General features: G+C 60.6%; 59 protein-coding genes (2 of these 59 only partly in view). 21 read left to right on the top strand and 38 right to left on the bottom strand.

The features are described from left to right. Positions 1–826, top strand: partial view of a uracil-xanthine permease family protein gene (locus BM70_RS0112430; protein WP_025856321.1) — the 3' portion only. Its footprint begins 449 nt before the window's first position; the window shows 826 of its 1275 coding nt (coding positions 450–1275); the start codon falls outside the window, past its left edge; its stop codon occupies positions 824–826. A gap of 121 nt (positions 827–947) precedes the next feature. Here the strand turns inward: BM70_RS0112430 and hisC are convergent, their stop codons facing one another. From hisC to BM70_RS0112380, 10 genes are all read right to left on the bottom strand, one after another. Beyond that, positions 948–2000, bottom strand: a complete 1053-nt coding sequence (gene hisC / locus BM70_RS0112425) for a histidinol-phosphate transaminase (protein ID WP_025856320.1) — start codon at positions 1998–2000, stop codon at positions 948–950. A gap of 3 nt (positions 2001–2003) precedes the next feature. After that, positions 2004–3326 carry a histidinol dehydrogenase gene (gene hisD, locus BM70_RS0112420; RefSeq protein ID WP_025856319.1) on the bottom strand — a complete coding sequence of 441 codons (1323 nt, stop codon included), beginning with the start codon at positions 3324–3326 and terminating at the stop codon, positions 2004–2006. 128 nt (positions 3327–3454) lie between these two features. Next, the gene (hisG, locus tag BM70_RS0112415) at positions 3455–4090 is read right to left on the bottom strand and encodes an ATP phosphoribosyltransferase (RefSeq protein ID WP_003188599.1); all 636 of its coding nucleotides are present in this window, start codon (positions 4088–4090) and stop codon (positions 3455–3457) included. 247 nt (positions 4091–4337) lie between these two features. Next, the gene (murA, locus tag BM70_RS0112410; RefSeq protein WP_025856318.1) at positions 4338–5603 is read right to left on the bottom strand and encodes a UDP-N-acetylglucosamine 1-carboxyvinyltransferase; all 1266 of its coding nucleotides are present in this window, start codon (positions 5601–5603) and stop codon (positions 4338–4340) included. A gap of 23 nt (positions 5604–5626) precedes the next feature. Further along, positions 5627–5866: a BolA family protein gene (locus BM70_RS0112405; RefSeq protein ID WP_025856317.1), complete on the bottom strand. Its 240-nt coding sequence runs from the start codon at positions 5864–5866 to the stop codon at positions 5627–5629. Positions 5867–5979: 113 nt separating this feature from the next. Then, positions 5980–6285, bottom strand: coding sequence for a lipid asymmetry maintenance protein MlaB (locus BM70_RS0112400; protein WP_025856316.1), 306 nt, complete (start codon positions 6283–6285; stop codon positions 5980–5982). Next, positions 6282–6929, bottom strand: a complete 648-nt coding sequence (locus BM70_RS0112395) for a phospholipid-binding protein MlaC (RefSeq protein ID WP_025856315.1) — start codon at positions 6927–6929, stop codon at positions 6282–6284. The genes BM70_RS0112400 and BM70_RS0112395 overlap by 4 nt, the downstream gene beginning before the upstream one ends. A gap of 11 nt (positions 6930–6940) precedes the next feature. Next, positions 6941–7408 (bottom strand): outer membrane lipid asymmetry maintenance protein MlaD, encoded by a 468-nt coding sequence (gene mlaD, locus BM70_RS0112390; protein ID WP_003171814.1) that lies wholly within the window; start codon positions 7406–7408, stop codon positions 6941–6943. Continuing rightward, on the bottom strand, positions 7408–8205 hold the full coding sequence (gene mlaE / locus BM70_RS0112385) for a lipid asymmetry maintenance ABC transporter permease subunit MlaE (RefSeq protein WP_003188592.1): 798 nt from the start codon (positions 8203–8205) through the stop codon (positions 7408–7410). Before mlaE ends, mlaD begins: the two co-directional genes overlap by 1 nt. Further along, positions 8205–9014, bottom strand: coding sequence for an ATP-binding cassette domain-containing protein (locus BM70_RS0112380; protein ID WP_003171811.1), 810 nt, complete (start codon positions 9012–9014; stop codon positions 8205–8207). The genes mlaE and BM70_RS0112380 overlap by 1 nt, the downstream gene beginning before the upstream one ends. Before the next feature lie 309 nt (positions 9015–9323). Here BM70_RS0112380 and BM70_RS0112375 point away from each other — a divergent pair, with 309 nt between their 5' ends. The 10 genes from BM70_RS0112375 (at position 9324) to BM70_RS0112330 (ending at position 16332) form a co-directional block, all read left to right on the top strand. Continuing rightward, a complete protein-coding gene (locus tag BM70_RS0112375; RefSeq protein WP_025856314.1) occupies positions 9324–10298 on the top strand; it encodes a KpsF/GutQ family sugar-phosphate isomerase in 975 nt (324 codons plus the stop codon). After that, positions 10299–10823: an HAD family hydrolase gene (locus BM70_RS0112370; protein ID WP_017738753.1), complete on the top strand. Its 525-nt coding sequence runs from the start codon at positions 10299–10301 to the stop codon at positions 10821–10823. 8 nt (positions 10824–10831) lie between these two features. Further along, the gene (gene lptC / locus BM70_RS0112365) at positions 10832–11404 is read left to right on the top strand and encodes an LPS export ABC transporter periplasmic protein LptC (protein WP_025856313.1); all 573 of its coding nucleotides are present in this window, start codon (positions 10832–10834) and stop codon (positions 11402–11404) included. Beyond that, positions 11391–11924 carry a lipopolysaccharide transport periplasmic protein LptA gene (gene lptA, locus BM70_RS0112360; protein ID WP_025856312.1) on the top strand — a complete coding sequence of 178 codons (534 nt, stop codon included), beginning with the start codon at positions 11391–11393 and terminating at the stop codon, positions 11922–11924. Before lptC ends, lptA begins: the two co-directional genes overlap by 14 nt. After that, positions 11924–12649 (top strand): LPS export ABC transporter ATP-binding protein, encoded by a 726-nt coding sequence (gene lptB, locus BM70_RS0112355; RefSeq protein WP_003171806.1) that lies wholly within the window; start codon positions 11924–11926, stop codon positions 12647–12649. Before lptA ends, lptB begins: the two co-directional genes overlap by 1 nt. A gap of 184 nt (positions 12650–12833) precedes the next feature. Then, entirely contained in the window at positions 12834–14327 is a 1494-nt protein-coding gene (locus BM70_RS0112350) for an RNA polymerase factor sigma-54 (protein ID WP_025856311.1), read from the top strand. 75 nt (positions 14328–14402) lie between these two features. Next, complete coding sequence (gene hpf, locus BM70_RS0112345) at positions 14403–14708, top strand: ribosome hibernation-promoting factor, HPF/YfiA family (RefSeq protein WP_003171804.1); 306 nt, start codon at positions 14403–14405, stop codon at positions 14706–14708. Positions 14709–14718: 10 nt separating this feature from the next. Then, entirely contained in the window at positions 14719–15183 is a 465-nt protein-coding gene (gene ptsN, locus BM70_RS0112340) for a PTS IIA-like nitrogen regulatory protein PtsN (protein ID WP_025856310.1), read from the top strand. A 2-nt stretch (positions 15184–15185) separates the two neighbouring features. Next, positions 15186–16043, top strand: coding sequence for an RNase adapter RapZ (rapZ, locus tag BM70_RS0112335; protein WP_025856309.1), 858 nt, complete (start codon positions 15186–15188; stop codon positions 16041–16043). A gap of 16 nt (positions 16044–16059) precedes the next feature. Beyond that, complete coding sequence (locus tag BM70_RS0112330; protein ID WP_012722237.1) at positions 16060–16332, top strand: HPr family phosphocarrier protein; 273 nt, start codon at positions 16060–16062, stop codon at positions 16330–16332. Positions 16333–16432: 100 nt separating this feature from the next. Here BM70_RS0112330 and BM70_RS0112325 read toward each other — a convergent pair whose 3' ends face one another. From BM70_RS0112325 to pmbA, 6 genes are all read right to left on the bottom strand, one after another. Next, positions 16433–17326: a ZIP family metal transporter gene (locus BM70_RS0112325; RefSeq protein WP_025856308.1), complete on the bottom strand. Its 894-nt coding sequence runs from the start codon at positions 17324–17326 to the stop codon at positions 16433–16435. A 33-nt stretch (positions 17327–17359) separates the two neighbouring features. Beyond that, positions 17360–17971: a superoxide dismutase gene (locus BM70_RS0112320; RefSeq protein ID WP_025856307.1), complete on the bottom strand. Its 612-nt coding sequence runs from the start codon at positions 17969–17971 to the stop codon at positions 17360–17362. 1 nt (position 17972) lies between these two features. After that, the gene (locus BM70_RS0112315; protein WP_025856306.1) at positions 17973–18401 is read right to left on the bottom strand and encodes a hypothetical protein; all 429 of its coding nucleotides are present in this window, start codon (positions 18399–18401) and stop codon (positions 17973–17975) included. Between the two features lie 27 nt (positions 18402–18428). After that, positions 18429–19805, bottom strand: coding sequence for an aspartate ammonia-lyase (locus BM70_RS0112310; RefSeq protein WP_025856305.1), 1377 nt, complete (start codon positions 19803–19805; stop codon positions 18429–18431). Then, positions 19798–20193: a hypothetical protein gene (locus BM70_RS0112305; protein ID WP_025856304.1), complete on the bottom strand. Its 396-nt coding sequence runs from the start codon at positions 20191–20193 to the stop codon at positions 19798–19800. The genes BM70_RS0112310 and BM70_RS0112305 overlap by 8 nt, the downstream gene beginning before the upstream one ends. A 150-nt stretch (positions 20194–20343) precedes the next feature. Continuing rightward, a complete protein-coding gene (gene pmbA, locus BM70_RS0112300) occupies positions 20344–21690 on the bottom strand; it encodes a metalloprotease PmbA (protein WP_025856303.1) in 1347 nt (448 codons plus the stop codon). Positions 21691–21798: 108 nt separating this feature from the next. Here pmbA and yjgA point away from each other — a divergent pair, with 108 nt between their 5' ends. Further along, positions 21799–22320 (top strand): ribosome biogenesis factor YjgA, encoded by a 522-nt coding sequence (gene yjgA, locus BM70_RS0112295; protein ID WP_025856302.1) that lies wholly within the window; start codon positions 21799–21801, stop codon positions 22318–22320. Positions 22321–22365: 45 nt separating this feature from the next. Here the strand turns inward: yjgA and tldD are convergent, their stop codons facing one another. From tldD to mreB, 8 genes are all read right to left on the bottom strand, one after another. Beyond that, positions 22366–23808, bottom strand: a complete 1443-nt coding sequence (tldD, locus tag BM70_RS0112290; RefSeq protein ID WP_012722229.1) for a metalloprotease TldD — start codon at positions 23806–23808, stop codon at positions 22366–22368. A gap of 16 nt (positions 23809–23824) precedes the next feature. Beyond that, on the bottom strand, positions 23825–24673 hold the full coding sequence (locus BM70_RS0112285) for a carbon-nitrogen hydrolase family protein (RefSeq protein ID WP_025856301.1): 849 nt from the start codon (positions 24671–24673) through the stop codon (positions 23825–23827). A 48-nt stretch (positions 24674–24721) separates the two neighbouring features. Continuing rightward, a complete protein-coding gene (locus BM70_RS0112280) occupies positions 24722–28537 on the bottom strand; it encodes a YhdP family protein (RefSeq protein WP_025856300.1) in 3816 nt (1271 codons plus the stop codon). 76 nt (positions 28538–28613) lie between these two features. Further along, positions 28614–30071 carry a ribonuclease G gene (rng, locus tag BM70_RS0112275; protein ID WP_010213134.1) on the bottom strand — a complete coding sequence of 486 codons (1458 nt, stop codon included), beginning with the start codon at positions 30069–30071 and terminating at the stop codon, positions 28614–28616. A gap of 70 nt (positions 30072–30141) precedes the next feature. After that, the gene (locus BM70_RS0112270) at positions 30142–30738 is read right to left on the bottom strand and encodes a nucleoside triphosphate pyrophosphatase (protein WP_025856299.1); all 597 of its coding nucleotides are present in this window, start codon (positions 30736–30738) and stop codon (positions 30142–30144) included. A gap of 51 nt (positions 30739–30789) precedes the next feature. After that, positions 30790–31278, bottom strand: a complete 489-nt coding sequence (mreD, locus tag BM70_RS0112265) for a rod shape-determining protein MreD (protein WP_003171788.1) — start codon at positions 31276–31278, stop codon at positions 30790–30792. Continuing rightward, a complete protein-coding gene (gene mreC, locus BM70_RS0112260; RefSeq protein WP_081782060.1) occupies positions 31278–32417 on the bottom strand; it encodes a rod shape-determining protein MreC in 1140 nt (379 codons plus the stop codon). Before mreC ends, mreD begins: the two co-directional genes overlap by 1 nt. 140 nt (positions 32418–32557) lie before the next feature. Next, a complete protein-coding gene (gene mreB, locus BM70_RS0112255) occupies positions 32558–33595 on the bottom strand; it encodes a rod shape-determining protein MreB (RefSeq protein ID WP_002555108.1) in 1038 nt (345 codons plus the stop codon). 210 nt (positions 33596–33805) lie between these two features. Here mreB and gatC point away from each other — a divergent pair, with 210 nt between their 5' ends. The 6 genes from gatC (at position 33806) to BM70_RS0112225 (ending at position 39012) form a co-directional block, all read left to right on the top strand. After that, the gene (gene gatC, locus BM70_RS0112250; RefSeq protein WP_025856297.1) at positions 33806–34093 is read left to right on the top strand and encodes an Asp-tRNA(Asn)/Glu-tRNA(Gln) amidotransferase subunit GatC; all 288 of its coding nucleotides are present in this window, start codon (positions 33806–33808) and stop codon (positions 34091–34093) included. Between the two features lie 16 nt (positions 34094–34109). Continuing rightward, positions 34110–35561, top strand: a complete 1452-nt coding sequence (gatA, locus tag BM70_RS0112245) for an Asp-tRNA(Asn)/Glu-tRNA(Gln) amidotransferase subunit GatA (protein ID WP_025856296.1) — start codon at positions 34110–34112, stop codon at positions 35559–35561. 10 nt (positions 35562–35571) lie between these two features. Next, the gene (gene gatB, locus BM70_RS0112240) at positions 35572–37017 is read left to right on the top strand and encodes an Asp-tRNA(Asn)/Glu-tRNA(Gln) amidotransferase subunit GatB (protein ID WP_025856295.1); all 1446 of its coding nucleotides are present in this window, start codon (positions 35572–35574) and stop codon (positions 37015–37017) included. Positions 37018–37161: 144 nt separating this feature from the next. Next, entirely contained in the window at positions 37162–37533 is a 372-nt protein-coding gene (locus BM70_RS0112235) for a septal ring lytic transglycosylase RlpA family protein (protein WP_025856294.1), read from the top strand. 58 nt (positions 37534–37591) lie between these two features. After that, positions 37592–38638 (top strand): calcium/sodium antiporter, encoded by a 1047-nt coding sequence (locus tag BM70_RS0112230; RefSeq protein ID WP_025856293.1) that lies wholly within the window; start codon positions 37592–37594, stop codon positions 38636–38638. Then, entirely contained in the window at positions 38635–39012 is a 378-nt protein-coding gene (locus tag BM70_RS0112225) for a carboxymuconolactone decarboxylase family protein (RefSeq protein WP_025856292.1), read from the top strand. The genes BM70_RS0112230 and BM70_RS0112225 overlap by 4 nt, the downstream gene beginning before the upstream one ends. A gap of 43 nt (positions 39013–39055) precedes the next feature. On the opposite strand, the gene BM70_RS0112220 is transcribed toward BM70_RS0112225, so the two are convergent. The 5 genes from BM70_RS0112220 to kdgD form a co-directional block, all read right to left on the bottom strand. Further along, on the bottom strand, positions 39056–39997 hold the full coding sequence (locus tag BM70_RS0112220) for an AEC family transporter (protein ID WP_025856291.1): 942 nt from the start codon (positions 39995–39997) through the stop codon (positions 39056–39058). Between the two features lie 214 nt (positions 39998–40211). Further along, positions 40212–41765, bottom strand: a complete 1554-nt coding sequence (garD, locus tag BM70_RS0112215) for a galactarate dehydratase (RefSeq protein ID WP_025856290.1) — start codon at positions 41763–41765, stop codon at positions 40212–40214. An 11-nt stretch (positions 41766–41776) separates the two neighbouring features. Next, positions 41777–43141, bottom strand: a complete 1365-nt coding sequence (locus tag BM70_RS0112210; protein ID WP_025856289.1) for an MFS transporter — start codon at positions 43139–43141, stop codon at positions 41777–41779. A gap of 183 nt (positions 43142–43324) precedes the next feature. Then, positions 43325–44770 (bottom strand): aldehyde dehydrogenase family protein, encoded by a 1446-nt coding sequence (locus BM70_RS0112205; protein WP_025856288.1) that lies wholly within the window; start codon positions 44768–44770, stop codon positions 43325–43327. A gap of 54 nt (positions 44771–44824) precedes the next feature. Then, positions 44825–45736, bottom strand: a complete 912-nt coding sequence (gene kdgD, locus BM70_RS0112200) for a 5-dehydro-4-deoxyglucarate dehydratase (RefSeq protein ID WP_025856287.1) — start codon at positions 45734–45736, stop codon at positions 44825–44827. Positions 45737–45970: 234 nt separating this feature from the next. Here kdgD and BM70_RS0112195 point away from each other — a divergent pair, with 234 nt between their 5' ends. After that, positions 45971–47131 carry a phosphatidylcholine-hydrolyzing phospholipase gene (locus BM70_RS0112195; RefSeq protein ID WP_025856286.1) on the top strand — a complete coding sequence of 387 codons (1161 nt, stop codon included), beginning with the start codon at positions 45971–45973 and terminating at the stop codon, positions 47129–47131. Between the two features lie 88 nt (positions 47132–47219). On the opposite strand, the gene BM70_RS0112190 is transcribed toward BM70_RS0112195, so the two are convergent. From BM70_RS0112190 to rplM, 8 genes are all read right to left on the bottom strand, one after another. Then, the gene (locus tag BM70_RS0112190) at positions 47220–47969 is read right to left on the bottom strand and encodes a FadR/GntR family transcriptional regulator (RefSeq protein ID WP_025856285.1); all 750 of its coding nucleotides are present in this window, start codon (positions 47967–47969) and stop codon (positions 47220–47222) included. Between the two features lie 158 nt (positions 47970–48127). Then, positions 48128–48547 (bottom strand): ClpXP protease specificity-enhancing factor, encoded by a 420-nt coding sequence (locus tag BM70_RS0112185; protein WP_025856284.1) that lies wholly within the window; start codon positions 48545–48547, stop codon positions 48128–48130. A gap of 17 nt (positions 48548–48564) precedes the next feature. Beyond that, positions 48565–49182 carry a glutathione S-transferase N-terminal domain-containing protein gene (locus tag BM70_RS0112180; RefSeq protein ID WP_024073431.1) on the bottom strand — a complete coding sequence of 206 codons (618 nt, stop codon included), beginning with the start codon at positions 49180–49182 and terminating at the stop codon, positions 48565–48567. Between the two features lie 149 nt (positions 49183–49331). Next, positions 49332–50111 (bottom strand): cytochrome c1, encoded by a 780-nt coding sequence (locus BM70_RS0112175; RefSeq protein WP_025856283.1) that lies wholly within the window; start codon positions 50109–50111, stop codon positions 49332–49334. Further along, positions 50111–51322, bottom strand: a complete 1212-nt coding sequence (locus BM70_RS0112170; protein ID WP_016971568.1) for a cytochrome bc complex cytochrome b subunit — start codon at positions 51320–51322, stop codon at positions 50111–50113. Before BM70_RS0112170 ends, BM70_RS0112175 begins: the two co-directional genes overlap by 1 nt. After that, positions 51322–51918: a ubiquinol-cytochrome c reductase iron-sulfur subunit gene (gene petA / locus BM70_RS0112165; RefSeq protein ID WP_016971569.1), complete on the bottom strand. Its 597-nt coding sequence runs from the start codon at positions 51916–51918 to the stop codon at positions 51322–51324. Before petA ends, BM70_RS0112170 begins: the two co-directional genes overlap by 1 nt. 267 nt (positions 51919–52185) lie before the next feature. Further along, positions 52186–52578: a 30S ribosomal protein S9 gene (gene rpsI, locus BM70_RS0112160; RefSeq protein ID WP_002555064.1), complete on the bottom strand. Its 393-nt coding sequence runs from the start codon at positions 52576–52578 to the stop codon at positions 52186–52188. 14 nt (positions 52579–52592) lie between these two features. Then, positions 52593–53021, bottom strand: coding sequence for a 50S ribosomal protein L13 (gene rplM / locus BM70_RS0112155; RefSeq protein WP_003188508.1), 429 nt, complete (start codon positions 53019–53021; stop codon positions 52593–52595). Between the two features lie 248 nt (positions 53022–53269). On the opposite strand from rplM, the gene BM70_RS0112150 reads away from it, so the two are divergent. Next, on the top strand, positions 53270–54310 hold the full coding sequence (locus BM70_RS0112150; protein WP_025856281.1) for an NADP(H)-dependent aldo-keto reductase: 1041 nt from the start codon (positions 53270–53272) through the stop codon (positions 54308–54310). A gap of 105 nt (positions 54311–54415) precedes the next feature. Here BM70_RS0112150 and BM70_RS0112145 read toward each other — a convergent pair whose 3' ends face one another. Further along, entirely contained in the window at positions 54416–55552 is a 1137-nt protein-coding gene (locus BM70_RS0112145; protein WP_025856280.1) for an acyl-CoA dehydrogenase family protein, read from the bottom strand. A 220-nt stretch (positions 55553–55772) separates the two neighbouring features. Between BM70_RS0112145 and BM70_RS0112140 the strand changes: the two genes are divergently transcribed. After that, a protein-coding gene (locus tag BM70_RS0112140; RefSeq protein WP_177326553.1) for a GlxA family transcriptional regulator crosses the window boundary here: on the top strand, positions 55773–55801 show its 5' portion. It continues 892 nt past the right edge of the window; 29 of the gene's 921 nt are visible here — the first part of the coding sequence; its start codon is at positions 55773–55775; its stop codon lies off the right edge, out of view.

Here is a 55801-nt window from a genome sequence, read left to right as displayed (position 1 = left end):
GATCCATTACCAGACGGCGATGATGATCTCGATGCCGGCATTGCTGACCACCTTGATCGTGGCGGTGTTCGGCAAGGGCATCTTCCGCCTGGTGCCGATCATCTCCGGCGTGTTGGTGGGTTTTGCCATGTCGTTCTACTTTGGCGTGGTCGACACGGCGAAGATCGCCGCTGCCCCGTGGCTCGCCCTGCCCCACTTCACCGCGCCGGAATTCAACTGGCAAGCGATCCTGTTCATCGTCCCGGTGGCCCTGGCCCCGGCGATCGAACACATCGGCGGTGTGATTGCGGTGGGCAGCGTGACCGGTCGCGACTACCTGAAGAAGCCCGGCCTGCACCGCACCTTGCTGGGTGACGGCATTGCCACCACGGCTGCCGGCCTGTTCGGCGGCCCGCCGAACACCACCTACGCCGAAGTGACCGGCGCGGTGATGCTGACCAAGAACTACAACCCGAAAATCATGACCTGGGCGGCAATCTTTGCCATCAGCCTGGCGTTTATCGGTAAGTTCGGCGCCTTGCTGCAGAGCATTCCGGTGCCGGTGATGGGCGGGATCCTGTGCCTGCTGTTCGGCTCGATTGCGGCGGTGGGCATGAACACGCTGATCCGCCACAAGATCGACCTGGGCGAGGCGCGCAACCTGGTGATTGTCTCGGTGACGTTGGTGTTCGGGATTGGCGGTGTGCTGGTGGGTACCGGCACCGGCCCGGATGACTTCGGCCTCAAGGGCATCGCCCTGTGTGCGGTAGTGGCGATTGGTTTGAACCTGCTGCTGCCGGGCAATGATGGCTGGAAGAACAAGAAGCCGGATGAGCCGTTGCTGTAACGATGCGGTGTTGCTGATGGCCTCATCTCGGGCAAGCCCGGCTCCCACAGGGAAATGCATTCCAATGTGGGAGCCGGGCTTGCCCGCGATGAGGCCCGTCAAGCCAATAAAGGTCTAACGCCTAGATCTCACCGAGCCCATCGATCAGCGCCTGGTTCTGCTCCGGCGTACCAATGCTGATCCGCAGGAACTGGGCAATCCGCTCCTGTTTGAAGTGCCGCACAATCACCCCTTGCTCACGCAGCTTGGCCGCCAGGCCCGCCGCGTCATGCCGCGGGTGACGGGCAAAGATGAAGTTGGCGGCCGAGGGCAGCACTTCAAAGCCTTTCTCTTCCAATTGCGCGACCAGCTTGTCGCGACTGTCGATCACCTGCTTGCAGGTCTTCTCGAAATACTCGCGGTCCTCGAACGCCGCCGCCGCGCCGACAATCGCCAGGCGATCCAGCGGATAGGAGTTGAAGCTGTTCTTGACCCGCTCCAGCGCCTCGATCAAGTCGGGGTGACCCACCGCCAGGCCCACGCGCAAACCGGCCAGTGAGCGCGATTTGGAGAGGGTCTGGGTCACCAGCAGGTTCGGGTAACGATCGACCAGACTGATGGCGGTTTCGCCGCCGAAATCGATATAGGCTTCATCGACCACGACTACCGAATCCGGGCTGGCCTTGAGGAGCTGCTCCACAGCGTCCAGCGCCAGCACGCAGCCGGTAGGCGCGTTCGGGTTGGGAAAGATGATCCCGCCGTTGGGCCTGGCGTAGTCCGCCACGCGGATCTGGAACTGTTCGTCCAGCGGCACCGGGTCGGACTTGATGCCATACAGGCCGCAGTAAACCGGGTAGAAGCTGTAGCTGATGTCCGGGAACAACAGTGGCAGATCATGCTGGAACAGGCCGTGGAAGATGTGTGCCAGGACTTCATCGGAACCATTGCCAAGGAACACCTTGCCGGCATCGATCCCGTAATACTTGGCGACCGCCTGCTTGAGCAGGTCGCTGTTGGGGTCCGGGTACAGGCGCAGGTTGTCGTTCAACTCGGCCTGCATCGCGGCCAACGCCTTGGGCGATGGGCCGTAGGGGTTTTCATTGGTGTTGAGCTTGACCAGTTTGGTCAGCTTGGGTTGCTCGCCGGGCACGTAAGGCACCAGGTCCTTGACGAAAGGGCTCCAGAATTTGCTCATGTCTCAGTTCCCCTTCTCTTCAAGGATGCGGTATTCAGCGCTACGGGCGTGAGCGCTCAGGGACTCACCTCGGGCCAGCACCGAGGCGGTCTTGCCCAGTTCGGAGGCACCCTGCGGCGAGCAGAAGATGATCGACGAACGCTTCTGGAAGTCATACACCCCCAGCGGCGACGAGAAGCGCGCCGTGCCGGAGGTCGGCAGTACGTGGTTCGGCCCCGCGCAGTAGTCACCCAGGGCTTCACTGGTGTGGCGGCCCATGAAGATCGCACCGGCGTGGCGAATCGACGGCAGCCAAGCCTGTGGGTCGGCCACGGACAACTCCAAGTGCTCCGGCGCGATACGGTTGGCCACTTCGATGGCCTGCTCCATGTCGCGTACCAGGATCAGCGCCCCACGGCCATTGATCGATTTCTCGATGATCTCGGCGCGCTCCATGGTCGGCAGCAGCTTATTGATGCTGGCCGCGACCTTGTCGAGGAATTCGGCATCCGGGCTGACCAGGATCGCCTGGGCGTCTTCGTCGTGCTCGGCCTGGGAGAAGAGGTCCATGGCGATCCAGTCCGGATCGGTCTGGCCGTCGCACACCACGAGGATTTCCGAAGGGCCGGCGATCATGTCGATACCCACCTGGCCAAACACGTGGCGCTTGGCGGTGGCAACGTAGATGTTGCCAGGGCCGACCACTTTGTCGACCTTCGGCACGCTTTCGGTGCCATAGGCCAGGGCCGCAACGGCTTGGGCGCCACCGATGGTGAACACGCGATCGACACCGGCAATGCAAGCCGCAGCCAGCACCAACTCGTTGATTTCACCGCGCGGGGTCGGCACGACCATGACCACTTCGGTCACGCCCGCCACTTTGGCCGGGATCGCGTTCATCAGTACCGATGACGGGTACGAAGCCTTGCCGCCCGGCACGTACAAACCGGCACGGTCCAGCGGCGTGACCTTCTGGCCCAGCACCGTGCCGTCGGCCTCGGTGTAGCTCCAGGAGTCCTGTTTCTGTTTTTCGTGGTAGCTGCGCACGCGCGCGGCCGCCACTTCCAGGGCTTCGCGCTGCGGCGCAGTGATGCGCGTCAGGGCCAGTTCCAGGCGTTCGCGGGGCAGGATCAGGTCGGCCATGGACTTGACGTCCAGGCCGTCGAACTGACGGGTGAAGTCCACCAGCGCCGCATCACCGCGCTCGCGCACGGCCTTGATGATGTCGAGTACCCGCTGGTTGACCGAGTCGTCGGACACACTTTCCCAGCTCAGCAGATGATCCAGATGATGGGCGAAATCCGGGTCGGCAGCGTTGAGTCGGGCAATTGCAGTGGACGTGGTCATAGCGAGGGCCTCAATAGAATTGGCAAAAACTCAGGCGCCCTAAACTAGCAGTCGTTTCCGCTTGGGCACCTGAGAATTCTGGCTATGAGGCGGATAGACGGGCGCAGCCTTTCAGCTACGCAGGTAAGTCAACCGCGGTGTCGCGACTCCACTGCCTTGCGCAGGGTGTCGATCAACGCCTGGATACGGGCGTGCTGCATCTTCATCGATGCTTTGTTGACGATCAGTCGGGAACTGATGTCGGCAATGAAATCCTGGGGCTCGAGGCCGTTGGCGCGCAGGGTGTTGCCGGTGTCGACCACGTCGATGATCTTGTCGGCGAGGCCGATCAGCGGCGCCAGCTCCATCGAACCGTAGAGCTTGATGATATCGACCTGGCGGCCTTGCTCGGCATAGTAGCGCTTGGCGACGTTGACGAACTTGGTCGCCACGCGCAGGCGGCCTTTGGGCTCGACATCGCCGACACGGCCGGCGGTCATCAGCTTGCACAGGGCGATACGCAGGTCCAACGGCTCGTACAGGCCCTGGCCACCGTATTCCATCAGCACGTCTTTACCGGCGACACCGAGGTCGGCCGCGCCATGTTCAACGTAGGTCGGCACGTCGGTAGCCCGCACGATCAACAGGCGAACGTCGTCCTGGGTCGTGGGGATGATCAGCTTGCGGCTCTTGTCCGGATTCTCGGTCGGCACGATGCCCGCTTCAGCCAGAAGCGGCAAAGTGTCGTCAAGGATGCGGCCCTTGGACAGTGCGATGGTCAACATGGGAAACGTCAGTCCTTCATCAGGCTATTGCTGTCCGGTCACAATCGGCGCCAGACACAGATCGAGGCCATTACAGCCTCGATTTGAAACAAATTCACAGCAAGTCTCTGTAGTGAGCGGGCTTGTCCCGCGCTGGGTTGCGTAGCGGCCCTAAACATCTGGGGAGCGCTGCGCACTCCAACGCGGGGCTAGCCCGCTCACCACAAGAAGCCCGCTCACTACAGTGACAGCGTTTTCAGCGGCGGGACTAGCCCGGTACACGGCGGATTTTCGCGCCGAGCATCTGCAGTTTTTCTTCGATGCACTCGTAACCACGGTCTATGTGGTAGATGCGGTCGATCAGGGTGTCACCTTCAGCGACCAGCGCCGAGATCACCAGGCTGGCCGAGGCCCGCAGGTCGGTGGCCATGACTGGCGCGCCCTTGAGTTTCTCAGTGCCGGTGACGATGGCAGTGTTGCCTTCGACCTGGATCTTCGCGCCCATGCGGTGCAGTTCGTACACGTGCATGAAGCGGTTTTCGAAGATAGTCTCGATCACGGCACCGGTACCTTCGGCAATCGCGTTCAAGGAGATGAACTGCGCTTGCATGTCGGTCGGGAACGCCGGGTACGGCGCGGTACGCACGTTGACGGCCTTTGGACGCTTGCCGTGCATGTTCAGCTCGATCCAGTCTTCGCCGGTGGTGATTTCGGCACCGGCTTCACGCAGTTTTTCCAGGACCGCTTCCAAGATGGTCGGGTCGGTGTCCTTGACCTTGACGCGACCACCGGTGACGGCGGCGGCAACCAGGTAGGTACCGGTCTCGATGCGGTCCGGCATCACTTTGTAGGTGGCCGGGTGCAGGCGTTTCACACCGTCGATGGTGATGGTGTCGGTGCCGGCGCCGGTGATGTTGGCACCCATGGCGATCAGGAAGTTGGCTAGGTCGACCACTTCCGGCTCGCGCGCGGCGTTTTGCAGGACGCTGCGGCCGTTGGCCAGGGCAGCGGCCATCATGATGTTCTCGGTACCGGTCACGCTGACGGTATCAAAGAAGAAGTTGGCGCCACGCAGGCCGCCTTCCGGCGCCTTGGCCTTGATGTAGCCGCCTTCGACGTCGATGGTCGCGCCCATGGCTTCGAGGCCACGGATGTGCAGGTCAACCGGACGCGAGCCGATGGCGCAACCGCCAGGCAGCGCGACTTCGGCTTCGCCAAAACGGGCAACCATCGGGCCCAGCACCAGGATCGACGCACGCATGGTTTTCACCAGCTCGTACGGGGCGATCAGGGTCTTGATGGTGCGCGGGTCGATTTCGACGGCCAGCTTCTCGTCGATCACCGGCTCGATGCCCATGCGACCGAACAGCTCGATCATGGTGGTGATGTCGTGCAGGTGCGGCAGGTTGGCCACGGTAACCGGGCCATCGCACAGCAGGGTCGCTGCCAGGATCGGCAAGGCGGAGTTTTTTGCACCGGAGATGCGAATCTCGCCATCAAGGCGGGCACCGCCGGTAATAATCAATTTATCCATAAGAATCTCGACGCCTTGGGGGCTCAGGTGCGCTCGGCCCAGGCCGCGCGGCTGAAAAATTTCATAGTGACCGCATGGATGCTGCCATCGGTGATCCACGGGTTCAAATGGGCATAGATGTGCTGCTGACGCTTGACCGGGCTGAGTGCCGCCAGTTCATCGCTAATCACGTTCAGCTGGAAGTTGCAGCCTTCGCCTTCAACTTCTACGGTCGTTTCCGGCAGCTTTCCTTCAAGAAAGCTCTTAACTTCTAGGGCCTGCATGCTCAACCTCTATCGGCGCCCAGTGCGCGCGGGTCGCACATCATACAAAAAAGCCCCGCGCCTGCGAACCCCGCATAGCAGGACTCTGACGGGGGGCTTCTCAATAATGTGTATTAAGGATGCGCCAGCAGCTCGGTCAGACCGGAAACTTCGGCAATTTCGCGCATGTCTTCGGGCAATGCCCGGATGCTGACCGGCTTTTTCGCCGCTTCGGCATCACGCATGAAGCACAGCAGCAGCGATAAACCGACGCTGCTGGACTTGGTCACAGCCGAGCAATCCAGCACCAACGCAGGCGCAGTGCTGGTCTTGATCAGCGCCTGGCCCTGCTTGCGCAGGTCAGGCCCGGTACGGTAATCCAGCACGCCGCTGAGGAACAGCTCGCCGGCATCGCCGAGACGAACAGCCGACTCGGTCATTGCGCAGGCTTCCCGGCAGCTTTATCGGTTTCTTCCTTGGCCTTGGCGACTTCACCGGCCCAACCATTGATGGTTTTGTCCAGGTCGTTGCCATTGCGCTGCATGGCATCGGCGAACTGGTCACGGAACAGCTTGCCAATGTTGATGCCGTTGATGATCACGTTACGCAGTTTCCACTCGCCGTTGACCTTCTCCAGCGTGTATTGCACAGGATAGACGGCGCCGTTGTTGCCCTTGACGCTCATGTTCACGCTGGTGCGATCACCCGACTCATCGCCGGCTGGAGCAACGGTAATGCCCTGGTTGTTGTACTCCAGCAGCGCATTGCCATAGAACTGGAACAGGCCTTTCTTGAAGTTTTCCTGGAAGGTCTGCATCTGCGCCGGAGTCGCCTTGCGCGAATACTTGACCGTCATGATGCTGCGGGAAATGCCTTCGGCATCGACCACCGGGCCGACAATGCTATTGAGCGCGTCGTAGAACTGACTTGGGTCTTGCTTGTACTTTTCCTTGTTGGCCGACAGGTCGGCCAACATCTTGTTAGTCGTGTCCTGCACCAGTTCGTGGGCAGAACCTGCTGCGTTGGCCATCAACGGCAGCGCTGCAAGCAGTACCAGGAGGCCACGTCGCAAGGTAGAGATCATGTACAGATTCCTCATTTGGCGTCTTTATTGACCGTATTGAGCAGGAATTTACCGATCAGGTCTTCAAGTACCAACGACGACTGTGTGTCGTGGATTGTCGAGCCATCCTTGAGCAGGGCTGTTTCCCCGCCCACGCTGACACCGATGTATTTCTCGCCCAGCAGCCCTGCGGTGAGGATAGATGCAGTGGAGTCGGTCGGCAGATTATCTACCTTCTTGTCCAGTTGCATTGTCACTCGACCGGTGAAGCTGTCGCGGTCCAGATCGATTGCCGTGACCTTGCCGATGGTTACACCGGCCATGGTCACTTTAGCTCTGACAGTCAAACCGGCGATATTGTCGAAGTACGCGTAAAGTTTATAAGTATCGGCGGTGGGGCTGGCCGACAAGCCGCTGACTCGCAGGGCCAACAACAGTAAAGCCAGGATGCCAGCCAGCAAGAAAAGGCCGACACCGATTTCCACAGTGCGGTTTTGCATCAGAAATCTCCAAACATCAAGGCGGTCAAAATGAAGTCAAGGCCCAGTACCGCCAGCGAGGCGTACACAACGGTCTTGGTGGTGGCGCGACTGATCCCTTCTGAGGTGGGCTCACAGTCGTAGCCTTGGAATACGGCGATCCAGGTCACTACAAAGGCGAAGACGATGCTTTTTATGATGCCGTTGAGCACGTCGCCAGTGAACGTCACACTGTTTTGCATGTTGGCCCAGTAGGAGCCGTCGTAGACGCCCAGCCAGTCCACCGCCACCCATGAACCGCCCCAGATACCGACCACGCTGAAGATCATCGCCAGCAGTGGCAGGGAAATGAAACCGGCCCACAGGCGCGGGGCAACAATGTATTTGAGCGGGTCCACGCCGATCATTTCCAGGCTGGACAGCTGTTCAGTGGACTTCATGTTGCCGATTTCGGCGGTCAGTGCAGACCCCGCACGCCCGGCGAACAGCAAGGCGGTGACCACCGGCCCCAGTTCACGCAACAGCGTCAGGGCGACCATCTGCCCCACTGCCTGCTCCGAACCGTAGCTGGAAAGAATGTTGAAGCCCTGCAGCGCCAGCACCATGCCAATGAACACCCCGGAGACCACGATGATCACCAGGGACATCACGCCAACCGAATGCAGCTGCTTGACCAGCAGGCCAAAGCCGCCGCCAATGCCGCCACGGCCGAGCAGGGCGTGGAACAGGAAAATCGTCGAGCGGCCCAGCACTTCGACAATGTCGATGCCCGAGCGACCGAAAAGGCGAACCTTCTCGATGAGAGATGTCTTGCGCATCAGCGCTTCCCCAGAAGATCTGAGCGGTAATCCGCTGCCGGAAAGTGAAAAGGCACCGGACCATCAGGATCGCCGGTCATGAATTGGCGAATGCGCGGGTTATCGGCGTTCATCAGTTCTTCGGGCGTGCCCTGCCCCAGTACTTGGCCATCGCCTACTACATAGAGGTAATCGGCAATGCTCGCGGTTTCTGCAAGGTCATGGGAGACCACGATACTGGTGATGCCCAGCGCATCATTGAGCAAGCGGATAAGGCGCACCAGCACGCCCATGGCGATCGGGTCCTGGCCGACGAAGGGCTCGTCATACATGAGGATCTGCGGGTCGAGGGCAATGGCGCGCGCCAGGGCCACACGACGCTTCATGCCGCCGGACAGTTCGTCGGGCATGAGGTCGATGGCGCCGCGAAGGCCTACGGCCTGCAGTTTCAGCAACACAATGTCACGAATCATTTCGTCGGACAGCTGGGTATGCACCCGCAGCGGAAAGGCCACGTTCTCGAAAACATCGAGGTCGGTGAACAGCGCACCGCTCTGGAACAGCACACCCATGTGCTTGCGTGCATCGAACAGATCGCTGCGCGACAGCGTCGGCAGGTTCTGGCCGTTGACCCACACTTCGCCGGCGCTGGGGCGCAATTGCATGCCCATCAGGCGCAACAGGGTGGTCTTGCCGCAACCGGAAGGCCCCATGATGCCCGTGACCTTGCCGCGCGGAATGCGGATATCGACATTATTGAAGATGCTGCGCGTCCCGCGCTTGAAGGTCAGTCCCTTCAGCTCGACCGCGTAGGCGTTATCGGCACTCATCTAAACTCCTTGGGATGCAGCCTCTCACTCGGACACCACGCTTGCGACAAACGTTTGCATCAGTCGCACAATAGCCGCGCAATAGTTGGCCACATGGGCAGAGCGGACCGAACTGGCGGCGAACTATATCACTGCTGGTACAAGGCGCCCAAGGCCGGAACGGTGCTTGTTCAGATTGGTGACAGCGAAAAAACGTTGCTTGAGATGTATCTCAAGCGCATCGCGAACAAACCCTGACGAACTTGCGTGAGGGAATTGATCATTACCGTTATAATCGCCGACTTTTCGTCAGGCTATACGATTTCAGACATGAGCCAATCCAGCGACCTTATTCAATCAGCGCAACGCACCATTCGCCTCGAGCTTGAGGCCGTAGAAGGCTTGCTGGCGCATATCGACGCAGATTTCGTACGCGCCTGCGAGATGATTCTGGCCAGCAAGGGCCGCGTTGTCGTGGTCGGCATGGGCAAGTCGGGCCACGTTGGCAACAAGATCGCCGCCACCCTGGCCAGCACCGGAACCACCGCGTTTTTCGTGCACCCCGCCGAAGCCAGCCACGGCGACATGGGCATGATCACCAAGGATGACGTCATCCTGGCACTGTCCAACTCCGGCACCACCAACGAAATCGTGACCCTGTTGCCGCTGATCAAGCGCTTGGGCATCCAGATGATCAGCATCACCGGCAACCCGGAGTCGACACTGGCCAAGGCCGCCGAAGTGAACCTGAATGTCCATGTGGCCCACGAGGCCTGCCCGCTGAACCTGGCACCGACCTCCTCCACTACCGCTGCGCTGGTCATGGGCGATGCCCTGGCCGTGGCGCTGCTGGAAGCCCGAGGGTTTACCGCCGAGGACTTCGCGTTTTCCCACCCGGGTGGCGCCCTGGGCCGCCGCCTGCTGCTGAAAGTGGAAAACGTCATGCACTCGGGCGATGAATTGCCCCACGTCCAGCGCGGCACGTTACTGAAGGACGCGCTGATGGAGATGACTCGCAAAGGCCTGGGCATGACCGTGATCCTGGAAGCCGACGGCCGCCTGGCCGGGGTCTTCACCGACGGCGACCTGCGCCGCACCCTGGACCGCACCATCGACATCCACACCGCCACCATTGATGCGGTGATGACACCTCACGGCAAGACCGCGCGCCCTGAAATGCTGGCAGCCGAAGCCTTGAAGATCATGGAAGACCACAAGATCGGCGCACTGGTAGTGGTCGATGGCGACGACCGTCCGATTGGCGCCCTGAACATGCACGACTTGCTGCGTGCGGGAGTGATGTAAATGACCAGCGACCTGTTGCAACGCGGCAAGCACATAAAACTGGCGATTTTCGACGTTGACGGCGTGCTGACCGATGGCCGCCTGTACTTTCTCGAGGACGGCAGCGAATTCAAGACGTTCAACACCCTGGACGGCCAGGGCATCAAGATGCTGATGGCGGCGGGCGTGCAAACGGCGATTATCAGCGGCAGAAAGACGCCGGTAGTGGAACGTCGCGCACAAAACCTGGGGATTCCTCACCTGTATCAGGGCCGCGAGGATAAACTGGTGGTTCTGGACGAGCTTCTTGGCCAACTCAACCTAAGCTATGAACAGGTCGCCTACCTGGGCGATGACCTGCCAGACCTGCCGGTGATTCGCCGAGTGGGCCTGGGCATGGCCGTCGCCAACGCGGCCGCCTTTGTTCGCGAGCACGCCCATGGCATCACCACTGCCCGCGGCGGTGAAGGTGCCGCCCGCGAATTCTGCGAGCTGATCCTGCGTGCCCAAGGCAGCCTTGAAGCGGCACACGCCGCCTACTTATAGAGCGTTTTATGCTGAGTAAAAAGATTCGCAACTTCCTGCTATTCGGGGTCATCGCCGCGCTGTTCCTCGCGGTGGGCTACTGGAATATCAGCCCGGAGCGCTTTCTCGACCAGCCTGTTACGCAGGTTGACGAGGGGCTTATCGATAATTTTGCCACCAATGCCTACACCATCCAGTTCATGCCCGATGGCAAGGTCCAGTATGAGTTGACGGCCGATAAAGTGGACCACCTCAAGACATCCGGTGTCAGCCTACTGACAAACCCGGACCTGAACCTGTACCGAGGTACCGACTTTCCGTGGCATGTCACCAGCAAGCGCGGCGAGGTGAACTCGGACGGCACACAGGTGGAACTGATCGATTCGGTGCGCGTCGCACGTACGGATGCACAGAAGCGCGACACCGTCATCACCAGCAGTCGCATGACCGTATTCCCACAACAGCAATATGCGCAGACCGATCAAGACGTTAGAATCGACGGCGCTGGCGGTGTATCGACTGGCAAAGGAATGAAAGCGTATTTGAAAGAAAGCAGGATACACCTGCTATCGAACGTAAGAGGACAGTATGAGGCTCGTTAAAACTCTCCCTATTTTGCTCGGTCTGGGCGCAGCACTGGGAAGCGTGAGCGCCTGGGCTCTGCCGAACGATAGCCAGCAACCGATCCACATCTCGGCTGACGATGCGCAGCTCGATGACAAGCAAGGCGTCGCCACCTATACCGGCGGCGTGATCATCACCCAGGGCTCGATGAAGATCACCGGCAACACGGTGACACTGACGCGTACCCAGGCGGGCGATATTGACGTGGTGACATCGGTGGGCAACCTGGCTTACTTCGAACAGAAGCAGTCCGCTACCGATACCGGCCCGATGAAGGGCTACGGCAAGACCATCCAGTATCATGCCCAGCAGAACCGCATCGTACTGATCGACCAGGCGAAGGTGCTCAGCCCCGACGGCAACTCCACGGAAGGTGAAAAAATCACCTATGACACCGTGAAACAGATCGCTAATGCCGGTCGTGCCAATGGCAACAAGGTCACCGCACCTCGCCCACGCATCGATATGGTTATCCAGCCGAAGAAGAAGGCCGAGTAATGGCAACCCTGAAAGCCCAGCATCTGGCCAAGGCCTATAAAAGCCGTCAGGTCGTGCGCGACGTCAGCCTGTCGATCGACAGCGGCCAGATCGTCGGCTTGCTCGGCCCCAACGGCGCCGGCAAGACCACCTGCTTCTACATGATCGTCGGCCTGGTCCAGGCGGATCAGGGCCGCGTGCTAATCGATGACCTGGACGTGAGCCATCAGCCGATGCACGGTCGCGCACGCGCCGGTATCGGCTATCTCCCACAGGAAGCATCGATCTTCCGCAAACTGTCGGTCGCCGATAACATCATGGCCATCCTCGAAACCCGCAAGGAACTCGACCGTGACGGCCGTCGCAAGGAACTGGAAAGCCTGCTGCAGGAGTTCCACATCAACCATATCCGCGACAACCTCGGCATGAGCCTGTCCGGTGGTGAGCGTCGCCGTGTGGAAATCGCCCGCGCCCTGGCCACCGCGCCCAAGTTCATCCTGCTGGACGAACCGTTTGCCGGCGTCGACCCGATCTCGGTGGGTGACATCAAGCAGATCATCCATCACCTCAAGGCCAAGGGCATTGGCGTGCTGATCACTGACCACAACGTCCGTGAGACGCTCGATATCTGCGAAACCGCTTACATCGTCAACGATGGACAACTGATTGCCGAAGGTGACTCTGCCACTATCCTGGCCAACGAATTGGTCAAGGAAGTGTATCTGGGTCACGAGTTCCGCCTGTAAACACGGTGGTATCAGGCCATTCGCCATGGAGCGCGGTAGTCAATAAAAACCTCAGTATTTTTATTGTTACCGCGCTCTAGGCAAAGCCCCTGATATCAGGCATATAATTTGCTTATGTTTGGCGCTCACGCGCCCTGTCGTGGATGGCGCATTGCGCCGGCGAATAAGGTGTTAAGCCCCTGCCATGAAACCATCGCTAGTCCTGAGAATGGGCCAGCAGCTGACGATGACACCGCAGCTGCAACAGGCCATCCGCCTGCTCCAATTGTCGACCCTGGACCTGCAACAGGAAATCCAGGAGGCCCTGGAGTCCAACCCGATGCTCGAGCGCCAGGAAGAAGGCGACGACTTCGATAATGCAGACCCGCTGGCCGATAACATCGAGCAAAAACCCAATTCCGACGTGCAGGAACCCTCCTACCAGGAATCCGCCCCTACGGTGGGCAACCTGGAGGAAGGCGAGTGGAACGAACGCATTCCCAACGAGCTTCCGGTCGACACCGCCTGGGAAGACGTCTACCAGACCAGCGCCAGCAGCCTGCCCAGCAGTGACGATGACGAGTGGGACTTCACCACCCGTACGTCCGCCGGCGAGAGCCTGCAGAGCCATCTGCTCTGGCAACTGAACCTTGCGCCGATGTCGGACACCGATCGCCTGATCGCCGTGACCCTGATCGACTGCATCAACAACCAGGGTTATCTAGACGAGACGCTTGAAGAGATTCTTGAAGCCTTCGACCCTGAACTGGATATCGAGCTGGACGAGATCGAAGCCGTCCTGCATCGCATCCAGCAGTTCGAGCCTGCCGGTATCGGCGCGCGCACGCTCAGCGAATGCCTGTTGCTGCAATTGCGCCAACTACCGGCCAAGACTCCCTGGCTCGCCGAAGCCCAGCGCCTGGTCACCGACTACATAGGCCTGCTGGGCAGCCGCGACTACAGCCAGTTGATGCGCCGCATGAAGCTCAAGGAAGACGACCTGCGCCAGGTCATCGAGCTGGTACAGAGCCTCAACCCGCGCCCTGGCTCGCAGATCGAGTCCAGCGAAGCCGAATACGTCGTCCCCGACGTCATTGTGCGCAAGGACAACGAGCGCTGGCTGGTGGAGCTGAACCAGGAGTCGGTGCCGCGCCTGCGCGTCAACCCGCAATACGCCGGTTTCGTGCGTCGCGCCGATACCAGCGCCGACAACACCTTCATGCGCAACCAGTTGCAGGAAGCCCGCTGGTTCATCAAAAGCCTGCAAAGCCGCAACGAAACCCTGATGAAAGTGGCCACCCAGATCGTCGAGCACCAGCGCGGCTTCCTGGAATACGGCGACGAGGCGATGAAACCGCTGGTACTGCATGACATCGCCGAAGCGGTCGGCATGCATGAATCGACGATTTCCCGGGTGACCACCCAGAAATTCATGCATACCCCGCGGGGTATTTATGAACTGAAATACTTTTTCTCCAGCCATGTCAGCACCTCCGAAGGCGGTGAATGCTCGTCCACGGCGATCCGCGCGATCATCAAAAAACTGGTTGCCGCGGAAAATCAGAAAAAGCCATTGAGTGACAGTAAGATCGCTGGTTTACTGGAGGCACAAGGCATTCAGGTCGCCCGTCGAACCGTCGCCAAGTACCGCGAGTCCCTCGGGATCGCGCCTTCCAGCGAGCGCAAGCGTTTGATGTGACGGGCGAGCCACAGCGTTCCAGTGGCGGGTATTCCTACCCGCCGCTTTATGCACTGGCAACGAAGGAGAAGCTGTATGCAAGTCAACATCAGTGGACACCAGCTGGAAGTCACCAAGCCCCTGCGTGAGTACACCGAGAGTAAGCTGAACAAGCTTGCGGGGCATTTTGACAAGATCACCAACGTGCAGGTCATCATGGAGGTCGATAAGCTCAAGCAGAAAATCGAGGCCACCCTGCACGTACCGAATGCCAAGCTCGTCGCCAATGCGGAACATGAGGACATGTACGCGGCGATCGACTCGCTCTACGACAAGCTGGACCGCCAACTCATAAAGCATAAGGAAAAGAATCTGCACCTGATGCAAGGTACAGGTCGTTAACTCTCCCCCCATGATCCGACTTGAAACCATCCTGACCCCCGGCCGTTCCCTTGTGAACGTGCCGGGCGGCAGTAAAAAGCGCGCCCTCGAACAAATTGCCAACCTGATCGGCCGTGAAGTGCCTGAACTGGATACGCAAGCCGTGTACGAGGCGCTGATCGCCCGTGAAAAACTTGGCTCGACCGGTTTTGGTAACGGCATCGCTATTCCTCACTGCCGCCTCAGAGGCTGCGATACACCTGTGAGCGCCCTGCTGCACCTGGACGCTCCCATCGATTTCGACGCCATCGACGGCGCCCCGGTCGACCTGCTGTTCGTCCTGCTGGTCCCGGAAGCGGCTACCGATGCGCACCTGGAACTGCTCCGGCAGATCGCCAGCATGCTTGACCGCAAGGACGTACGCGACAAACTGCGCAGCGCCAGCAGCAACGAGGCGCTGTACCAGGTTGTCCTGGATGAACAGAACGGGCAGTAATCATGCGTTTGATCATCGTCAGCGGCCGCTCCGGCTCGGGTAAAAGCACCGCCCTCAATGTTCTTGAGGACAACGGTTTCTATTGCATCGACAACCTGCCCGCCGGCCTGCTGCCGGAATTGGCGGAACGCGCGTTGATCCACACTGAACTGGCACAACCCCTCGTCGCCGTTTCGATTGATGCCCGCAACCTGCCCAGCCACCTTGAGCGATTCCCGCAATTGCTCGAGGAAGTCCGGGCCAAGCACATCCATTGCGATGTGCTTTACCTGGATGCCGACGAAGAGACACTGCTCAAGCGTTTCTCCGAGACCCGTCGACGCCACCCCCTCAGCAGCCCTCACCGCTCCCTGGCCGAAGCCATCGAAGACGAGACCACGCTGCTGGGGCCGATCATTGACCTCGCCGACCTCAAGATCAACACCACCAGTCTCAACCTGTATCAGTTGCGCGATGCCATCAAGCTGCGCCTGTTGAACCAGCCGGAACCGGGCACGGCGTTTCTCGTCGAATCATTTGGTTTCAAGCGGGGCATGCCGGTAGATGCCGACCTCGTGTTCGACGTGCGCTGCCTGCCCAACCCTTACTGGAAGCCGGAACTGCGTGATCAATCCGGGCTGGATCAGCCGGTGGCCGATTACCTGGCTGCGCAGCCGGACGTGGAGGAGATGTTCCAGGACATTTCCAGTTACTTGCTCAAATGGTTGCCGCGCTTCGCTGCAAGCAACCGAGCCTATGTCACCATTGCCATCGGCTGCACCGGCGGCCACCACCGCTCCGTCTACCTGACCGAGCGCCTGGGCCAGGTGCTGCAACAAACCCTCAAGAACGTCCAGGTCCGCCACCGCGACCTTAGCTGAAAGGAACACCCCCGCGATGCCCGCTCTGGAAATTGAAATCATCAACAAGCTGGGCTTGCACGCCCGGGCGTCTGCCAAGTTCGTCGGTGTTGCCGGGCAGTTTCCCTGCCAGATTCGCGCCGGACGCACACCGGAATCGATGGTTGACGGCAAAAGCATCATGGCGATGATGATGCTGGCCGCCGGCAAGGGCACCAAGATTCACTTGAAAACAGAAGGTGAACAAGAACAGGAAGCGATGGACGCACTGGTCGCGCTGATCAATAACTACTTCGACGAAGGCGAATAACCCTCTGTAGGAGCCCGGCTTGCCGGCGATGGCGTCGCCAAGCGCACCGCACGTCTCAGGATTGATCGCCGGCAAGCCGGCTCCTACAAGGGAGCGGGCGTTATCCCAAAGCGGTGTCCATCACCATCATCAAGCAAAATCCGATGCACAGCCCCAGGCTGGCAAGCTTTTCGTGGCCATTGCGTCGCGACTCGGGAATGACCTCGTGAGTCACCACCAGCAGCATGGCGCCAGCAGCCAGGGCCAGCCCCAAAGGCAACAAGATTTCGGCAAGGCTCACCAACCAGGCACAGAGCACCGCAAACACCGGCTCAACCAGGCCTGACGCCGCACCGATCAGGAACGCCTTGACCCGCGACATCCCTGCCCCGGCCAACACCAACGCAATCACCAGGCCTTCGGGCACGTCCTGCAAGGCAATGCCCATGGCCAGGCTGTCGGCATCCGGCATACCGCCGCCGGCGGAGACACCCACGGCCATGCCTTCGGGGATGTTGTGGGCGATGATGGCAAATACAAACAGCCAGATGCGTGGCGGGATCACCGGTTTTTCCGGCGTGCCCACCAGCATTTCCGGGCTCGCGCCGGAGACCTTGCGGTCAACCAGATAAAGCCCGAATGCCCCCAGCATGATGCCAAAGCTGATCAGGCCACTGGCGGCCCAGGGCGATAGTCCCAGGCCTTCGGCTGCGGCAATGCCCGGCACGATCAGCGAAAACGCCGTCGCCGCCAACATCACACCGGCACCAAAACCCAGCAGGGTATCGCTCAATGCCACCGGCATGCGGCGAATGACCAACACCGGGACGGCGCCGAGCGCCGTGCCAAGCGCGCAGATGGAGCCACCCTGCAATGCACGCAGAATGCGCGGCTCCAGGTCCAGCCAGGCGAGCCCGTGGGCCACCAGCAATGCAGTACCTGCCAATAACAGCAACGAGCCAAACGCATAACGAAACATTCGCCCGCTGCTGATCGCCAGTGTTTCAGTGCCCATAGTCGGCCTTAGATCTTGTTATGAAGGTAAATGTCAGGCCACAGCGGCCTGATAGCGAGCGGTGACTTCTGGCCAGTTAATGACACTGTAGAAGGCATTGATGTATTCCGGGCGGCGGTTCTGGTAAAGCAGGTAGTAGGCATGCTCCCAGACGTCCAGGCCGAGGATCGGCGTATTGCCGTTCATCAGTGGGCTGTCCTGGTTACCGCTGCTCTCCACCACCAGAGTCTTCTGCGGCGTAACACTCAACCAGGCCCAACCGCTGCCGAAACGCGTCAACGCGGCCTTGGTGAAGGCTTCCTTGAAACTATCAAAACCGCCAAGCTGTTCATCGATAGCCTTGCCCAGTGCGCCTTCGGGTTTCCCACCACCTTTTGGCGACATCACCGCCCAGAACAACGAGTGGTTGGCATGGCCGCCGCCCTGGTTAATCACCGCTGCACGCAGTTTTTCCGGCAGTTGCTGCACGCTGGACACCAGTTTCTCCACCGGCCAGCCCGCAAACTCGGTGCCTTCGACTGCCGCGTTGAGGTTGTTGATGTAAGTCTGGTGGTGCTTGGTGTAGTGGATCTCCATGGTTTGCGCATCGATATGCGGTTCCAGGGCGTCGTACGCGTAAGGCAAGGCAGGCAAGGTATAAGTCATATCAATGTGCTCCGTATTGAGGAGTGGTCGGCTGCGCCGCAGTACCGCCCAGCAAGCGATGAGTGCGAGGGTACTCGCCGTGATCGCTGATGAAATTCAACAGTTCGACGTAGGTTTTGCTGCTCTGGCGCAGGGCGGCTTCCCGCAATTGCGAGCTGAGGCGCGGGTCCTGCATGGTCTGCAGCAGGCGCTGGTGAATAGCGCAGAGGTACTCCGCGCTTTCTTCCGGCTGGTTCAGGCGCAGGTGCAGGTCCGCCAGGTTGTGATGGGAAATGACGCAAGCCGCCACTGCTTCGTCGGCATCCGCCCAGCGTTCGAACAACACTTGAGCCAGGGCCAGGGCTTGCAAATAGGCCTCGCGAGCGTCGACCAGTTCGCCTGCCATAAAGCAGCGATTGGCCCGTTCGATCGTGCGTTTCCAGTGCTCCATGGTGAGCCTCCAAAGCAGGGTCGGTGATTACACGCCGCCGGCCGTGAGCTTTTCCGGATCCAGCAGGACCTCCAGTTGGCTACGTGGCAAGTCGGTGTGCTCGAGGGCGACATCAATCACCGGACGGCCCTGCTGATAGGCCTTCTTGGCGATTTCAGCGGCCTTTTGGTACCCGATGATCGGGTTGAGTGCGGTCACCAGGATCGGGTTGCGCGACAGCGCTTCCTTGAGCTTGGCTTCATTGACCTTGAAACTGGCGATGGCCTTGTCTGCCAGCAAACGACTGGAATTGGCCAGCAATTCGAGGCTGTTGAGCAGGTTCTGCGCAATGATCGGCAGCATCACGTTCAGCTCGAAGTTGCCCGACTGACCAGCGACAGTGATCACCGTGTCATTGCCGATGACCTGCGCAGCCACCATCGCAGTCGCTTCCGGGATCACCGGATTGACCTTGCCCGGCATGATCGACGAGCCAGGCTGCAGGCCTTCCAGTTCGATTTCACCCAGGCCGGCGAGCGGACCGGAGTTCATCCAGCGCAGGTCGTTGGCGATTTTCATCAGCGACACGGCGGTGGCTTTCAACTGACCTGACACGGCCACGGCGGTGTCCTGGGAGCCAATCAAAGCGAACAGGTTCTTGCCTGGCGTGAATTTCACGCCCGTCAGGCTGCTCAGTTGCTGGCTGAAACGCGCAGCGAATTCTGGGTGTGCGTTGATCCCGGTGCCTACCGCAGTACCGCCCTGGGCCAACGACTGCAAGCTCGGCAGAAGGTCCTGCAAATGCCCGATATTGGCCTTGAGCTGCTGCGCCCAGCCATTGAGCACCTGGCTCATACGCACCGGCATGGCGTCCATCAGGTGCGTGCGACCGGTCTTGATGAACGGATGGACCTCTTCGGCCTTCTGCTCGATCACCTGCACCAGGTGCAGCAAGGCCGGCAGCGTTTGCTCGTGCAGGACCAGCGCGGCGCTGACGTGGATCGTGGTCGGAATGATGTCGTTGCTGCTTTGGCCGCAATTGACGTGGTCGTTGGGGTTGACCGACTCACCCAGCAAACGGCTGGCCAGTGTGGCAATCACTTCGTTGGCGTTCATGTTGGAGCTGGTGCCGGAACCGGTCTGGAAGATATCCACCGGGAAGTGCGGCATGAAATCGCCTTCCAGCAAGCCTTGGGCGGCGTCGACGATGGCCTTGCCCTGCCCTTCGCTGATTTGCTTGAGATCGACGTTGACCTTGGCGGCAGCAGCCTTGGCCAAAATCAAGGCGCGGATGAATTGCGCCGGCATGCGTTGGTGGCTGATCGGAAAGTTGTTCACCGCGCGCTGGGTCTGGGCGCCATACAGGGCCTCGGCAGGCACTTGCAGCTCGCCCATGCTGTCGCGTTCGATACGGGTGTTACTCATCGTTAGATCCTTGCACCAAGTCGGAGTGAGAAATAGACGGCAGCAATTCGCAGGTCGCCAATCGCCAGGCAAAGGTCTGCCAGCGCTTGAGGCGGCAGGCACAGTGAGAGAGTTTTTCCAGGTCGCGCAGCGGGCGCCAGGCCTGGTCCAGGCACAGGGAGCGCCAGTGCCAGGGCAGCGCGATATCGCTGGCGGTGTCGAGCAACAGGCGGAATGAGGTTTCAGCGATCGTCCACGGATGGGTCGCAGTGCAGCACGCCAGGTATCGACCTTCATTGAGGTAGTGTTCGATCAGGCGCGGCTCGTTGGGGTTGAGGCCGCAGCGAATCTGGCGACTCATCCAGCGCCAGCTCTCAAGGTAAGGATCCTCATGCAGGACAGAACTCATGATCCACACTCATTCGGTAATGATATTTATTATTAAATGATATTGAGAATCAAAACAAGAGTGGCACATTAATCCCGCTGACACGCGGGCACAAAAAAAGCGCGCCATCTTCATGATGGCGCGCCTTTTTGTTGAAGTGTGTCGGAGGGATCAGCTACCGGCGACGGTCATCCGCTCGATCAACACCGAACCCGTGCGGATATTGCTGCGCAGTTCCAGGTCGTTTCCGACCGCAACGATCTGCTTGAACATATCGCGCAGGTTGCCGGCGATCGTCACTTCCTGGACGGCAAACTGAATCTCGCCGTTTTCCACCCAGAAGCCCGCCGCGCCACGGGAATAATCACCCGTGACCATGTTCAGGCCATGGCCCATCAACTCAGTCACCAGCAGGCCGCGACCCATCTTCCGTAGCAGCGCGGCCTGGTCTTCGTCGCCGTGGGTGACGAACAGGTTGTGCACGCCGCCGGAGTTGGCGGTGCTCGGTAGGCCAAGCTTGCGACCGGCGTAGGTACCCAGCACGTAGGACACCAACTCACCGCTCTCGACAAACGGCTTGGCGTACGTTGCCAGGCCATCACCGTCAAACGCCGAACTGCCCATGGCACGCATCAGGTGTGGACGCTCATCGATGGTCAGCCATTCAGGAAACAGCTTCTGGCCGATCGCGCCCTCCAGGAACGAAGACTTGCGGTACAGGTTGCCCCCGGAAATCGCTCCCAGGAAACTGCCGAACAACCCACCGGCCAATTCCGCCGAAAACAGCACCGGCACTTCACAGGTCGGCACAGGACGCGCGCCCAGGCGGCTCGCGGCACGCTGTGCAGCACGCTGGCCGATGCTGACCGGATCGGCCAGCAAATCGCCCTGGCGGTTCACGTCATACCAGTAATCGCGCTGCATCTGGCCGTTGGCTTCAGCGATCATCACGCAGCTCAAGCTATGACGCGTGGACGCGTAACCACCGATGAAACCATGGCTGTTGCCATACACGCGGCAGCCCTGATGGGTGCTCAACGTGGTGCCATCAGCGTTCTTGATGCGGGCATCGGCGTCGAACGCGGCAGCTTCACAGGTCAGCGCCTGTTCAATGGCCTGCTCGGGCGTGATGTCCCAGGCGTGGAACAGATCAAAGTCCTTCAAGTCCTTGGCCATCAACGCTTTGTCGGCCAGGCCCGAGCTTTCATCTTCGGACGTGTGCCTGGCAATCGCCAACGCCGCCGCCACGGTCTCGCGAATGGCTTCCGGACCACTGGCCGAAGTACTCGCCGAGCCTTTGCGCTGCCCTAAATACAGGGTGATGCCAAAGCCTTGGTCGCGGTTGAACTCGACGGTCTCCACTTCCCGCTGGCGCACCGATGTCGACAGCCCCTGCTCCAGCGACACCGCCACTTCACAGGCACTGGCCCCCTGGCGCCTGGCCTCGGCAAGGATCTGCTCGACTTGTTCCTGCAGTGCCGGTAACGCTTGCGGACCGACGCTTTGGGCTGCACTCATGGTTTTCTCCACTCAAATTCTGCTTTCGGTTAAGGCCATCGAGCGACCGGGCCGGACAAGCGGCCCCCGACTGGTTATCATGGCGGCGTTTCTTTGCGGACTGCCACCATGGTTGATTCTTACGACGACTCCCTCGATGGGGAGAAAAGCAAAACCCAGGTCAAACGTGAGCTGCATGCTCTGGTTGACCTCGGCGAGCGCCTTACAACGCTCAAGAAGGATTTGATTGCAAAACTGCCATTGACCGACGAAATGCGCCGGGCCTTGGCGGATGCGCCCAAGCACACCGCGAATATCGCGCGTAAACGGCACATCATGTTCATCGGCAAACTCATGCGCGATCAGGACACTGACGCCATTCTGGCCTTGCTCGATCAAACCGATGCCTCCACTCGCCAGTACAACGAACGCTTCCATAACCTGGAACGTTGGCGTGACCGCCTGATCTCGGGCGATGACGCCGTGCTGGAAAAATTCGTACTGGACTACCCGGACGCGGACCGCCAGCAACTGCGCTCCCTGATCCGTCAAGCCCAGCACGAGCTGGCGCATAACAAGGCGCCCGCCACCAGCCGTAAAATCTTCAAGTACATCCGTGAGCTGGACGAGACTCAACGCGGCCTGCGCTGATCCTCTTCCCCGGGTGGCGATCTTCGCCACCCGAAGCTCCAGCGTTTACGACCCCGTGCCACCCACGGTGATCGCATCAATCTTCAGCGTTGGCTGGCCGACACCCACCGGCACCGACTGCCCATCTTTCCCGCACGTGCCCACGCCGCTGTCCAGCGACAGGTCGTTACCGACCATCGACACCTTGCTCATGGCTTCCGGACCGTTACCGATCAACGTTGCACCCTTGACCGGCGCGGTAATCTTGCCGTCTTCGATCAGGTATGCCTCGCTGGTGGAGAACACGAACTTGCCGCTGGTGATATCCACCTGGCCGCCACCAAGGTTGGCGCAGTAGATGCCGCGCTTCACCGACGCAATGATTTCGGCCGGGTCGCTTTCGCCACCGAGCATGTAGGTATTGGTCATGCGTGGCATCGGCAAATGCGCGTAGGACTCACGACGGCCGTTACCGGTGCGCGCCACGCCCATCAGGCGAGCGTTGAGCTTGTCTTGCATATAACCCTTGAGCACGCCGTTTTCGATCAGGGTGGTGCACTCGGTCGGCGTGCCTTCGTCATCGACGCTCAGCGAACCACGGCGCCCGGCCAGGGTGCCGTCATCGACGATGGTGCAGAGCTTGGACGCAACCATCTCGCCCATGCGCCCGCTGTAGGCCGAACTGCCCTTGCGGTTGAAGTCCCCTTCCAGGCCATGGCCGACCGCTTCGTGCAACAGCACGCCGGACCAACCCGAGCCCAACACCACCGGCAAGGTACCCGCTGGTGCAGGGATGGCTTCGAGGTTGACCAGCGCCTGGCGCAGCGCCTCACGGGCATAACCCATGGCACGGTCATCAGTGAGGAAATAACGGTAGTCGGTACGCCCGCCACCGCCGTGGCCACCGCGTTCGCGACGACCGTTCTGCTCCACGATCACACTCACGTTGAAACGCACCAACGGCCGCACATCCGCTGCCAGGCCGCCATCGGTGGACGCCACGAGGATGCGCTCCCACACGCCTGCCATGCTGACGGTAACCTGTTGGATACGCGGGTCCAGGGCACGGGTAGCGGCATCAATACGCTTGAGCAGCTCGACTTTTTCCGCACGGCTGATCACTTCAAGTGGGTTATCCGGCGCATACAACTGCGCCACGTCCTGGGTGCTGAACGCCTGCACCGTGCCATTTTGCCCGGCGCGGGAGATCGAGCGCGCAGCACGTGCTGCCAGGCCCAGCGCCTCCAGGGTGATCGCATTGCTGTAGGCAAAACCGGTTTTTTCACCAGACTGGGCGCGCACGCCCACACCCTGGTCGAGGTTGAAACTGCCTTCCTTGACGATGCCGTCTTCCAGGGCCCAGGACTCGGAAATCTGCCCTTGGAAATACAGGTCAGCCGCGTCAATGCCTGGCCCGGCGAGATCGCCCAGCACGGTTTGCAAGCTTTCGATGGTCACGCCACCGGGTGCCAGGAGGTGTTCACTGACTGAGGACAACAACTCGCTCATAGGTATGGCCTTAAATTCATCGTTCCGAAGCAGGTCGCTGTGCGCCCTGCGAGAAAAAGCGCCGATGGGCGACCACCGGCATGCGCGCCCTTATCGACGCTTGTTCAGTGCTATCGCGTTCGGCCAGCAACACCGCCTCGCCTTGATCCTGTTGTGCCAGCACACGCCCCCAGGGGTCGACAATCGCGGCATGACCATGGGTTTCTCGCGGCCCCGGGTGCACGCCACCCTGGGCGGCCGCCAGCAGGTAGCACTGCGTCTCGATGGCCCGTGCGCGGATCAGCACGTCCCAGTGCGCAGCACCGGTCACCGCCGTAAACGCTGAAGGCGCGGTTATCAATTCAGCCCCCGCTGCGCGCAACTCGCTGTACAGCTCAGGGAAACGCAGGTCGTAACACACCGTCAGGCCCAATCGACCGACGGGCGTGTCCGCCACCACCACATTGCCCCCGAAAGCATAGTCGTCGGACTCACGATAACGACCGCGCGCATCGGCGACATCCACATCGAACAGGTGCAGCTTGTCATATCGAGCGACGATTTCACCCTGATCATCGATCAGCAGCGAACAGGCGTTGGACTTGGCGTGCGGCTGGTCCTTGGGCGGCAATGGCAAAGTACCAGCCACTATCCATAAGGTGAGGTCTCGAGCGGTCTGTTTCAACCATGGCAGGATCGGGCCTTCGCCCAGCGCCTCGGCACGGCCGATATCGGCCACGTCACGGCGCCCCATGGCGGCGAAGTTTTCCGGCAGCACCGCAAGCTTGGCCCCGCCTGCCGCTGCGTCTTCCAGCAGGCGCCGGGCCTGGGCCAGGTTGGCCAGCACATCGCTCTGGCTGACCATTTGAATTACCGCAAAGGACATGGGCCGACACTCCGTAATGGGCATGCGGCCATGCTACTCCACAGGCTCTCAGTTTGGCTTTTCAAATGGCTTGTCGAAGGTGATTTTCGGGTCTTTCCACGGCCCTTCCACTTTGTATTGAACGCTGGCAAAGCGCGCAACACGGTCACCGATCAGTTTGTCGATCAGGAACAATGCACCACCAATGGCCGGCGCACCCACGATCAGCGCGGCGATCGGCAGGTTATTGGTGACCGGCAGGGTCACCAGCAACTTGGCGTCGACACGGTCGGCCACCAAGTCCAGGGTGCCATTAAGCTCCAGATTGGTGGAGGGCCCGGTCATGGTGATCGGCTCACGGGTCACGAACACGCCATTGCTGGCCGCCAGCAAGCCTTTCACCCGGTCATAACTCAGGCCCTTGCCCAGCAAGTCCGAGAAGTCCAGGCGCAACCGGCGCCCGATGGAGTTGAAGTTCAACAGGCCGAACACACGCAGGGCCTGGGCGCCGCCTTCCACTTCCACGAACTGGCCGTTGCGGAACGCCGCATCCAGGCTGCCGGAGAAGCGCTTGGGCCCGACATAGGCAGGCGAACCCGGCCAGCGTCCGTCCACATCCAGGTGGAAGTCCTGGCTGGTGACGGTCGGGGCATAACCCCAGCCCTTGAGTACATCGCCGATATTCTTGCCGTCCAGGCGGCCCTTGTACCAACTGCTGCTGTCACCCGCCGCACCTTCCCAGCCACCGGCACCCTTGAGTTGCATGCCCTTGAGGCCGAGGTCCAGATTGTTGAAGGCCAGGCCCTTGGCCGTCGGGCGGATTTTCAGCGACCAGGCACCGACCAGGTCCGGGCCCTGGAATAGCTGGTCAATGGCAATATCCAGCGCCGGAATATCCTTGGGGTCGATGCTCGCCAACGGGTCCGGTGCGTTTTCGTCAGCCTGCACCGTCGGGTCCACTGCCGGCAGTTTCACGTATTGCAGGTTGATCGCAATCGGCGCGCCCTTGGCGTCCGGCAGGTTGACCGTGCCCTTGGCCTGCTGACTGTCGAGTTGCAAGCCCCACGCCGCAGGCTTGCGGTCCAGTTGCAAACTGACCTGATCGAACTGAGTGCCAAGCCCCGTCAGCTTGCCCACCTTGAAGTCAGCGCCGCTGAGCAATTGCTTGGCGCTGCCGCCCGGATCGTTGCCCGCATAGCGGTCCACCAGTTTCTTCCAGGGATCGATATCGAGTTCCGACAGCACCCCACGAATGCGCAACCCCTTGGCGCCCGGCAGCACGGCATCGCCGTCTCCCAGGAACAACTCACCGCGTCCGTCATTGAACTTGTCCGGCGGCGCAGCAAAGGTGAAGTTCGCCAGCTCGCCATAATCGAACCAATAACGGCGCTCGGCGCCCTGCAAGGTCATGCGGAAGACGCTGTCACGACCCTGGCTGGCCGGCATGCCGAATGGTGCCGGCAAGTCCACTGCCACGCCCTTGAGGTTGGAGCTGACCATCAATTGGCTGTCGGCGCCGTCCAGGGTCAGCTGCAGTTGGTACGGAATATCGCCAGACACCGGCAGCGGCTGGGTGATTTTCAGCCAGTCCGTCAGCCGCTTGACCGTGACCTGCCCCTTGGCAGCCACGCGAGTGCTGAGATTACCCGGCTTGCCATCGGCAAAGATCTGCGCAGTGATCGGCCGGTCAAACGCCTGGGCCGTGATGTTCTGGCCACTGAGGCCCTTGGCGCTGTCGAAACGAAAATCGCCCTTGAGCTGGGTCAGGTCCAGGGTGGGCTCAGCCAATTGCAGGCGCGCCTTGTCAGTCTTGAAGTCCACCACGATTTTCGGCTCGGCGCCCTTGGCCAGCGGAATATCCAGGTCAAGGCTGCCTTGCAGGTCGCCCTCGCCCTTCCAGCCGGCAAACGTCGATGCGGTGCCGATCGGTGCTTCCTGGAGGATTTTCAGACCATCGCCCAAGCCACCGGCAAAGCCGCCCGTAAGCAGCAGATGGCTGTCCTTGCCTTCAGGCGCGTGGGGAATATTGACGTAGACATCCTTGACCTTGGTATCGAGCAACTGGCCCTTGCTGGCGAGGATGCGTACGCCGCTTTCCTCGACAAACACTTCGCCATTGACCTTGCTCACATGAGGCCAACCCGGCTGGAACGCCAGTTCGGCATCATGCACCTTGAAGAACAGGCTGATATTGCGCGAGGCCGGCAGTGCGTCGTGGTTGAGCGAACCCTGATACTGGAAGAAGCCCTGGTCGACCGCGCCCTTGAGAATCGCGGTGCGCAGCCATTCATCCAGCGCCGGGCTCAACACCGCCGGCAGGTATTTGGGTGTGAAGCGCCCATCACCATCGACCATGCCGACCCGCAGGTCCATATAGTCTTCCTGGTTGTGGTCGAAATGCAGGCGAATCAGGAAGTCAGCAGCCACCTTGCCTTCTTCGCCCAGCACCTTGATATACGGCGCGATCAGGGTGAAGCCTTCCTTGTCCAGCTTCCACGTCAGACGTGCGTTGGCCTGGATGTACTGCCAGGGCTTGGCAAAGATCGGGTCGAGATGCAGGGAAAAGTCCTTGCTGTCCATGCGCAACTCGCCATGACCCAGGTCGCCGCTGATGCTGCCGGACACATTGCGCGCGGCCGGCGCACCAAAGTAGGCATCGAAACCAATGCGCTCAAGGTTGGCGGCGAAGCTGACTTTTTGATCGGTCGTGTCCTGAGGGCGGAAGTCCACCAGTACATTGCGTAGCAGGCCAGTGGCCTTGAGATGCTGAATGGTCTTGGCAAAGCCTTCCGGCAGCGGTGCCAGGGCGTTGAGCAGGGGCGTGATCGGGGTCAGGTCCAGGCGATCGGCCTGGAGCTTCCAGACTTCCTGGCTCGTGTCGGTCGCCAGGGTCTGCTGCAACTGCAGGCGGGATTCCCAGCGGGTGTCACCCAGGTTCATCGCCAGCGAGTCGAACAGCACCTTGAGGCCGGTGTCACTGCGTTGCAGGTAGGCGGTGAGGGCGACATTCTCAATATGCACCGGCTTGCGATCGGCGTAGCTGCCCTTCACCAGCGGCGAATTGAGGCGCGCCACCGCGCTTTGCACGGTGCCCTTGGCCCAGGTCAGCCAGAACTCGCCGCCGGCCTTGAACTGGGCGAGCCTCCATTGCTGGGTCAGCTTGGCCGGGATCCACTTGGCCCAATCGCTTTGCGGCAGGCTCAGGTAGGCCTGGATTTCAGCGTCCTTCCACTGGCTGGCGCGAATACGGGTGCTCAGGTTGACGGCAAGAGGCTGGCCGTCGGGCAGGGTCAGGCGTGCGTCGAGGCGCTGGCGGACGGTGCCGGTATGCAGGCTCAGGCCGACATACGTCAGGGTCACCGGCGCCTGGTCGAACGGTTGCAACGTCACCTGGCTGTCGAGCAGCGACACACGCTTGACCCTCTGCATGCGCTTCAACAACTGCTCGGGGTCCAGCGGCTGGTCGTCCTGTACCGGCAGGCCTTGCAAGGCCCACTTGCCGTCCTTGTCCTCCTTGACGCTGAGTTGCAGGCCACTGACTTGCAGGTGCGCAATGCGTACCTCGCGAGCCATCAGGCTGGCCCACATATCCGGCACCACTTCGACCTGGTCAAGGCGCAGGGCACTGCTGCCCTCGCCCACCATCACATCATGGGCCAGCAATACCGGGGCGAAGCCGCTCCAGCGACCTTCGAGGCTGCCGATGCGCAAAGGCATGTCCACCGCGGCCTGGGCCTTGGCTTCGACGTCTGCACGGTACTCGGCCACCAACGGCGTCAATTCACGGCCGAGGCTCACGTACACCGCCGCCAATACCAGCAGCAGGGCACAGAGGCCCAGGCCCCAGCGGGTCAAAGCGGCAAAAAAGCGTATCAGACGCTCCATGTCAGGCGACCCTCAAGGCGGCAATCGGACGGCAGATCAAGGCCTGCCCGTCTCATAAAAGAAAAACGATTGGGGATCAGAGCAGCACCACGTCGTATTGTTCCTGGGAATACATGGTTTCAACCTGGAAGCGTATCGTGCGCCCGATAAACCCCTCCAGCTCGGCAACGTTACCGGATTCTTCATCCAGCAGCCGGTCGACCACCTTCTGGTTGGCGAGCACTCGGTAACCTTCGGCCTGGTAGGCACGTGCCTCGCGCAGGATTTCGCGGAAAATCTCGTAGCAAACCGTTTCAGGGGTCTTCAATTTACCGCGGCCCTGGCAACTGCTGCACGGCTCGCACAGCACCTGTTCGAGGCTTTCGCGGGTGCGCTTGCGGGTCATCTGCACCAGGCCCAGTTCGGTGATGCCGATGATGTTGGTCTTGGCGTGATCGCGCTCCAACTGCTTCTCGAGGGTACGCAGCACCTGGCGCTGGTGCTCTTCATCTTCCATGTCGATGAAGTCGATGATGATGATGCCGCCCAGGTTGCGCAGGCGCAGTTGGCGGGCAATCGCGGTGGCCGCCTCGAGGTTGGTCTTGAAGATGGTCTCTTCAAGGTTGCGATGGCCCACGAACGCGCCGGTGTTGACGTCGATAGTGGTCATGGCTTCCGCCGGGTCCACCACCAGGTAGCCGCCGGACTTGAGCGGCACCTTGCGCTCCAGGGCCTTCTGGATCTCGTCTTCGACGCCATACAGGTCGAAGATCGGCCGTTCGCCGGGGTAGTGTTCCAGGCGGTCGGCAATTTCCGGCATCAGCTCGGCAACGAATTGCGTGGTGCGCTGGAAGGTTTCCCGCGAGTCGATGCGAATTTTCTCGATCTTCGGGCTGACCAGGTCGCGCAGCGTGCGCAAGGCCAGGCCCAGGTCTTCATAGATCACACTCGGCGCGCCGATAGTCTTGATCTGTGCGCCGATCTGGTCCCACAGGCGCCGCAGGTAGCGGATGTCCATGAGGATCTCATCGGCGCCGGCGCCTTCAGCGGCGGTGCGCAGGATAAAACCGCCAGCTTCCTTGATGCCCTCGGCGGCCACGCAGTCGCTGACCACCTTTTTCAGGCGCTCGCGTTCGGCTTCGTCTTCGATCTTCAAGGAAATGCCGACATGCGCGGTACGTGGCATATACACCAGGTAACGCGACGGAATCGACAGCTGCGTGGTCAGGCGTGCGCCCTTGGAACCGATGGGGTCCTTGGTGACTTGCACCACCAGGCTCTGCCCTTCATGCACCAGGGCGCTGATGCTTTCCACTGCCGGGCCTTCGCGCAGGGAGATTTCCGAAGCATGGATAAACGCAGCACGGTCCAGGCCGATATCCACGAAAGCGGCCTGCATCCCCGGCAATACACGCACGACCTTGCCTTTATAGATATTGCCGACGATCCCGCGCTTCTGGGTGCGCTCAACGTGCACTTCTTGCAGAACACCGTTCTCTACCACCGCCACGCGCGATTCCATCGGCGTGATATTGATCAGAATCTCTTCACTCATGGCTGGGTCTCGTTCAGGCGTTTTCACAATAGTGACCGGTCGCTTAAGGCTGGGCGCTGGAATACGACGCTCAGCGCACGGTAAGGTTTTGCCAACAGGGTATGCCGAATTGGTCGAGCAGTTGCGCGGTTTCGCACACCGGCAGGCCTACCACAGCGGAATAACTGCCATTGAGCCCGGCGACAAATACCGAGCCCAGCCCTTGGATAGCATAGCCGCCCGCCTTGTCCCGGGGTTCGCCACTGTGCCAGTAGGTTGTCGCTTCCTCGACAGAAATACTGCGAAAACGTACACGACTGCTTACACATCGGGTTTCGCAGCGCCGGCCATCAGTGACGGCAACGGCGGTGAGCACTTCGTGTTCACGCCCCGCCAAGGCCATCAACATCGCCAATGCATCGGCCTGGTCCACGGGCTTGCCGAGGATTTGTCCATCGACGATCACGGCCGTATCAGCCCCCAGCACACAGGCGCCCGAGGATTGTCCAAGCGCAGCAAAACCCGCCGCAGCCTTGCCGCGCGCAAGACGCTCGACGTAAGCAACGGCGGATTCGTTTGTAAGAGGTGTTTCATCAATGGCGGCACTGACCACGGTGAAGGGCACACCGATCTGGGCCAGCAGTTCACGCCGCCTCGGAGAGCCCGAGGCCAGGTAAAGCGAATTCATTGCAGACTCTCCCTGTAGGGTTCGATAACCAGGCAGAGCCTCGCAATCCATTCAATTGATTTTATAGCGACGACGCAACCCACGCAGACCGAAGCTGATCCATGGCCACAGCAATGCGCTGACCAGGGCTGGAAGCACCAGCGCCAGGGTCGGCTGGCGGTTGCCGGTCAAGGCGCTGAGCCACAGCTGCACAAGCTGCGCCAGGCCGAAGATCACCAGGATCACCAGGCACTGCTGCCACATCGGGAACATGCGCAAGCGCTGCTGCAACGACAGCACCAGGAAGGTGATCAAGGTCAGGATCAACGCGTTCTGACCCAGCAAGGTGCCATAGAGCACATCTTCCGCCAAGCCCAGGAACATCGCCGTGACCATGCCGACTTTGTGCGGCAGGTTCAGCGACCAGAAGGCCAGCAGCAGCGCCAGCCACAGCGGACGCAGGATTTCCATGAACTGCGGCAATGGCGAAACGCTGAGCAGCAAGCCGATGGCGAAGGTCAGCCAGACGATCCAGCCGTTGCGCGAATGAGTACCGGCCATTATTCCTCCCTCTGCCGCGTGGTTGCCGGGGCGGTAGCCGCTGGGCGCGCAGCCGGGGTCGCAACGGGCGGTTTTACCGCCGGTGCCGTGGTGGCTGGCGTGGACGCGGGTGGTTTAGTGGCAGCCGGCTTCACCGGCTGCGTGCCGTGCGCCGCCGGCTTGACCGGCGTGGCAACAGGCGCTGCGGAGGCAGGCGTAGCCGCCGGAGCAACTGGAGCAGGCTTGGGCACAGTGGCAGGAACGATCGGCGCGGTGCCGTTCTTCTTGTCTTCCGCTTCCTGGGCCTGGGCAGCTTCGTTGGCGCGCTCTTCGGGGGTGCGGTTGTCGCTGAACACCAACAACAGGTAGCGACTGCGGTTCAAGGCGGCGGTGGGCACGGCGCGCACAATGGCGAATGGCTGACCGGAATCGTGGATGACTTCCTTGACCGTCGCCACTGGGTAACCGGCCGGAAAACGCTGGCCCAGGCCGGAGCTGACCAGCAGGTCGCCCTCCTTGATGTCGGCGGTATCGGCCACGTGGCGCAATTCCAGGCGCTCGGGGTTACCGGTACCGCTGGCAATCGCGCGCAGGCCGTTGCGGTTCACCTGCACCGGAATGCTGTGGGTGGTGTCCGTCAGCAGCAACACCCGCGAGGTGTAGGGCATCAGCTCGACCACCTGGCCCATCAGGCCACGGGCATCAAGCACCGGCTGGCCGAGGACCACACCGTCGCGCTCACCCTTGTTGATGATGATGCGGTGGGTAAAGGGGTTGGGGTCCATGCCGATCAACTCGGCCACTTCGACCTTTTCGTTGACCAGTGCGGAAGAATTGAGCAACTCGCGCAGCCGAACGTTCTGCTCGGTAAGGGCTGCAAGCTTCTGCATGCGCCCCTGCAACAGCAGGTTTTCGGTCTTGAGTTTTTCGTTCTCGGCGACCAGCTCGGTGCGGCTGCCGAATTGGCTGGCCACGCCCTGGTACAGACGTTGCGGCAGGTCGGTGATCCAGTAGGTCTGCATCAACACCAGCGACATCTGGCTACGCACGGGCTTGAGCAGTGCAAAGCGGGCATCGACCACCATCAGCGCGACCGAAAGCACGACCAGCACCAACAGGCGCACGCCCAATGAGGGGCCTTTGGCGAAAAGCGGTTTAATAAGCCGCTCCTCCCAGGCAAATGTTCTCTTTATTCATACGGCATCTAACCGGCCTGGATGCAGATTGAAGAAGATAAACGCCAACAGGCAGCACTGCAAAGTGCTGCCTGCGGGCGAAACATGGGCTGATCAGCAAATGCTTATTCGCTGGAAAGCAGGTCCATGGTGTGTTTATCCATCATTTCCAGTGCACGGCCACCGCCACGTGCGACGCAGGTCAGCGGGTCTTCGGCAACGATCACCGGCAGACCGGTTTCCTGGGCCAGCAGCTTGTCGAGGTCGCGCAGCAAGGCACCACCACCGGTCAGCACCAGGCCACGCTCGGCGATATCGGAAGCCAGTTCCGGCGGCGATTGCTCCAGGGCGCTCTTCACGGCCTGAACGATGGTGGCAAGGGACTCTTGCAGAGCTTCCAGCACTTCATTGGAGTTCAGGGTGAAGGCACGTGGAACGCCTTCGGCCAGGTTACGACCGCGCACATCGACTTCGCGCACTTCGCCGCCCGGGTAAGCGGTACCGATTTCCTGCTTGATGCGCTCGGCGGTGGATTCGCCGATCAGGCTGCCGTAGTTACGACGCACATAGGTGATGATCGCTTCGTCGAAGCGGTCGCCGCCGACGCGTACGGATTCGGCATACACCACACCGTTCAGGGAAATCAGGGCGATTTCAGTGGTACCACCACCAATATCCACCACCATCGAACCGCGGGCTTCTTCAACCGGCAGGCCGGCACCGATCGCAGCAGCCATTGGCTCTTCGATCAGGAACACTTCGCGGGCACCGGCGCCGAGGGCCGATTCACGGATGGCACGACGCTCAACCTGGGTGGATTTGCATGGAACGCAGATCAGCACACGAGGGCTGGGCTGCAGGAAACTGTTTTCGTGAACCTTGTTGATGAAGTACTGCAGCATCTTCTCGCAGACACTGAAGTCGGCGATCACGCCGTCTTTCATCGGACGAATGGCGGCAATATTGCCTGGTGTACGGCCGAGCATGCGCTTGGCCTCGGTGCCGACGGCAACGACACTTTTCTGATTACCATGGGTCCGAATGGCCACAACCGATGGCTCATTCAGGACGATACCGCGCTCGCGCACGTAAATAAGGGTGTTGGCAGTGCCCAGGTCAATGGAAAGATCGCTGGAAAACATGCCACGCAGTTTCTTGAACATGGGAAAGGGACCCTAGGCAACGCGTGGGTAAAAAAGTGCGGCAAACTCTAACAACGACAGGGATTTTGGGCAAGGCGCCAATGTGCTAAATTGGCCGACTTTCTGTGCACCAACCCCCACAATCGCGGCCGTAAGACCGTAGAAATGCGGTAGTGTTCCGACAATCTAACACACGGACAGCCTCCGTTCTGTTTTCCACTGGAGATTCCCATGACGCTTGAACGCTCCGACGTGGAAAAAATCGCGCATCTGGCCTCGCTTGGCCTGAATGAAGGCGATCTTCCACAGACCACCGCAGCCCTGAACAGCATTCTCGGGCTGGTCGACCAAATGCAGGCCGTGAATACCGACGGCATCGATCCCCTGGCTCACCCGCTGGAAGCCAGCCAGCGCCTGCGCGCAGACGTCGTGACCGAGAGTAATAATCGCGAGGCCTACCAGTCCATCGCGCCAGCGGTCGAAAACGGCCTGTACCTGGTTCCGAAAGTCATCGACTAAAGGGAAAGAGCCTGCAATGCATCACATGACTCTGGCCGAGATCGCCCGCGGTCTCGCCGACAAAAAGTTTTCTTCCGAAGAGCTGACCAAGACCCTGCTGGCGCGTATCGCCGAGCACGATCCAAAGGTCAACAGCTTCATCAGCCTCACCGAAGAGCTGGCCTTGAGCCAGGCCAAGGCCGCCGACGCACGTCGCGCCAACGGTGAAAACGGCGCACTGCTGGGCGCGCCGATCGCCCACAAGGACCTGTTCTGCACCCAGGGCATTCGCACCAGTTGCGGCTCGAAGATGCTCGACAACTTCAAGGCGCCCTACGACGCCACTGTAGTGTCCAAGCTGGCTGCCGCCGGGGCCGTGACCCTGGGCAAGACCAACATGGACGAATTCGCCATGGGTTCGGCCAACGAATCGAGCTACTACGGCGCAGTGAAAAACCCGTGGAACCTGGAGCACGTGCCCGGCGGTTCGTCCGGTGGCTCGGCTGCCGCGGTTGCCGCGCGCTTCCTGCCTGCCGCCACGGCCACCGACACCGGCGGCTCCATCCGCCAGCCAGCAGCCTTCACCAACCTCACCGGCTTGAAACCGACGTACGGTCGCGTTTCCCGCTGGGGCATGATCGCCTACGCCTCCAGTCTCGATCAGGGCGGCCCGCTGGCCCGCACCGCCGAGGACTGCGCGATTTTGTTACAAGGCATGGCTGGCTTCGACAAGCAGGACTCCACCAGCATCGATGAGCCCGTACCGGACTACAGCGCCAGCCTGAACACCTCGATCAAGGGCCTGCGCATCGGCGTGCCGAAGGAATACTTCAGCGCCGGCCTCGACCCACGCATTGCTGAACTGGTGCACAACAGCGTCAAGGCGCTGGAGAAGCTCGGCGCGGTGATCAAGGAAATCAGCCTGCCGAACAACCAGCACGCGATTCCGGCGTACTACGTGATCGCGCCGGCAGAGGCTTCTTCCAACCTGTCGCGTTTCGACGGCGTGCGCTTCGGCTACCGCTGCGAAAACCCGAAAGACCTCACCGACCTGTACAAACGCTCCCGTGGCGAAGGCTTCGGCGCCGAAGTACAACGCCGAATCATGGTCGGTGCCTACGCCCTGTCGGCCGGTTACTACGACGCCTACTACCTCAAGGCGCAGAAAATCCGGCGCCTGGTGAAGAACGACTTCATGGCTGCCTTCGAAGAAGTCGACGTGATCCTCGGCCCAACCACGCCGAACCCGGCCTGGAAGCTCGGCGCCAAGAACGGCGACCCGGTGGCTACGTACCTCGAAGACCTGTACACCATCACCGCCAACCTCGCGGGCCTGCCGGGCTTGTCCATGCCCGCCGGTTTCGTCGATGGCATGCCGGTCGGCGTGCAACTGCTCGCCCCGTATTTCCAGGAAGGCCGCCTGCTCAATGTGGCGCACCAGTACCAGTTGAACACTGACTGGCACACTCGCACCCCTACCGGCTTCTGAGGAGAACACTATGCAATGGGAAGTCGTGATCGGGCTGGAGATTCATACCCAGCTCGCCACCCAATCGAAGATTTTCTCCGGTAGCGCCACCACGTTCGGCTCCGAGCCCAACACCCAGGCCAGCCTGGTAGACCTGGGCATGCCCGGCGTGCTGCCGGTGTTGAACCAGGAAGCGGTGCGCATGGCGGTGATGTTCGGCCTGGCGATTGATGCCGAGATCGGCCAGCACAACGTGTTCGCGCGCAAGAACTACTTCTACCCGGACCTGCCCAAGGGCTACCAGATCAGCCAGATGGAACTGCCGATCGTCGGCAAGGGCCACCTGGACATCCCCCTGGAAGACGGCACCATCAAGCGCGTCGGCGTCACCCGTGCTCACCTGGAAGAAGACGCCGGCAAGAGCCTGCACGAAGAATTCCCGGGCGCGACCGGTATCGACCTGAACCGTGCCGGCACGCCACTGCTGGAGATCGTGTCCGAGCCGGACATGCGCAGCGCCAAGGAAGCCGTGGCCTACGTCAAGACGATCCACGCGCTGGTGCGCTACCTGGGCATCTGCGACGGCAACATGGCCGAAGGCTCGCTGCGCTGCGACTGCAACGTGTCGATCCGTCCAAAGGGCCAGGTCGAGTTCGGCACCCGCTGCGAGATCAAGAACGTCAACTCGTTCCGCTTCATCGAGAAGGCGATCAACAGCGAAGTGCGTCGCCAGATCGAGCTGATCGAAGACGGCGGCAAGGTCATCCAGCAAACCCGCCTGTACGACCCGAACAAAGACGAAACCCGCGCCATGCGCAGCAAAGAGGAAGCCAACGACTACCGTTACTTCCCCGACCCGGACCTGTTGCCGGTGGTGCTTGAGGATTCGTTCCTCAACGACATCCGCGCCACCCTGCCGGAATTGCCGCAGCAGAAACGCGAGCGCTTCCAGGAGCAGTTCGGCCTGTCGGTCTACGATGCCAGCGTCCTGGCCTCCAGCCGCGAGCAAGCCAACTACTTCGAAAAAGTCGTGAGCATTGCCGGCGACGCCAAGCTGGCGGCCAACTGGGTGATGGTCGAGTTGGGCAGCCTGCTGAACAAGCAGGGCCTGGAAATCGACGACGCCCCAGTCACCGCCGAGCAACTGGGCGGCATGCTGCTGCGCATCAAGGACAACACCATCTCCGGCAAAATCGCCAAGACCGTGTTCGAAGCCATGGCCAGCGGTGAAGGCAGCGCCGACGAGATCATCGAGAAACGCGGTCTCAAGCAAGTCACCGACAGCGGCGCGATCTCGGCCGTGCTGGATGAAATGCTCGCGGCCAACGCCGAGCAGGTCGAACAGTACCGTGCGGCAGACGAAGCCAAGCGCGGCAAGATGTTCGGCTTCTTTGTGGGCCAGGCAATGAAAGCCTCCAAAGGCAAGGCCAACCCGCAACAGGTGAACGAACTGCTGAAAAGCAAGCTCGAAGGCTGACACGTGTAGGACCCGGCTTCTGTGGGAGCCGGGCTTGCCCGCGATGCAGGCGCCTCGGTGCACCAGTTACACCGAGGTGAAGCCATCGCAGGCAAGCCAGCTCCCACACGAGCCAACTCCAACATTTGTAATGGGACTCCTTGCATGAAGCGTCTACTCGGCCTGCTGGCCCTGTTCTCCCTGTTGGCCGGTTGCGCCAGCGGCATCATCAACCCCAATGGCTACGACGAAACCGGCACCGCCTCCTATTACGGCGCCAAGCACCATGGCAACAAGACTGCCAGCGGTGAACCTTTCAACCAGAACGCCCTGACCGCCGCCCACCGGCAATTGCCATTCGGCACCCAGGTCAAGGTCACCAATCTCGACAACGACAAATCCGTGGTTGTCCGCATCAATGATCGCGGCCCGCATACCCGAGGGCGCTTGATTGACCTTTCGCGCAAGGCTGCCGAGCAACTGGGTATGATCAGCAGCGGTACCGCACGGGTTCGCGTGCAAGCCTTGAGCAACTGAAGACGGAGCCCTGGCCATTTTCGGATTAACCGCCCTCTCGCCCTGGAGCCTGCTGGAATTGGTCAGCGGCCTGGCGCTGCTGATCATCGGTGCCGAAATCCTGGTACGCGCCGCCGTGCGCCTGGCCGCAAGCCTCAAGGTGCGGCCGCTGATCATCGGCCTGACGATCGTCGCCTTCGGCAGCAGCGCACCGCAGATGACCGTCAGCCTGCAAGCCACCCTGGCCGGCAATACCGATATTGCCGTGGGCAGCGTGATCGGCAGCAGTATCTTCAACATCCTGGTGACCCTGGGCCTGTCGGCGTTGATTATTCCGCTGCGGGTCTCACGCCAACTGGTGCGCCTGGATATTCCGGTGATGATCCTGGCCGGGCTGCTGGTGTTCACCCTCGCCGCCAATGAAGAACTCACGCCGGTTGACGGCCTGCTGTTGCTGGTTGCGCTGGTCGTGTACCTCGGCGTACTGCATTACCAGACGCGCCACTCGCGCCGCCCGCGCACGCTGGACACCGTGGCCCGCGCCCCATGGCTGAGCAGCGTGCTGCTGATGCTCGGTGGGTTGCTGGTGCTGGTGCTGGCCGGGCATTTGCTGCTGGGCGCGGCGGTGGATGTGGCAAGCGACCTGGGCCTGTCGGAACGCGTGATCGGCCTGACCTTGATCGGCGTCGGCACCTCGCTGCCGTGCCTGGCGACGTCGCTGATTGCAGCCCTGCGCGGCGAACGCGAAATTGCGGTGGGCAACGTGATCGGCAGCAACCTGTTCAACCTGCTCGGCGTACTGGGGCTGACTGCCCTGCTCGCCCCGTCACCGTTGTCGGTGTCGCCCAATGCCCTGGATTTCGACCTGCCGGTGATGCTCGGCGTGGTGGTGCTGTGCCTGCCGGTGTTCTATACCGGTTACCGCGTGACCCGCGCCGAAGGCCTGGTGCTGCTGGGCTTGTACCTGGCGTACGGGCTGCATGTGATGGCGTTCACCACCGGCATGCCCCTGGCCAACAAGCTTGAACAACTGATGCTGTATTACGTCCTGCCAGTGCTGGTGGCTTTCCTGTTGTTCAGCACGCTGCGAGCCTGGCGCCGCCAACACAAGAGGGAATCGCAATGACCGATCAGAAAAAGCCCGGGGTTGAAATGCGTCGCCAGGTCATGGGCGATGCGTTCGTCGACCGCGCCCTGGGTAATGCCACCGAGTTCACCCAGCCGCTGCAGGACTTCGTCAACGAACACGCCTGGGGCAGCGTGTGGAACCGTGAAGGCCTGCCGCTTAAAACCCGCAGCCTGATCACCCTCGCCGCCCTCACCGCGCTCAAGTGCCCGCAGGAACTCAAGGGCCACGTGCGGGGCGCACTGAACAATGGCTGTACGGTGGAAGAGATTCGTGAAGCGCTGCTGCATTGCGCGGTGTATGCCGGTGTGCCGGCGGCGATTGATGCGTTTCGGGCGGCGCAGGAAGTGATCGATACCTACGAGGCACCGTAGGAGCCGGCTTGCCGGCGATCGGTCCTCACAGGCACCGCAACCCTCAGATCCAACCTCCCGCCTGCAACACAAAAATCCCGATATTCGTGGTCACCGCCGCCATCAAGGTGGTGATCACGATAATCGCCGCCGCCAGCTCATGATTGCCCTCGGCCGCCCTGGCCATGACAAAACTGGCCGCCGCCGTCGGTGCACCGAAGTACAGGAACAGAATCCCCAACTCCGGCCCCCGGAACCCCAGCAGCCACGCGCCCAGCGTCGCGACCAGCGGCAGGCCGATCATCTTCACCAGGCTGGCGCTCAGGGCCATGCCCCCGCTTTTGCGCAAGGCCGCCAGCGACAACGTGCCACCGATGCAGATCAACGCCAGCGGCAAGGTCATGTCCGCCAGGTACTGGCCCGAAGACTCCAGCCAACCCGGCAAACCAATCTGGAACACCGCGAACGGCGTGGCTGCGATCACACTGATGATCAGCGGGTTGGCCACCACGCTCTTGCAGATGCTCCATGGGTCGGACTTGATCACCGGGCTGTACACCGCCAGCACGATGGTCGACAGGGTGTTGTAGAACAGGATCACCAGCGCCGCGAGGATCGCGCCGAGGGAGATACCGTAGTCGCCGTACATGCTGGCAGCCAGCGCTAGGCCGATCACGCCGTTATTGCCACGGAACGCGCCCTGGGTATAGATGCCCCGGTCTTCACGCGGGCAACGAAAGATCGCCCAGCCCCAGGCCAAGGCGAAGCTCAACAGCGTGGCGACGGCAAAATAGATCAGCAGGCCCGGCTTGAGCGCCGAGTGCAGGTCGGCATGCAGGATGCCAAGGAATAGCAGCGCCGGCATGGTGACGTTGAACACCAGGGACGACGCCGTGTGGATAAAGTTGTCGTTGATCCAGTTGACGCGCTTGAGCAGCACACCGAGAAAGAGCATGGCAAACACCGGCGCGGTGATGGTCAGGGTGGTGAGGAAAATTGCCAGCATGCCGGGGAGAACCTTGGTGAGCGTCGTTAGGTGGCTAATGATAAGCCAGTGCAGGTCGCTTCGTCTGTTCCAGATCCTTGTAGTGAGCGGGCTTGCCCCGCGCTGGGTGGCGAAGCCGCCCCATCTCCGGCACTGAGTTTCTCCAGTTGGAACTCAGTCGCTTGGGTTTGGGGCGGCTTCGCCACCCAGCGCGGGGCAAGCCCGCTCACCACAGTCAGGTGATGGGCGCAGGGTTGAACAAGGTGATGTCGTTGTGCAGTTTGTGATGCTCAGCCCACGTCTGCTTCTTGCCGCTGGCCACATCCAGGTAGAAATGAAACAACTCCCACCCCAGCTCCTCGATGGTCGCGCGCCCGGTAGCAATGCGCCCGGCGTCGATATCGATCAGGTCCGGCCAGCGCTGCGCCAGCTCCGTACGGGTCGACACCTTGACCACCGGCGCCATCGCCAACCCGTAAGGCGTGCCACGCCCGGTGGTGAACACGTGCAGGTTCATCCCTGCCGCCAGTTGCAAGGTGCCGCACACAAAGTCACTGGCCGGCGTTGCGCAAAAGATCAGGCCCTTGCCCTTGAAGCGCTCACCCGGACCCAGCACGCCATTGATCGCGCTGCTGCCGGACTTGACGATGGAGCCCAGGGACTTCTCGACAATGTTCGACAACCCACCCTTCTTGTTGCCTGGCGTGGTGTTGGCACTGCGATCCGCCTCGCCCTTGGCCAGGTAACGGTCGTACCAGTCCATTTCCCGGACCAGCTCCTGGGCGACTTGCTGGTTCTCGGCGCGAGACGTCAGCAGGTAAATGGCATCGCGCACTTCGGTGACTTCGGAAAACATCACCGTCGCCCCGGCCCGCAGCAACAAATCCGAGGCATAGCCCAGCGCCGGGTTGGCGGTGATGCCGGAAAACGCATCACTGCCACCGCACTGCATGCCCAGGATCAACTCGGATGCCGGCACGGTTTCCCGACGGCGCTGGTCGAGCTTCTTCAAGCGCGTCTCGGCCAGTTCCATGATCTGCTCGATCATTTCGGTAAAACCGTGGCTGGAATCCTGCAGCCGATACAGCCACGGCTCGCTCAGGTCGACGGAGCTGTCGTTGTCGTGCATCACCTGCCCGGCCTGCAGTTTCTCGCAGCCCAGGCTGATCACCAGGGCTTCGCCCCCCAGGTTAGGGTTGCGCGCCAGGTTGCGTACGGTGCGGATCGGGATGTAGGCGTCCGTCGCGGTAATCGCCACGCCGCAGCCGTAGCTGTGGGTCAGCGCCACCACGTCATCCACGTGTGGGTACTTGGGCAACAATTCGTCCTTGATGCGCTTGACCGCATGGTCCAGCACACCCGTGACGCACTGCACCGTGGTGGTGATCCCGAGGATGTTGCGCGTGCCCACGGTGCCGTCGGCGTTGCGATAGCCCTCGAAAGTAAAGCCTTCCAGCGGCGCCTGGGTCTCCGGCACCTCGGTGGACAGCGGCAAGCTGTCCAGCGGCGGCGCGGTGGGCATGCGCAGTTGATCTTCCTGCACCCAACTGCCGCGCGGAATCGGCGCCAGGGCGTAACCGATGGTCTGGCCATAGCGAATAATCTGACCGCCCTCGGGGATATCTTCCAGGGTCACCTTATGGCTCTGGGGGATGAAATCCACGGTCACCAGGCCGTCCGGGAACTCGGTCCCGGCCGGTACGCCCTGGTCATTGACCACGATCACCACGTTGTCGCGCTCGTGCAAACGAATCGAGCGCGGCGAGTCGGCATGTTCAATCAACTGCATTGCATCGCCCCTCAGGAATGCGCTTCGGTAAGGTTGGTCAACTCGGGGCCCTCGGTCGGCGGTTCTTTGAGTACCACGCGCTTGATCGGCCCAACGATGACCAGGTAGCTGAACACCGCCAGCAGCGCGTTGGCGCCTACAAACACCAAGGCCCACTTGAACGAACCGGTGGTGCTGATGATGTAGCCGATCACGATCGGCGTGCTGATGGATGCCAGGTTGCCAAACATATTGAACAAGCCGCCACTTAGGCCGGCGATCTGTTTCGGCGACGTGTCGGACACCACCGCCCAACCCAGCGCGCCAACGCCCTTACCGAAGAAAGCCAGGGCCATGAAGCCCACCACCATCCACTCGATATCCACGTAGTTGCACGCCACGATGCTGGATGACACCAACAAGCCACCAATGATCGGCGCCTTGCGGGCGAAGGTCAGGGAGTGGCCCTTGCGCAACAGGTAATCGGAAATCAAACCGCCCAACACGCCGCCGATAAACCCGCAGATCGCCGGCAGCGAAGCAATGAAACCGGCCTTGAGAATGGTCATGCCACGCTCCTGTACCAGGTACACCGGGAACCAGGTCAGGAAGAAATAGGTGATGCCGTTGATGCAGTACTGGCCCAGGTACACGCCGAGCATCATGCGGTTGGTCAGCAGTTGGCGGATGTAATCCCACTTGGGACCGTCGGTTTTCTTACCCTTGACCTTGTCCTGGTCCATATCGACCATCGCGCCATTGGCAGCGATGTGGTTGAACTCCGCTTCGTTGATCATCGGGTGCTGGCGTGGGCTGTGGATGATTTTCAGCCAGATCAGCGAAAACACGATGCCAATACCGCCCATCACGATAAATACGTGCTGCCAGCCAAAGCTGTAGACGATCCACCCCATCAGCGGCGCGAACAACACGGTGGCGAAGTATTGCGCCGAGTTGAAGATCGCCGACGCGGTGCCGCGCTCCGCAGTCGGGAACCAGGCGGCCACGATCCGTGCGTTGCCGGGAAACGACGGTGCTTCAGCCAGGCCTACCAGGAAGCGCAGCATGAACAGCGCAACAATCGCGGTAGAGACACCGAACTCACCCACATAGCCTTGCAGCACGGTGAACAGCGACCAGGTGAAGATGCTCAGGGCATAGACTTTTTTCGAACCGAACCGGTCCAGCAGCCAACCGCCAGGGATTTGCCCGGCCACGTAGGCCCAACCGAATGCAGAGAAGATATAACCGAGGGTGACCGCGTCGATACCGAGGTCTTTTTGCAGGCTGGAGCCCGCGATGGCGATGGTGGCCCGGTCGGCGTAGTTGATCGTGGTCACCAGGAACAGCATGAGCAGGATCAAATAGCGGACGTGCGTCGGCTTGGTCGCTTGCATGTAGAAGTACTCCCACTAATTATTTTTTTTGCGGGTAATGGTCTATTTGTCGGTGGGGACCGCTTTCATGTGGGAGCCGGGCTTGCCCGCGATACAGGCACCTCGGTGTGTCAGGCACACACCGGTGATGCTATCGCAGGCAAGCCAGCTCCCACACAAAGCGGGCGCCACGGGTGTCGCGTATTACGAACCGATGTAGCTGGTCTTCACCACGGTGTAGAACTCTTGCGCATAGCGACCTTGCTCACGCGAACCGTAGGACGAGCCCTTACGACCACCAAACGGAACGTGATAGTCCACGCCGGCAGTCGGCAGGTTGACCATCACCATCCCGGCCTGGGAATGGCGCTTGAAGTGGTTGACGTACTTGAGCGACGTGGTGGCAATGCCCGCCGACAACCCGAACTCGGTGTCATTGGCCATCGCCAGCGCTGCTTCGTAGTCCGCCACGCGCACCACGTTGGCCACTGGGCCGAAGATCTCTTCACGGCTGATACGCATGGCGGCTTCGCTGTCGGCAAACAGCGTCGGTGCCAGGTAATAGCCTTCGGTGTCACAGGTCACCAGGCCGCCACCGCTCACCAGCCGCGCACCTTCGCTCTGGCCGATGTCGATGTACTTGAGGTCCTGGTCCAACTGGGCCTGGGAAACCACCGGGCCGATATCGGTACCGCTCTTGAGGGCGTGGCCGACCTTGATCGACTTCATGCGCTCGGCCATGGCCGCGACGAACTGGTCATGGATACCGGCGGTCACGATCAGGCGGCTGGACGCCGTGCAACGCTGGCCGGTGGAGTAGAACGCGCTTTGTACCGACAGCTCGACAGCCTGCTTGAGGTCGGCGTCGTCGAGGATGATCTGCGGGTTCTTGCCGCCCATTTCCAACTGCACTTTGGCCTGGCGCGATACACAGCTGACCGCGATCTGGCGACCTACGCCCACAGAACCGGTGAAGCTGATGCCATCGACCTTCGGGCTGTTGACCAGCACATCGCCCACGACGCGACCGCTGCCCATCACCAGGTTGAACACACCGGCAGGGAAACCGGCGCGGGAAATGATTTCGGCCAGGGCCCAGGCACAGCCCGGCACCAGCTCGGCAGGCTTGATCACCACGCAGTTGCCGTAGGCCAGGGCCGGGGCGATCTTCCAGGCGGGGATGGCGATCGGGAAGTTCCACGGCGTGATCAGGCCAACCACACCCAGGGCTTCGCGGGTGACTTCAACGTTGACGCCCGGACGTACCGACGGCACGTAGTCGCCGGACAGGCGCAGGCATTCACCGGCGAAGAACTTGAAGATATTACCGGCGCGGGTCACTTCGCCGATGGCTTCGGGCAGGGTCTTGCCCTCTTCACGGGCCAGCAGAGTGCCGAGCTCTTCACGGCGCGCGAGGATTTCGCTGCCGACTTTATCCAGGGAATCATGACGCGCCTGGATGCCGGAAGTGGACCAGGCCGGGAATGCGGCGCGGGCAGCATCGATGGCGGCGTTGACCTGGGTAACATCAGCCTTGGCGTATTCACCAATGACATCGGACAACTCCGATGGGTTGAGGTTGACGCAGTAATCGGCACCGGCCACCCATTGGCCGTTGATGTAGTTATCAAAACGTTGAGCTTGGGACACAAATCTTCTCCTGACGCAAAAGGCCGCTGATTGCTCAGCGGCCTTGTAGATGAGTTATTGCGCGCCTTGCTTGTCGATCAGCGCGGCCAGGGCTTCATATTCTTCCGGCAGCAGGTCGGTCAGCGGCGTACGCACCGGGCCTGCGTCATAGCCGGCGATTTTTGCACCGGCCTTGACGATGCTCACGGCATACCCGGCCTTGCGGTTACGGATATCCAGGTAGGGCAGGAAGAAGCCGTCGATGATCTTGGCGACGGTGGCGTGATCGTCCTTGGCAATCGCGTGATAGAAGTCCATCGCGGTTTTCGGGATGAAGTTGAACACCGCCGAGGAGTACACCGGCACGCCCAGGGCCTTGTAGGCAGCAGCGTAGACCTCTGCGGTCGGCAGGCCGCCGAGGTAGCTGAAACGATCACCCAGGCGACGACGGATCGACACCATCAACTCGATGTCGCCCAGGCCATCCTTGTAGCCGATCAGGTTCGGGCAGCGCTCGGCCAGGCGTTCCAGCAGCGGCGCGGTCAGGCGGCAGACGTTGCGGTTGTAGACCACCACGCCGATCTTGACCGACTTGCACACCGCTTCAACGTGGGCGGCAACACCGTCCTGGCTGGCTTCGGTGAGGTAGTGCGGCAGCAGCAGCAAGCCTTTGGCGCCGAGGCGTTCGGCCTCCTGGGCGTACTCGATGGCCTGGCGGGTCGAACCGCCCACACCGGCCAGGATCGGCACGCTGGTGGCGCAGGTATCAACGGCGGTTTTCACCACTTGGGAATATTCGCTGGCAGCGAGGGAGAAAAACTCACCGGTACCGCCGGCAGCGAACAAGGCAGTGGCGCCGTAAGGCGCCAGCCATTCCAGACGCTTGATGTAGCCCGCCTGGTGGAAGTCACCCTGGGCGTTGAAATCGGTCACCGGAAAAGACAGCAGACCGTGGGAGAGGATGGACTTCAGTTCTTGTGGATTCATTATTCGAACACCCTGGGCGAAGACTTTCTATTGAAAGGTTGTTGTTGGTTTTGGTGATGTCGTACGTCATCGTACAACTATAAAAAGATTCGTCAACTGCAATTCATCTGACTTCATCTGGTGACGCGTTTAGACGTGTGTTCTTGACGTAGGAAGTTTTTCCTCTATGCTCTGGATGGCTGTATATACATACAGCTATTACGGAAGATTCCTACGACATAGCAAGGAGCTAACATGTCAGGTCTAGAACTCGCTGCACCCGAAAAGAACCCGCCTACCCTGCGCTTCGAAGGGGGTGAACACACCGCCATAGGCGACGACACGCTGTTGCGTTTCGTCAAAGACGCACCGGCCATTCCCGCACGCCAAGTCGAACTGCACCTGCCCAACGGGCTGGCGCTGACCTATGGCCAAGTGATCGCGCTGGGCGGCGACTTCTATGGCATCCCCGGCCAGCCCATCAGCGACGGCGCCTCCCCCGCTGATCGTGTGCAACGCTTTACCGCAGCGTTCAACAGCCTGGCGGTACTGCCCGCCTCGCGGGAAGAAGCGCACAAGATCCTCGCGGTGATGCAAAAGGAGATCAATGCGGTCAACCAGGCGATCAAGGATGGCAAACAAGCTCATGAAGCCTATGACGCCTTGGGTGATACGTTGTCCGAGGAATGGAACCGCATCACTGGCGGCGGCAGTGCGGTGTCGGCGCTGATTCCACTGGGCCGCTACCTGAAACTGGCGGCGGACAATGCCGACCACTTCGGCGAATGGGCGCTGTCGGCGTACCTGGCAGGCCATACGGCGGCGCTGCAACAAGCCGTTGTGGCGCACCAAACCGGCACCGACCAGGCGCTGGAACTGGCGTATGCCATGAACAGCTTTGCCGATCACTTTTTGACCGACCTGTTCTCCGCCGGGCACTTGCGTGTCCCACGCAAACAACTCGCAGCGGTGGTGACACCCGGTGAACTGGGTTCGCTGATCAGTCGCTTCATGCACGATGAAGACAGCAAATTCGGGCTCAAGGTGCGCAATGCCATGGGCGATCAATGGCACGCCTATGGCGATAAGCGCTACTTCGACGCTATCGATGTGGACAATCGAGTGCAGGTCAAACGTGCAGTACAGGCTTCGGCGGATGAAATTTTCGAGACCTTCATCAGCGGCGTGGCGCCCTCGCCGGCCAACTTCAAGGCGCCGCTGTATGTGCCGGACCTGAATGCAGCGCAGAACCCGGCGAACAACTTTTCGCCGCTGTTCAAGGCAGAAGGCAATAAGGTGCTGCGCCGCAAGGACGTGAATGACCTCAACGACAAGCACTGGACCAACGATTGGTGGGGGTGGAGCACGTACCTGCTGCTCAAGGACTACAAGCCAAATCAACCAGCAAGCGAATAGCGTTGAACTGGAGCCAGCTTGCCGGCGATGGCGATCTCACGAACGCTATCGCCGGCAAGCCGGCTCCTACATTAATGCGGTGTGCCGTTTAACCGCGCTGCGCCTCCGCCTCTTCATGGGCATGGCGCAGCCGCTCCCGGCTATTGGTCAGGTGCAAGCGCATGGCCGCCCGCGCCGCATCCGAATCCTGGCGGGCAATCGCCTCGTAGATCTCTTCGTGTTCACGACTCAGGCGGCTCATGTAGTGTTGCTGGTCATCATGAGCCAGGCGCGCTGAATTCAGGCGGGTACGCGGAATGATGCTGGTGCCCAGGTGGGTCATGATGTCGGTGAAGTAGCGGTTGCCGGTGGACAGCGCAATTTCCAAGTGGAATGCGAAGTCGGAGGCCACTGCATCGCCGGCATGGGCCGCGCTTTCATTCAAGGCGTCGAGTGCCGCACGCATGGCGGCCAGTTGTTCGTCGCTGCGACGTAAAGCTGCAAGACCGGCGGACTCCACTTCCAGGCTGATACGCAGCTCAAGAATCGCCAGCACATCACGCAATGTCACCACAGTGGCCGGGTCGATGCGAAAGCCGCTCGGACTCGGCGTGTCCAGCACAAAGGTGCCGATACCGTGGCGGGTTTCCACTTGCCCCGCCGCCTGCAAGCGCGAGATGGCTTCACGCACCACCGTGCGACTGACCCCATGGGCGTCCATGATCGCCGACTCAGTGGGCAGTTTGTCGCCGCGCTTGAGCTGGCCATCGCGGATCTGCTCGGACAACACCGTGACCAATTCCTGGGCAAGGCTGCGGCGCTTGCGGGGAAGACGAGGGGCGGTGTTGGCGTTTTCCATGATGAATCATCTTTCTCGGTGAGCTTGAGCACGCATCATAGCCCATGGTGGTTGTACGATCACCGTCTGGGCGCGACTTTCATCCTTATCCTGCGCGCAAAAAAATGCCCCGACACAGGTCGAGGCATTTTTGCGGCTCACCCTAAGGCGAAAGCCGGTTATTTCACCACTTTCAGGCTCGGCCGGCCACTGGGGCGCGGTGGCTCGGAATCCGGTGGCGGCAGATCATCGCCCTCTTCGGTTTCAATCGATTCGTCATCCTCGAAAGGCGACTCCAGATCGAACACCATGCCTTGGCCGTTCTCCCGGGCATAGATGCCGAGGATGGCGCCAATCGGCACGTACAGCGTATGCGGCACACCGCCGAAACGCCCTTCGAAGCTAACCGCTTCATTGTCCATGTGCAGGTGGCGCACGGCGCTGGGTGATACGTTCAGCACAATCTGCCCGTCGCTGGCAAAACCCTGCGGTACCTGAACCGCAGGAAATTCGGAATTGACCAGCATGTGCGGGGTGCAATCGTTGTCCACAATCCACTCATAGAGCGCGCGGACCAGGTAGGGTCGACTGGAGTTCATCAGCGGCTCCTTAAGCCTTAGCGCATATCGCGTTCGACACCAGACAGACTCGCCTGGAAAGCCTCACGCGCAAACTGGCGCTCCATGTAATCAAGCAGCGGCTTGGCAGGCCGCGGCAGTTCAATACCGAGAATCGGCAAACGCCAGAGTATCGGTAATAGGCAGCAATCCACCAAACTTTGTTCCTCACTGAGGAAAAAAGGTTTATCGGCGAACAGCGGCGAAACACCGGTCAGGCTCTCACGCAATTCCTTACGCGCCTGCACACGTGCCGCCTCTTTGCTGCGGGTATCCAGAATCACATCCACCAACCCGCACCAGTCGCGCTGGATCCGATGGATCAGCAAGCGGCTGTTGGCACGCGCCACCGGGTACACCGGCAGCAAGGGTGGATGCGGGTAACGCTCATCCAGGTATTCCATCACGACGGTCGACTCCCACAACGCCAGGTCACGATCGACCAGGGTGGGCAAGCTGCCGTAAGGGTTCACTTCGATCAGTTTCGGCGGATGACGGCCCGCTTCCACACTGATGATCTCGGCGCTGACACCCTTCTCTGCGAGCACGATACGTACTCGGTGGGAATAGTGGTCGGCGGGGTCGGAGTAACAGGCCAACCGATTGGTCACGCCCATGGCGGTCCTCCTCGCTTGTTGAAATTATCGAAAGCTCAAAAACGAGCGCGCCCAGAGAGCATCCCTGTAACGCCTGGTACAACCAGACCGCTACGTATTCAGAGATGCCGCTGGGCGCGCAAGATTAACAGCAATTGCTTACGGTTGGATCAATGCACATCCTTCCAGTATTCGCGTTTGAGCAGATAGGCGAATACGAAGAAGAAGGCCAGGTACAGCAACACATACGTACCGATGCGCTGATGCTGCAGTTTGACCGGGTTGGCCGAGTAGGCCAGGAAGGTCACGAGGTTCTTGACCTTCTCGTCGAACTGCTCGTCTGTCAACGAACCTGGGGTTTCTATCTTCAGTTGATCGCACGCTTCATGGGTCAAAGGCGTGCCGGTCAACGGATCGTATTGCTTCTTGCCGTCTTCAACGACCTGAATCTGCTTGCATCCTACCACTTGCCTGCCTTGCAGGCCGACCAGAACGTTAGGCATGCCGACGTTCGGGAACACGCGGTTGTTCACACCCCAGGGGCGCGCCGGGTCTTCGTAGAAGGACTTCAGGTAGCCATAGAGCCAGTCGGTACCGCGCACACGCGCCACCAGGGTCAGGTCGGGCGGTGCGGCACCGAACCAGGCCTTGGCATCAGCCGGCTGCATGCCGATGTTCATGTGGTCGCCGATCTTGGCGCCGGTGAACACCAGTTTCTCCAGCATCAGTTCATGGGGAATACCGAGGTCATCGGCCACCCGCTCGTAACGCTGGAACTTGGCGCTGTGGCAGCCCATGCAATAGTTGGCGAACGTCCGTGCGCCGTCTTGCATAGCCGCCTTGTCAGACACGTCAATATCGACTTTTTCCAGCTCCGGGCCGCCATGCTCGGCAGCGAAGGACAGTAGCGGCAGGGCCGCAAACATGAGTGCAACGAATAACTTTTTCATCAGCCAGTCACCCTTTCCGGAACCGGTTTGGTCTTCTCGAGCCGGGTGTAGAACGGCATCAGAATGAAGTAGGCGAAGTACAGGAAGGTGCAGACCTGCGACAGCAGCGTACGCTCAGGGGTCGGCGCCAGAACGCCCAGTACACCCAGGATCACGAATGCGATGCAGAACACCCACAGCCAGATCTTGCTCAGCCAGCCCTTGTAGCGCATGGACTTGACCGGGCTGCGGTCGAGCCAAGGCAACACGAACAGCACCGCGATGGCCGCGCCCATGGCGATCACGCCCATGAGTTTGTCGGGGATCGCGCGCAGGATCGCGTAGAACGGCGTGAAGTACCAGACCGGGGCAATGTGCTCAGGCGTCTTGAAGGCGTTGGCCTGTTCGAAGTTAGGCTTCTCCAGGAAATAACCGCCCATCTCCGGGAAAAAGAACACGATCGAACAGAACACGAACAGGAACACCACTACGCCGACAATGTCTTTCACGGTGTAGTAAGGGTGGAACGGAATGCCGTCCAGCGGTACGCCGTTTTCGTCCTTGTGCTTCTTGATGTCCACACCATCCGGGTTGTTGGAACCCACTTCGTGCAGCGCCAGGATGTGCAGCACCACCAGGCCCAGGATCACGATCGGCAAGGCGACCACGTGCAAGGCGAAGAAGCGGTTCAGGGTGATGCCCGAGATCAGGTAGTCACCACGGATCCACTGCGTCAGGTCATTGCCGATCACCGGGATCGCACCGAACAGCGAGATGATCACCTGGGCCCCCCAGTACGACATCTGGCCCCACGGCAGCAGGTAACCCATGAAGGCTTCGGCCATCAGCGCCAGGTAGATCAGCATGCCGAAGACCCACACCAGCTCACGAGGCTTCTGGTAGGAGCCGTAGAGCAGGCCGCGGAACATGTGCAAGTAGACGACGATAAAGAACGCCGACGCACCGGTGGAGTGCAGCAGGCGCAGGATCGAGCCGTACTCGACGTCGCGCATGATGTACTCGACGGAGGCGAACGCCTCTTCTGCCGATGGGGTGTAGCTCATCGTCAGCCAGACGCCGGTGACGATCTGGTTGACCAGCACCAGCAGTGCCAGAGAACCGAAGAAGTAGAAGAAGTTGAAGTTTTTGGGCGCGTAGTACTTGCTGAGATGGTCCTCCCACATTTTAGTGGCGGGGAAACGCGCATCCACCCAATCCATGAACTTGCTCATCAGGCTTTCTCCCCCTCGTCGACGCCAATGACAATGACACTGTCAGTCTCGTAGTGATGCGGCGGAACTGGCAGGTTCAAGGGTGCGGGCTGTGACTTGTAGACGCGACCGGCCAGGTCATAGTGGGAGCCGTGGCAGGGGCAGAAATAGCCTCCGACCCAGTCCTTGCCCAAGTCGGCTGGAGCGACTTCGGGGCGGAAGGTAGGCGAGCAACCCAAGTGGGTGCAAATACCGATCAGCAGCAGAATTTCCGGCTTGATCGAGCGAACTTCCTTATCGACGTAAGCGGGTTGGTCGGAATTCTTCGAGTCGGGGTCAGACAGCTGACCTTCGATTTTCTTCAGATTCCCCAGGATTTCCTCAGTACGACGAACGATGAATACTGGCTGACCGCGCCACTCAGCAATCATCTGCTGGCCTGGGTCGATCTTGCTGACATTCACCTTCACCGGTGCACCTGCGGCTTTCGCCTTGGCACTGGGAAACCATGACCCCACGAACGGGACCGCAGCCCCCACCGCTCCTGCAGCACCCACCACGGATGTGGCTGCTACCAAGAAGCGACGCCGGCCTGCATTCACGCCGTCATTGCTCATTCAGTCCTCTCCCATCAGCTTTTTGGCCTGTTAAATCAGACGTCTACTAAGTGTTGTATCTGTACTTATAAAAATTTTGCCGAATGGTAATGAAAAGCCACACGTATGACAAGGGAATTGCCCTGGGCTCAGCCTCCAGGCCTTGTAGTATAGGGGGTCTACGGATGTGGCAAGTTGTCACGGCGATTTTTATGCATAAATTGCAGGCAATAAAAAAACGCCAGCTCCGTCGAGGAGGCTGGGCGTTTTTGTGGAACGTAAAGCGAATTAACGCTTCGAGTACTGCGGACGCTTACGCGCTTTACGCAGACCGACTTTCTTACGTTCAACTTCACGGGCATCACGAGTCACGAAGCCAGCTTTGCGCAGAGCGCCACGCAGGGTTTCGTCGTACTGCATCAGAGCGCGAGTGATACCGTGGCGGATTGCGCCAGCTTGACCACTTACACCGCCACCGATAACGGTGACGTAGATGTCGAACTTTTCAACGGTCTCGGTCAGTTCCAGCGGCTGACGAACTACCATGCGGGCAGTTTCGCGGCCGAAGAAGTTGTCCAGGGAGCGGTTGTTGATCGAGATGTTACCAGTGCCCGGACGCAGGAAAACGCGTGCGGTTGCGGTTTTGCGACGGCCAGTGCCGTAATTTTGAGTCGCCGACATAATGAACTATTCCGTTAAAACTTCAGTTCTTGGGGCTGCTGAGCAGCATGAGGGTGTACAGCGCCCGCATAGACTTTCAGCTTGCGAAACATATCGCGACCCAGTGGGCCCTTAGGCAGCATGCCTTTGACCGCGATTTCGATCGGGGCTTCAGGCTTCTTGGCAATCAGGCCTTCGAAGTTGGAAGACTTGATACCGCCTGGGAAACCGGAGTGACGGTAGTACATTTTGTCGCTTGCTTTGTTGCCGGTTACACGAACCTGCTCAGCGTTGATGATCACGATGTAGTCACCGGTGTCAACGTGAGGGGTGTACTCAGGCTTGTGCTTGCCACGCAGACGGCTGGCGACTTCAGTGGCCAGACGACCCAGGGTCTGACCAGCGGCGTCGACGACAAACCAGTCGCGCTGAACTGTTTCCGGTTTTGCAGTAAAAGTTGTCATTCTTTAATAGCCTCAGGGGCCGCCCTGTAAATTAGACGGCGGATCTTACTGAATAGTGCGTACTTTGACAAGTCAAAGGCAGCCGGATACAGACGCTATCGGGGGCTCGGGTCGGCGCGTCCGTTCAACGGCAAGATTCTTCGGCAGGCGGCGCATCACTTCCACTGCAGAAAGAGGTGGGCAATTATGCAGATTGCGAAAAAAAATTCAACCTGCTTTTATGATTGTTTTCCCCGAAGGAGTACCCGATGGATTATCGACAGCTGGGCCGTACGGATCTGAACGTGAGCGCGATAGCCCTGGGCACCATGACCTGGGGCGAGCAGAACAGCGAGGCAGAGGCCTTTGCACAGATCGAGCGGGCCAAGGCCGCGGGGATCAATTTCCTCGACACGGCCGAAATGTACCCGGTGCCGCCCAAGGCCGACACCTACGCCACCACCGAGCGCTACATCGGTAATTACTTCAAGAGCCGTGGCGACCGCGCCGACTGGATCCTCGCCAGCAAGATCGCCGGCCCCGGCAACACCATCGACTACATCCGCGATGGTCACCTGCGCCACAACCGCAAGCACATCGTCGAAGCCCTGGACGCCAGCCTCAAGCGCTTGCAGACCGACTGGATCGACCTCTACCAGTTGCACTGGCCGGAACGCAGCACCAACTTCTTCGGCCAGTTGAGCTACAAGCACAAGGACGAAGACGATCTCACGCCGCTGGAAGAAACCCTCGAAGCGCTGGACGAGCAAGTCAAGGCGGGCAAGATCCGCCACATCGGCCTGTCCAACGAAACGCCGTGGGGCACCATGAAATTCCTGGCCCTGGCCGAAGCCCGCGGCTGGACCCGCGCGGTGTCGATCCAAAACCCCTACAACCTGCTCAACCGCAGTTTTGAAGTGGGCCTGGCGGAAGTCGCGATTCGCGAACAATGCGGCCTGCTGGCGTACTCACCGCTGGCGTTCGGCATGCTCAGCGGCAAGTACGAAAACGGTGCCCGCCCGGCAAAGGCACGCCTGACGGAATACAGCCGCTTCAGCCGCTACTTCAACCCGCAATCGGAAGCGGCGCGCAGCCGTTATGTCGCACTGGCGCGGGAGCACGGCCTGGACCCGGCGCAGATGGCCTTGGCGTTCGTGACCCAGCAGCCGTTCGTGACCAGCAACATCATTGGCGCCACCAGCCTGGAGCAACTGGACAGCAACATTGCCAGTGCCAACCTGACGTTGTCGAAAGAGGTGCTGGAGGGGATCGAGGCGATTCAGAAGGATCATCCAAACCCAGCGCCTTGATTGATCCTTAGACCGCTATCGCCGGCAAGCCGGCTCCTACATTGGCAATGCATCCCTCTGTAGGAGCCAGCTTGCCGGCAATGGCGTCATCAGCCCTACCCAGGGTCAAAGCGCCCGCGCAATGATCTCCTTCATGATCTCATTGGTCCCCGCATAGATCCGCTGCACCCGCGCATCCGCCCACGCCCGGGCGATCGGGTATTCCCACATGAAGCCGTAACCACCGTGCAATTGCACACACTCATCGAGCACCTTGCATTGCAGGTCCGTGGCCCAGTACTTGGCCATCGCCGCCGTGGGCACATCCAGCTTGCCTTCCAGGTGCAACGCCATGCACGTGTCGACGAACACTCGACCGATCTGAATCTCGGTAGCCATCTCCGCCAACTTGAACCGCGTGTTCTGAAAGTCGGCAATCGCCTTGCCGAACGCCTTGCGCTCGCGGGTGTATTCCAGGGTCCATTGCAGCGCCGCCTCGGCTGACGACAGCGCGCCAATCGCCACGGTCAGGCGCTCCTGAGGCAATTCCTGCATCAGGTACGCGAAACCCATGCCCGCCTGGCCCAGCAGGTTTTCCTTGGGCACCCGCACATCCTGGAAGAACAGCTCCGAGGTGTCCTGTGCCTTCATGCCGACCTTCTCCAGGCGCTTGCCCTTGTCGAAGCCTGGCGTGTCGGCTTCCACCAGGAACAAGCTGGTGCCCTTGGCGCCGGCCTTGGGATCGGTCTTGGCCACTACAATCACCAACTCGGCAAGGTAGCCATTGGTGATAAAGGTTTTGGAGCCGTTGATCACGTACTCATCGCCGTCCAGCACGGCAGTGGTCTTGACCCCCTGCAGGTCGGAACCGGCTCCCGGTTCGGTCATGGCAATGGCCGTGACCATCTCGCCGGAGATCAATTTGGGCAGGTATTTGTGCTTCAGCGCCTCGCTGCCGTAATGCAGGATGTACGGCGCGACAATGTCCGAGTGCAGGGAAAAGCCGATACCGGTCAAGCCCAGCCGACTGATCTCTTCGATCACCACCGCGCTGTACAGAAAGTCCGCGCCCAGCCCGCCATATTCCTCCGGCAGATGGGAACACAGCATGCCCGCCTCCCCTGCCTTGCTCCATAAACTGCGGTCGATGTAGCCCTGTTTCTCCCATTGACCATGGAACGGCACGGCGTCTTTTTCGAGGAAGGTGCGCACGCTCTCGCGGAAGAGTTCGTGTTCCGGGCTGAACAAGGTTCTGGGAATCATGGGTCACCTGCGTGGATTGTCGGACAAGGACGAACCCACAGAGACTATGCCGCGAAGGCATCACGGGACACTGGACACATGCGACAAAAAATAAGACGATCCAGCCGTCTGGTGACCACTTTCCCCTATAAGAATAAATGAAATTATGTCTAACCAAATCTCCACGCCGTTGCGGCGCGTCAGCATTTTGGCCATTGATCGGGTATTCGCTTCAACCCTCATGCAAGCCAAGGATTTCTTCCATCTCGC

The sequence above is a fragment of the Pseudomonas sp. CHM02 genome, from assembly GCF_000612585.1.
Lineage (GTDB): Bacteria > Pseudomonadota > Gammaproteobacteria > Pseudomonadales > Pseudomonadaceae > Aquipseudomonas.
This window is presented reverse-complemented; position numbering and strand designations above follow the sequence as displayed.

Coding starts and splice junctions, on each gene's coding strand:
- hisC (WP_025856320.1), bottom strand. CDS start 2,000: ATGAGCAAATTCTGGAGCCCTTTCGTCAAGGACCTGGTGCCTTACGTG.
- hisD (WP_025856319.1), bottom strand. CDS start 3,326: ATGACCACGTCCACTGCAATTGCCCGACTCAACGCTGCCGACCCGGAT.
- hisG (WP_003188599.1), bottom strand. CDS start 4,090: ATGTTGACCATCGCACTGTCCAAGGGCCGCATCCTTGACGACACTTTG.
- murA (WP_025856318.1), bottom strand. CDS start 5,603: ATGGATAAATTGATTATTACCGGCGGTGCCCGCCTTGATGGCGAGATT.
- BM70_RS0112405 (WP_025856317.1), bottom strand. CDS start 5,866: ATGCAGGCCCTAGAAGTTAAGAGCTTTCTTGAAGGAAAGCTGCCGGAA.
- BM70_RS0112400 (WP_025856316.1), bottom strand. CDS start 6,285: ATGACCGAGTCGGCTGTTCGTCTCGGCGATGCCGGCGAGCTGTTCCTC.
- BM70_RS0112395 (WP_025856315.1), bottom strand. CDS start 6,929: ATGATCTCTACCTTGCGACGTGGCCTCCTGGTACTGCTTGCAGCGCTG.
- mlaD (WP_003171814.1), bottom strand. CDS start 7,408: ATGCAAAACCGCACTGTGGAAATCGGTGTCGGCCTTTTCTTGCTGGCT.
- mlaE (WP_003188592.1), bottom strand. CDS start 8,205: ATGCGCAAGACATCTCTCATCGAGAAGGTTCGCCTTTTCGGTCGCTCG.
- BM70_RS0112380 (WP_003171811.1), bottom strand. CDS start 9,014: ATGAGTGCCGATAACGCCTACGCGGTCGAGCTGAAGGGACTGACCTTC.
- BM70_RS0112375 (WP_025856314.1), top strand. CDS start 9,324: ATGAGCCAATCCAGCGACCTTATTCAATCAGCGCAACGCACCATTCGC.
- BM70_RS0112370 (WP_017738753.1), top strand. CDS start 10,299: ATGACCAGCGACCTGTTGCAACGCGGCAAGCACATAAAACTGGCGATT.
- lptC (WP_025856313.1), top strand. CDS start 10,832: ATGCTGAGTAAAAAGATTCGCAACTTCCTGCTATTCGGGGTCATCGCC.
- lptA (WP_025856312.1), top strand. CDS start 11,391: ATGAGGCTCGTTAAAACTCTCCCTATTTTGCTCGGTCTGGGCGCAGCA.
- lptB (WP_003171806.1), top strand. CDS start 11,924: ATGGCAACCCTGAAAGCCCAGCATCTGGCCAAGGCCTATAAAAGCCGT.
- BM70_RS0112350 (WP_025856311.1), top strand. CDS start 12,834: ATGAAACCATCGCTAGTCCTGAGAATGGGCCAGCAGCTGACGATGACA.
- hpf (WP_003171804.1), top strand. CDS start 14,403: ATGCAAGTCAACATCAGTGGACACCAGCTGGAAGTCACCAAGCCCCTG.
- ptsN (WP_025856310.1), top strand. CDS start 14,719: ATGATCCGACTTGAAACCATCCTGACCCCCGGCCGTTCCCTTGTGAAC.
- rapZ (WP_025856309.1), top strand. CDS start 15,186: ATGCGTTTGATCATCGTCAGCGGCCGCTCCGGCTCGGGTAAAAGCACC.
- BM70_RS0112330 (WP_012722237.1), top strand. CDS start 16,060: ATGCCCGCTCTGGAAATTGAAATCATCAACAAGCTGGGCTTGCACGCC.
- BM70_RS0112325 (WP_025856308.1), bottom strand. CDS start 17,326: ATGGGCACTGAAACACTGGCGATCAGCAGCGGGCGAATGTTTCGTTAT.
- BM70_RS0112320 (WP_025856307.1), bottom strand. CDS start 17,971: ATGACTTATACCTTGCCTGCCTTGCCTTACGCGTACGACGCCCTGGAA.
- BM70_RS0112315 (WP_025856306.1), bottom strand. CDS start 18,401: ATGGAGCACTGGAAACGCACGATCGAACGGGCCAATCGCTGCTTTATG.
- BM70_RS0112310 (WP_025856305.1), bottom strand. CDS start 19,805: ATGAGTAACACCCGTATCGAACGCGACAGCATGGGCGAGCTGCAAGTG.
- BM70_RS0112305 (WP_025856304.1), bottom strand. CDS start 20,193: ATGAGTTCTGTCCTGCATGAGGATCCTTACCTTGAGAGCTGGCGCTGG.
- pmbA (WP_025856303.1), bottom strand. CDS start 21,690: ATGAGTGCAGCCCAAAGCGTCGGTCCGCAAGCGTTACCGGCACTGCAG.
- yjgA (WP_025856302.1), top strand. CDS start 21,799: ATGGTTGATTCTTACGACGACTCCCTCGATGGGGAGAAAAGCAAAACC.
- tldD (WP_012722229.1), bottom strand. CDS start 23,808: ATGAGCGAGTTGTTGTCCTCAGTCAGTGAACACCTCCTGGCACCCGGT.
- BM70_RS0112285 (WP_025856301.1), bottom strand. CDS start 24,673: ATGTCCTTTGCGGTAATTCAAATGGTCAGCCAGAGCGATGTGCTGGCC.
- BM70_RS0112280 (WP_025856300.1), bottom strand. CDS start 28,537: ATGGAGCGTCTGATACGCTTTTTTGCCGCTTTGACCCGCTGGGGCCTG.
- rng (WP_010213134.1), bottom strand. CDS start 30,071: ATGAGTGAAGAGATTCTGATCAATATCACGCCGATGGAATCGCGCGTG.
- BM70_RS0112270 (WP_025856299.1), bottom strand. CDS start 30,738: ATGAATTCGCTTTACCTGGCCTCGGGCTCTCCGAGGCGGCGTGAACTG.
- mreD (WP_003171788.1), bottom strand. CDS start 31,278: ATGGCCGGTACTCATTCGCGCAACGGCTGGATCGTCTGGCTGACCTTC.
- mreB (WP_002555108.1), bottom strand. CDS start 33,595: ATGTTCAAGAAACTGCGTGGCATGTTTTCCAGCGATCTTTCCATTGAC.
- gatC (WP_025856297.1), top strand. CDS start 33,806: ATGACGCTTGAACGCTCCGACGTGGAAAAAATCGCGCATCTGGCCTCG.
- gatA (WP_025856296.1), top strand. CDS start 34,110: ATGCATCACATGACTCTGGCCGAGATCGCCCGCGGTCTCGCCGACAAA.
- gatB (WP_025856295.1), top strand. CDS start 35,572: ATGCAATGGGAAGTCGTGATCGGGCTGGAGATTCATACCCAGCTCGCC.
- BM70_RS0112235 (WP_025856294.1), top strand. CDS start 37,162: ATGAAGCGTCTACTCGGCCTGCTGGCCCTGTTCTCCCTGTTGGCCGGT.
- BM70_RS0112225 (WP_025856292.1), top strand. CDS start 38,635: ATGACCGATCAGAAAAAGCCCGGGGTTGAAATGCGTCGCCAGGTCATG.
- BM70_RS0112220 (WP_025856291.1), bottom strand. CDS start 39,997: ATGCTGGCAATTTTCCTCACCACCCTGACCATCACCGCGCCGGTGTTT.
- garD (WP_025856290.1), bottom strand. CDS start 41,765: ATGCAGTTGATTGAACATGCCGACTCGCCGCGCTCGATTCGTTTGCAC.
- BM70_RS0112210 (WP_025856289.1), bottom strand. CDS start 43,141: ATGCAAGCGACCAAGCCGACGCACGTCCGCTATTTGATCCTGCTCATG.
- kdgD (WP_025856287.1), bottom strand. CDS start 45,736: ATGAATCCACAAGAACTGAAGTCCATCCTCTCCCACGGTCTGCTGTCT.
- BM70_RS0112195 (WP_025856286.1), top strand. CDS start 45,971: ATGTCAGGTCTAGAACTCGCTGCACCCGAAAAGAACCCGCCTACCCTG.
- BM70_RS0112190 (WP_025856285.1), bottom strand. CDS start 47,969: ATGGAAAACGCCAACACCGCCCCTCGTCTTCCCCGCAAGCGCCGCAGC.
- BM70_RS0112185 (WP_025856284.1), bottom strand. CDS start 48,547: ATGAACTCCAGTCGACCCTACCTGGTCCGCGCGCTCTATGAGTGGATT.
- BM70_RS0112180 (WP_024073431.1), bottom strand. CDS start 49,182: ATGGGCGTGACCAATCGGTTGGCCTGTTACTCCGACCCCGCCGACCAC.
- BM70_RS0112175 (WP_025856283.1), bottom strand. CDS start 50,111: ATGAAAAAGTTATTCGTTGCACTCATGTTTGCGGCCCTGCCGCTACTG.
- BM70_RS0112170 (WP_016971568.1), bottom strand. CDS start 51,322: ATGAGCAAGTTCATGGATTGGGTGGATGCGCGTTTCCCCGCCACTAAA.
- petA (WP_016971569.1), bottom strand. CDS start 51,918: ATGAGCAATGACGGCGTGAATGCAGGCCGGCGTCGCTTCTTGGTAGCA.
- rpsI (WP_002555064.1), bottom strand. CDS start 52,578: ATGTCGGCGACTCAAAATTACGGCACTGGCCGTCGCAAAACCGCAACC.
- rplM (WP_003188508.1), bottom strand. CDS start 53,021: ATGACAACTTTTACTGCAAAACCGGAAACAGTTCAGCGCGACTGGTTT.
- BM70_RS0112150 (WP_025856281.1), top strand. CDS start 53,270: ATGGATTATCGACAGCTGGGCCGTACGGATCTGAACGTGAGCGCGATA.
- BM70_RS0112145 (WP_025856280.1), bottom strand. CDS start 55,552: ATGATTCCCAGAACCTTGTTCAGCCCGGAACACGAACTCTTCCGCGAG.